At 71.9% G+C, this 41,069-nt stretch carries 38 protein-coding genes and 1 pseudogene; 15 read left to right on the top strand and 24 right to left on the bottom strand.

What is annotated here, in order from left to right:
* The first annotated feature begins 129 nt into the window (after positions 1-129).
* Positions 130-579 carry a glycine-rich domain-containing protein gene (locus tag ACGF5U_RS31710; protein ID WP_392818962.1) on the top strand — a complete coding sequence of 150 codons (450 nt, stop codon included), beginning with the start codon at positions 130-132 and terminating at the stop codon, positions 577-579.
* Between the two features lie 432 nt (positions 580-1,011).
* On the opposite strand, the gene ACGF5U_RS31705 is transcribed toward ACGF5U_RS31710, so the two are convergent.
* Both ACGF5U_RS31705 and ACGF5U_RS31700 read right to left on the bottom strand, forming a co-directional pair.
* Entirely contained in the window at positions 1,012-1,350 is a 339-nt protein-coding gene (locus ACGF5U_RS31705) for a hypothetical protein (protein WP_392718628.1), read from the bottom strand.
* Between the two features lie 86 nt (positions 1,351-1,436).
* Entirely contained in the window at positions 1,437-1,658 is a 222-nt protein-coding gene (locus ACGF5U_RS31700) for a hypothetical protein (protein WP_392718630.1), read from the bottom strand.
* 204 nt (positions 1,659-1,862) lie between these two features.
* Here ACGF5U_RS31700 and ACGF5U_RS31695 point away from each other — a divergent pair, with 204 nt between their 5' ends.
* Together ACGF5U_RS31695 and ACGF5U_RS31690 are read left to right on the top strand one after the other, a co-directional pair.
* On the top strand, positions 1,863-2,345 hold the full coding sequence (locus tag ACGF5U_RS31695) for a tyrosine-type recombinase/integrase (protein ID WP_392718632.1): 483 nt from the start codon (positions 1,863-1,865) through the stop codon (positions 2,343-2,345).
* Positions 2,318-2,458, top strand: coding sequence for a hypothetical protein (locus tag ACGF5U_RS31690; RefSeq protein WP_392718634.1), 141 nt, complete (start codon positions 2,318-2,320; stop codon positions 2,456-2,458). The genes ACGF5U_RS31695 and ACGF5U_RS31690 overlap by 28 nt, the downstream gene beginning before the upstream one ends.
* Positions 2,459-2,658: 200 nt before the next feature.
* Here ACGF5U_RS31690 and ACGF5U_RS31685 read toward each other — a convergent pair whose 3' ends face one another.
* The gene (locus tag ACGF5U_RS31685) at positions 2,659-3,807 is read right to left on the bottom strand and encodes an acyl-CoA dehydrogenase (RefSeq protein WP_392718636.1); all 1,149 of its coding nucleotides are present in this window, start codon (positions 3,805-3,807) and stop codon (positions 2,659-2,661) included.
* A gap of 207 nt (positions 3,808-4,014) precedes the next feature.
* On the opposite strand from ACGF5U_RS31685, the gene ACGF5U_RS31680 reads away from it, so the two are divergent.
* Both ACGF5U_RS31680 and ACGF5U_RS31675 read left to right on the top strand, forming a co-directional pair.
* The gene (locus ACGF5U_RS31680) at positions 4,015-5,358 is read left to right on the top strand and encodes a UDP-glucose dehydrogenase family protein (protein ID WP_392718638.1); all 1,344 of its coding nucleotides are present in this window, start codon (positions 4,015-4,017) and stop codon (positions 5,356-5,358) included.
* A gap of 171 nt (positions 5,359-5,529) precedes the next feature.
* The gene (locus tag ACGF5U_RS31675; RefSeq protein ID WP_392718640.1) at positions 5,530-5,892 is read left to right on the top strand and encodes a VOC family protein; all 363 of its coding nucleotides are present in this window, start codon (positions 5,530-5,532) and stop codon (positions 5,890-5,892) included.
* A gap of 13 nt (positions 5,893-5,905) precedes the next feature.
* Here ACGF5U_RS31675 and ACGF5U_RS31670 read toward each other — a convergent pair whose 3' ends face one another.
* The 4 genes from ACGF5U_RS31670 to ACGF5U_RS31655 form a co-directional block, all read right to left on the bottom strand.
* Positions 5,906-7,027 (bottom strand): dipeptidase, encoded by a 1,122-nt coding sequence (locus ACGF5U_RS31670; RefSeq protein ID WP_392718642.1) that lies wholly within the window; start codon positions 7,025-7,027, stop codon positions 5,906-5,908.
* A 199-nt stretch (positions 7,028-7,226) separates the two neighbouring features.
* A complete protein-coding gene (locus tag ACGF5U_RS31665) occupies positions 7,227-8,435 on the bottom strand; it encodes a dipeptidase (protein ID WP_392718644.1) in 1,209 nt (402 codons plus the stop codon).
* Entirely contained in the window at positions 8,432-8,929 is a 498-nt protein-coding gene (gene purE / locus ACGF5U_RS31660; RefSeq protein WP_392718693.1) for a 5-(carboxyamino)imidazole ribonucleotide mutase, read from the bottom strand. Before purE ends, ACGF5U_RS31665 begins: the two co-directional genes overlap by 4 nt.
* Before the next feature lie 31 nt (positions 8,930-8,960).
* Positions 8,961-10,136, bottom strand: coding sequence for a 5-(carboxyamino)imidazole ribonucleotide synthase (locus ACGF5U_RS31655; RefSeq protein ID WP_392718695.1), 1,176 nt, complete (start codon positions 10,134-10,136; stop codon positions 8,961-8,963).
* A 253-nt stretch (positions 10,137-10,389) separates the two neighbouring features.
* Here ACGF5U_RS31655 and ACGF5U_RS31650 point away from each other — a divergent pair, with 253 nt between their 5' ends.
* Positions 10,390-10,959, top strand: a complete 570-nt coding sequence (locus ACGF5U_RS31650; protein ID WP_392718646.1) for a GtrA family protein — start codon at positions 10,390-10,392, stop codon at positions 10,957-10,959.
* A gap of 23 nt (positions 10,960-10,982) precedes the next feature.
* Here the strand turns inward: ACGF5U_RS31650 and ACGF5U_RS31645 are convergent, their stop codons facing one another.
* A complete protein-coding gene (locus ACGF5U_RS31645; RefSeq protein WP_392718648.1) occupies positions 10,983-12,257 on the bottom strand; it encodes an ATP-binding protein in 1,275 nt (424 codons plus the stop codon).
* Between the two features lie 9 nt (positions 12,258-12,266).
* On the bottom strand, positions 12,267-12,947 hold the full coding sequence (locus tag ACGF5U_RS31640; RefSeq protein WP_392718650.1) for a response regulator transcription factor: 681 nt from the start codon (positions 12,945-12,947) through the stop codon (positions 12,267-12,269).
* 397 nt (positions 12,948-13,344) lie between these two features.
* Here ACGF5U_RS31640 and ACGF5U_RS31635 point away from each other — a divergent pair, with 397 nt between their 5' ends.
* Complete coding sequence (locus tag ACGF5U_RS31635) at positions 13,345-14,850, top strand: peptide MFS transporter (RefSeq protein WP_392718652.1); 1,506 nt, start codon at positions 13,345-13,347, stop codon at positions 14,848-14,850.
* A gap of 59 nt (positions 14,851-14,909) precedes the next feature.
* On the opposite strand, the gene ACGF5U_RS31630 is transcribed toward ACGF5U_RS31635, so the two are convergent.
* From ACGF5U_RS31630 to ACGF5U_RS31605, 6 genes are all read right to left on the bottom strand, one after another.
* Positions 14,910-16,364 carry a hypothetical protein gene (locus ACGF5U_RS31630; protein ID WP_392718697.1) on the bottom strand — a complete coding sequence of 485 codons (1,455 nt, stop codon included), beginning with the start codon at positions 16,362-16,364 and terminating at the stop codon, positions 14,910-14,912.
* A gap of 14 nt (positions 16,365-16,378) precedes the next feature.
* A complete protein-coding gene (locus ACGF5U_RS31625; protein ID WP_392718699.1) occupies positions 16,379-17,470 on the bottom strand; it encodes a hypothetical protein in 1,092 nt (363 codons plus the stop codon).
* A gap of 44 nt (positions 17,471-17,514) precedes the next feature.
* Entirely contained in the window at positions 17,515-18,456 is a 942-nt protein-coding gene (locus ACGF5U_RS31620; RefSeq protein ID WP_392718654.1) for a hypothetical protein, read from the bottom strand.
* Positions 18,457-18,475: 19 nt separating this feature from the next.
* Positions 18,476-19,171: a peptidase gene (locus tag ACGF5U_RS31615; RefSeq protein ID WP_392718656.1), complete on the bottom strand. Its 696-nt coding sequence runs from the start codon at positions 19,169-19,171 to the stop codon at positions 18,476-18,478.
* Between the two features lie 269 nt (positions 19,172-19,440).
* Positions 19,441-19,950, bottom strand: coding sequence for an ATP-binding protein (locus ACGF5U_RS31610; protein WP_392718658.1), 510 nt, complete (start codon positions 19,948-19,950; stop codon positions 19,441-19,443).
* 155 nt (positions 19,951-20,105) lie between these two features.
* Entirely contained in the window at positions 20,106-20,474 is a 369-nt protein-coding gene (locus tag ACGF5U_RS31605; protein WP_392718660.1) for an STAS domain-containing protein, read from the bottom strand.
* A gap of 227 nt (positions 20,475-20,701) precedes the next feature.
* Here ACGF5U_RS31605 and ACGF5U_RS31600 point away from each other — a divergent pair, with 227 nt between their 5' ends.
* The 3 genes and pseudogenes from ACGF5U_RS31600 (at position 20,702) to ACGF5U_RS31590 (ending at position 25,649) form a co-directional block, all read left to right on the top strand.
* Positions 20,702-21,616 (top strand): RNA polymerase sigma factor SigF, encoded by a 915-nt coding sequence (locus ACGF5U_RS31600; protein ID WP_392718662.1) that lies wholly within the window; start codon positions 20,702-20,704, stop codon positions 21,614-21,616.
* A gap of 396 nt (positions 21,617-22,012) precedes the next feature.
* Positions 22,013-23,209, top strand: a pseudogene (locus tag ACGF5U_RS31595) (DegT/DnrJ/EryC1/StrS family aminotransferase); the annotation flags it as partial.
* Between the two features lie 88 nt (positions 23,210-23,297).
* Entirely contained in the window at positions 23,298-25,649 is a 2,352-nt protein-coding gene (locus tag ACGF5U_RS31590) for a lipopolysaccharide biosynthesis protein (protein ID WP_392718664.1), read from the top strand.
* A gap of 24 nt (positions 25,650-25,673) precedes the next feature.
* Here ACGF5U_RS31590 and ACGF5U_RS31585 read toward each other — a convergent pair whose 3' ends face one another.
* The 6 genes from ACGF5U_RS31585 to ACGF5U_RS31560 form a co-directional block, all read right to left on the bottom strand.
* Positions 25,674-26,774, bottom strand: coding sequence for a glycoside hydrolase family 26 protein (locus ACGF5U_RS31585; protein ID WP_392718666.1), 1,101 nt, complete (start codon positions 26,772-26,774; stop codon positions 25,674-25,676).
* Positions 26,771-27,175: a hypothetical protein gene (locus tag ACGF5U_RS31580; protein WP_392718668.1), complete on the bottom strand. Its 405-nt coding sequence runs from the start codon at positions 27,173-27,175 to the stop codon at positions 26,771-26,773. The genes ACGF5U_RS31585 and ACGF5U_RS31580 overlap by 4 nt, the downstream gene beginning before the upstream one ends.
* 345 nt (positions 27,176-27,520) lie before the next feature.
* The gene (locus ACGF5U_RS31575) at positions 27,521-29,509 is read right to left on the bottom strand and encodes a hypothetical protein (protein ID WP_392718670.1); all 1,989 of its coding nucleotides are present in this window, start codon (positions 29,507-29,509) and stop codon (positions 27,521-27,523) included.
* Between the two features lie 243 nt (positions 29,510-29,752).
* On the bottom strand, positions 29,753-30,547 hold the full coding sequence (locus tag ACGF5U_RS31570) for a polysaccharide deacetylase family protein (protein ID WP_392718700.1): 795 nt from the start codon (positions 30,545-30,547) through the stop codon (positions 29,753-29,755).
* A gap of 2 nt (positions 30,548-30,549) precedes the next feature.
* Positions 30,550-31,983, bottom strand: a complete 1,434-nt coding sequence (locus ACGF5U_RS31565; protein WP_392718672.1) for a glycosyltransferase family 2 protein — start codon at positions 31,981-31,983, stop codon at positions 30,550-30,552.
* A complete protein-coding gene (locus tag ACGF5U_RS31560; protein WP_392718674.1) occupies positions 31,976-33,076 on the bottom strand; it encodes a GNAT family N-acetyltransferase in 1,101 nt (366 codons plus the stop codon). Before ACGF5U_RS31560 ends, ACGF5U_RS31565 begins: the two co-directional genes overlap by 8 nt.
* Positions 33,077-33,756: 680 nt before the next feature.
* On the opposite strand from ACGF5U_RS31560, the gene ACGF5U_RS31555 reads away from it, so the two are divergent.
* Both ACGF5U_RS31555 and ACGF5U_RS31550 read left to right on the top strand, forming a co-directional pair.
* The gene (locus ACGF5U_RS31555) at positions 33,757-34,509 is read left to right on the top strand and encodes a DUF6879 family protein (RefSeq protein ID WP_392718676.1); all 753 of its coding nucleotides are present in this window, start codon (positions 33,757-33,759) and stop codon (positions 34,507-34,509) included.
* A gap of 16 nt (positions 34,510-34,525) precedes the next feature.
* Complete coding sequence (locus tag ACGF5U_RS31550; protein WP_392718678.1) at positions 34,526-35,377, top strand: helix-turn-helix domain-containing protein; 852 nt, start codon at positions 34,526-34,528, stop codon at positions 35,375-35,377.
* Positions 35,378-35,580: 203 nt separating this feature from the next.
* On the opposite strand, the gene ACGF5U_RS31545 is transcribed toward ACGF5U_RS31550, so the two are convergent.
* On the bottom strand, positions 35,581-35,826 hold the full coding sequence (locus ACGF5U_RS31545) for a hypothetical protein (RefSeq protein WP_392718680.1): 246 nt from the start codon (positions 35,824-35,826) through the stop codon (positions 35,581-35,583).
* 250 nt (positions 35,827-36,076) lie between these two features.
* Here ACGF5U_RS31545 and ACGF5U_RS31540 point away from each other — a divergent pair, with 250 nt between their 5' ends.
* From ACGF5U_RS31540 to ACGF5U_RS31530, 3 genes are all read left to right on the top strand, one after another.
* Positions 36,077-36,637, top strand: a complete 561-nt coding sequence (locus tag ACGF5U_RS31540) for a GntR family transcriptional regulator (RefSeq protein WP_392718682.1) — start codon at positions 36,077-36,079, stop codon at positions 36,635-36,637.
* On the top strand, positions 36,634-37,416 hold the full coding sequence (locus ACGF5U_RS31535; RefSeq protein WP_392718684.1) for a GntR family transcriptional regulator: 783 nt from the start codon (positions 36,634-36,636) through the stop codon (positions 37,414-37,416). Before ACGF5U_RS31540 ends, ACGF5U_RS31535 begins: the two co-directional genes overlap by 4 nt.
* Before the next feature lie 419 nt (positions 37,417-37,835).
* On the top strand, positions 37,836-38,588 hold the full coding sequence (locus tag ACGF5U_RS31530) for a helix-turn-helix domain-containing protein (protein ID WP_392718686.1): 753 nt from the start codon (positions 37,836-37,838) through the stop codon (positions 38,586-38,588).
* 74 nt (positions 38,589-38,662) lie between these two features.
* On the opposite strand, the gene ACGF5U_RS31525 is transcribed toward ACGF5U_RS31530, so the two are convergent.
* Complete coding sequence (locus ACGF5U_RS31525; protein WP_392718688.1) at positions 38,663-39,022, bottom strand: hypothetical protein; 360 nt, start codon at positions 39,020-39,022, stop codon at positions 38,663-38,665.
* The coding region (locus ACGF5U_RS31520) for a polymorphic toxin-type HINT domain-containing protein (protein ID WP_392718690.1) at positions 39,022-41,069 on the bottom strand (2,048 nt) is incomplete at its 5' end. The genes ACGF5U_RS31520 and ACGF5U_RS31525, both read right to left, overlap by 1 nt.

The raw sequence follows: 41,069 nt of genomic DNA, 5'->3' as shown, positions 1-41,069 counted from the left end.
GAGGCGTCAGACACCTCGATCAACAGCCCGGGGGCTTCGCTCGTTGCGCTTCACGGACCGTCACCCGATCGGTGGCCACATCGAAGAAGCTCACTCACCCCCGGCGGGTTCGGGGACGTGGTCGCCACGGTGATCGACAACAACCCCGGCATTGAGCAGCCCACGGCCGAGCGCATCGTCATCGAAGCGCTCAAGTTCGTCCACACGGCAGCGAAGTTCCCCACGGTCGGCATCGCGCCCTCGAACGTCGTGGACGAGGGGTGGCACGCCCTGATCCTCCACACCAACCTGTACGCGCGGCTGTGCGACGGGCTGGGACACTTCGTGCACCACTTCCCCGAGCGGCCGGATGCCGGGCGCGACGATCCGCACGTTCTGACGCGCACCGTGGCCCTGATCGAACAGACCGGGTACGGGGTTGACCCCGAGTTGTGGACGGAGCCGAAGCGGGCGCTGGTCGGCGTGGGCACGCTGAGCATGCACACCCCCGCGCCGGGTGGCTGCGGCCCCATCCGACCGGGCAACTGCGCCACCCACGGCGGAGGCGAGGGGGCGGAAAGCGGGGGCGGCAGCCAGTAGGCTCGCGAACCCACGGCAGAGAGGTGAGGGGATGAACGCGGAAGAGGCGCGGATCGTCGACGCCATCCTGAGGAGGTATGGACTCCCCGGAGTGGTGGCGCCAGAGGATCTGAACGTCCCCTCGGGCCCGTGGCGGGTGTACGACCACGCCGACCCCGCGACCCGAAGGGACACGACCGCCCAGACCCTTGCGGCCCTCGCCGCGAAGGTTCATCAGACGGCCCCCCAATCGGCGCCCCGACGGGGTGGAGAGGGTCCGACGCGGGGCTTCATCCTCCCGCCGTCGGAAGACTGACCCTCCCAAGAGCCCCGCCCGTGCGCTTCCCAATAGCGCGGGCGGGGCCTCCGATTCGAGCAATTGCAGCGTTCGGACATGCCAGAAGAGCCCCCAGCCGGCGGCTGGGGGCTCTAGTAATTGGTGCTGCTATGCAATCAGCTGGCAGCAGCCTTGACGATCTGGACCGAAGCGGGCTCGAGCGACGGCAGCATGCCGCGCCACTCTTCCGAATCCGTAGATTCGTTCTTGTTCGGGGTGAGAATGCCCGCGTCCTTCGGTATCAGGCTCCGAACCTCGGCCTCTCGCTCGCCGCGCTGGACAGCCTCTCGGGCCTCGGCCTCAAGTCGCATCACGTCTCGGTCAAGACGCTCAACGCGTTCCCGCTTCTCCGAACCAGAAAGATTACTGTCACTCTCAACGGATCGGATCTCATGAATCAGCTTGGCTCGATCTTCAAGAGCAGCCTTGGCCTGAGCCCTGTAAACGTCGATCAAATCGTTCTCCTAGGAAGGGCCGGATGGTCACCGGGCATAAAAAAGGCCGCTTCGGCTAATGCCGAGCGGCTTGGAAATTGCTTGGTTCAGTTGTCTTCGGTTAGAAAGTCACGGAGCTTGGCTATGCGAACGAGCCATTCAGTCCGCGCCATTCCGCTGGCGCAAGCGGCAGCCTTGGCCTGCCACCGGGAAATCAGTTCTTCAATTTCCTTGGCGGTGTCGAACCAGGAAACATTTAGGAAGTATCCATAATCGATCGGCCCCGGCGACTCCCGCCGATACGCGTCGCGCTCAATACGCAGAGACATTGGCCAGCCTCCGCGCCTCGGCGCGAGCCTCGTATTCGATTCGCTGCCTCGCTCGCTTAGCGGCTCGACGGCATCCCTCGCCGCAATACTTCGGCGGGCGTCCCGGGCCGAGAACCCGGGTAAAGAGTGCGGAGCACTGCCAGCAAGTCAAATCAACAGTCATGGTTCCCTTCGTGAGCATGGCCTCCGCCCCGGTACCGGGCGATGCTGTTGCTGATGGCCGGATGCGGGCTCCGCCTCGGCGAGGCTATGGCGGTCTCTCGCGATCAGATCGACTTCACGGCCGAGGTCCTGAGGGTGGACTTCCAGATAGCCGAGGACGGCGAAACGGAGTCGGGGAAGAACAGCGCGCTCCAGCGGCGGCACATCAAGGCCCGCGACCAGGAGGAGCCTGGGCGCGTCGTGCCTCTTCCTCAGAACGTGGCGTTCGAGTTGCGGCGGCACATCAAAAACCACGGGGTGTGGGGGCCGGAACGGCTCCTCTTCCCCAACGTGACCCGGACCGGCTACCTGTACGCCTCCTACTTCTACCGGCGAATCTGGCTTGTTGCCCTGACCAAGGCAGAGGTGGAGTACTGCAAGCCGCATGCCATGCGGCACTACTACGGATCGCGCCTGCTGTACGCGGGCGTCCCCGAGAATGACGTGGCGGACTGGATATGGGCCACAGCAGCACGGACGTGCTGAGGGAGCACTACCACTACATCTTTGAGGGGGCCGAGCAGCGCGGCCGTGCCGCCATCGCGACGATGCTCACGCCCGGCGCGGACGATCCCACCGAGCGGACGGAAGCCGCCTGATCCAGCCCATACGAACGGCCCCCGGCATCGCGCCGGGGGCCGTGGTGTTTGTGCAGGTCAGGAAGCGTCTCCGGCCCAGCGTCAGCCCAGGATTTCCCCAGCATGACGCCCAGGAACGCCCCGGAGCGGACCCGAACGGACCGAAAGCCGATCGCGCCTCCAAGACCAACCAGTAGGGCCGCTGACCTGCAAAAACCCTGCTAGGGAAGGTTCCTCGCCATCACGATCCGCTGGACCTGGTTCGTGCCTTCGTAGATCTGCGTGATCTTGGCGTCGCGCATCATGCGCTCGACCGGGTAGTCACGGGTGTAGCCGTAGCCGCCGAGGAGCTGGACGGCGTCCGTGGTGACCTCCATGGCGATGTCCGAGGCGAAGCACTTGGCGGCCGCGCCCTGGAAGGTGAGGTCGGCGTCGCCGCGCTCCGACTTGGCGGCGGCCGCGTAGGTGAGCTGGCGGGCGGCCTCGATCTTCATCGCCATGTCGGCGAGCATGAACTGCACGCCCTGGAATTCGGCGATCGGCTTGCCGAACTGCTTGCGCTCCTGGACGTAGCCCTTGGCGTAGTCGAGGGCGCCCTGCGCGATGCCGAGGGCCTGGGCCGCGATGGTGATGCGGGTGTGGTCCAGGGTCTTCATCGCGGTGGCGAAGCCGGTGCCCTCCTCGCCGATCATGCGGTCGGCGGGGATGCGGACGTTGTCGAGGTAGACCTCGCGGGTCGGGGAGCCCTTGATGCCGAGCTTCTTCTCCGGGGCGCCGAAGGAGACGCCCTCGTCGGACTTCTCGACGACGAAGGCGCTGATGCCCTTGGAGCGCTTGGTCGGGTCGGTGACGGCCATCACCGTGTAGAACTCGGAGACCCCGGCGTTGGTGATCCAGCGCTTCACGCCGTTGAGGACGTAGTGGTCGCCGTCACGGACCGCCTTGGTCTTCATGCCGGCCGCGTCGGAGCCGGCGTCCGGCTCGGAGAGGCAGTACGAGAACATCGCGTCGCCCTTGGCGAGCGGGCCCAGGTACTTCTTCTTCAGGTCCTCGGAACCGGACAGGATCACCGGCAGCGAGCCCAGCTTGTTCACGGCCGGGATCAGCGAGGACGACGCGCAGACGCGGGCCACCTCCTCGATGACGATCACGGTCGCGAGGGCGTCGGCGCCCGCGCCGCCGTAGCTCTCCGGTACGTGCACGGCGTGCAGGTCGGAGGAGACCAGCGCGTCCAGCGCCTCCTGCGGGAACCGGGCCTCCTCGTCCACCGCGGCGGCGTACGGCGCGATCTTGGCCTCGGCGAGCGAGCGGACGGTGTCCCGGAGCATGTCGTGCTCTTCGGACGGGCGGTACAGATCGAAGTCAGACACAGTGCTTATCTCCCCTTGGCGCCAAGGTCTCTCGCTCCCTGAGCTGCCCTGCTAACTACCGTTAAGTAACACGAATTTTAGTCGGCCGCCGCCGATCCGGCATACGTGAGTTTGGTGACAGCGAAGGCGACAGCGGAAACGATGCCCCGCCGCCACCCGACTATGCTCGGGCTCGCATTCACGCCCCGTACAGCACTGGAGCAACGCATGGCCCTGAAGATCACCGTGATCGGCACCGGATACCTCGGCGCCACCCATGCGGCGGCCATGGCGGAGCTGGGCTTCGACGTGCTCGGGCTCGACATCGTCCCCGAGAAGATCGAGACGCTGTCGGCGGGCCGGGTCCCGATGTACGAACCGGGCCTGGAGGAGCTGCTGCGCAAGCACGTGGCGGGCATCGAGGGGTCGACGGGCCGGCTGCGGTTCACCACCTCCTGGGAGGAGGTCGGCGACTTCGGCGACGTGCACTTCGTCTGCGTGAACACCCCGCAGAAGCACGGCGAGTACGCGTGCGACATGAGCTACGTCGACGCCGCGTTCGCCGCGCTCGCACCGCATCTCAAGAAGCCGGCGCTGGTCGTCGGCAAGTCGACCGTGCCGGTCGGCAGCGCGGAGCGGCTCTCCCGGCTCCTCGCCGAGCGGTCGCCCGCGGCGGCGGACGTCGAACTCGCCTGGAACCCCGAGTTCCTCCGCGAGGGCTTCGCCGTGCAGGACACCCTGCACCCGGACCGGATCGTGGTCGGCGTCGAGACCGAGCGCGCCGAGAAGCTGCTGCGCGAGGTGTACGCCGGGCCGGTCGGCGAGGGGTCGCCGTTCGTGGTGACGGACTTCCCGACGGCTGAGCTGGTGAAGACCGCCGCGAACTCCTTCCTCGCGACGAAGATCTCCTTCATCAACGCGATGGCCGAGGTGTGCGAGGCCGCCGGCGGCGACGTGGTGAAGCTGGCCGAGGCCATCGGGTACGACGAGCGGATCGGCGCGAAGTTCCTGCGGGCCGGCATCGGCTTCGGCGGCGGCTGCCTGCCGAAGGACATCCGGGCGTTCATGGCGCGGGCGGGCGAGCTGGGCGCCGACCAGGCGCTGACCTTCCTGCGGGAGATCGACTCCATCAACATGCGGCGCCGCGGCCAGATGGTCGGCATGGCCCGCGAGGCCCTCGGCGACGGCACGTTCCTCGGCAAGCGGGTCGCGGTGCTCGGCGCCGCGTTCAAGCCGGACTCGGACGACGTGCGGGACTCCCCCGCGCTGAACGTCGCCGGGCAGATCCACCTCCAGGGCGGCCAGGTCACGGTGTACGACCCGAAGGGCATGGACAACGCGCGCAGGCTCTTCCCGACCCTGGGGTACGCGGAGAGCGCCCTGGAGGCGGTGCGCGGCGCGGACGTGGTGCTGCACCTGACGGAGTGGCGTGAGTTCCGTGAGGTCGACCCGGCGGAGCTGGGCGAGGTCGTGGCGTCCCGGGTCATCCTGGACGGCCGCAACGCCCTCGACGCGTTCCGCTGGCGCGAGGCCGGGTGGACGTATCGGGCCATGGGCCGCCCGCGCGCCTGACGCGAACCGGCGACCCCCTTCCCGCGCGGGCCGGGCCCCCTCCCACGCGGGCCGGGGGCCGGTCGCGGACGCCGGGCGGCGGGCGGCGGGCGGCGGGCGGCGGGAGTAGGCGGCAGCGGTTCCCGGTAGATGACAGGTACCGGAAAGCAGCCGACCCCTGGAGGAGCCGCCATGGCCATCGCCACGCTCGGAGCCGTCGTCCTGGACTGCCCCGACCCGACCGCGCTCGCCGCCTTCTACGCCGGGCTCCTGGGCGGGGAGCCCAAGAGCGACGGCGCCGACTGGGTCGACCTGGTCGGCCACGCGGGCACCCCGCTCGCCTTCCAGGCCGCCCCCGGATACGTACCGCCACGCTGGCCGTCCCCCGACGCGTCGCAGCAGTTCCATCTGGACCTCACGGTGGAGGACCTGGACGCGGCGGAGGAACGGGCCCTGGCGCTCGGCGCGACCAAGCTCGACGCCGACGACCACTCCCGTACGTGGCGTGTCTACGCGGACCCGGCGGGGCACCCGTTCTGCCTCTGCGCCTGCTGAGCCCGCGGAGGCGTCAGAGGAGGGTGCCGAGTGTCGCCGCGCGGGCTACGAGCTCGGTCTCGCGTACCGCGCGCGCCGCGTTCTGCCAGGTGAGGGCCGCGACATCGGTGTCGGACCAGTCGCGGCGCAGCAGTTCGGCGATGAGGTTCGGATAGCAGGAGGCGTCCTCCAGGCCGAGGGTGTGCGGGGCGTGGACGGCCATGCCGTACGTACCGGAGAGGCCGACGCACTCGGAACCCGCGACCTCCCGCACATGGTCCAGGTGGTCCGCCACGTCCTTGAGCGTGGCGGGCTGCGGGGGCCGGGCGACCTGTTCGGGCGCGAAGCTGACCATGCAGACGCCGCCGTTGGCGCGCAGCGTCAGCAGGATGTCGTCGGGGACGTTCGCGGGGTGCGGGGTCAGGGCGTGCGCCGCCGAGCGGGAGCAGATGACGGGCGCGTCGGACACCGCGAGGACGTGGCGCATCGTCTCGGCGGACGCGCCGGACAGGTCGACCAGGATGCCGAGGCGGTTCATCTCCCGCACGACCTCCTGCCCGAAGCCGGTCAGGCCGTCGGCCGCCCAGCGGGCGCCCGCCACGTTCGCGCTGCGTACGCCGAGGGCGTGGTACGCGCGGAGCGTGCCGATCGAGTCGCCGAGCGCGGGCCCCGAGACGGGGCCGAGCAGGGACGCGACCCGGCCGCAGCTGCGGGCGTCGGAGAGACAGCCCGCGGTGAGGGCGAGCCGGAGGTTCTCGGGGCACGAGGCGATCAGCCGCCGTACGACGTCTATCCGCTCCAGCGTGCGGGTGAGGGTGCGCGGGGGCTCGTCGCCCTCGTCGGGGGCCGGGAGCAGGGACCAGAACTGGGCGCCGACGCCGCCCGCGCGGATCCGGGGGATGTCCGTGTCGAGGGAGCTCTCGCCGCGCTCCAGATCCGGCCAGTGGGTGCGGAGGAGTTCCTGGGCCAGGGTGTTGTGGCCGTCGATGACGGGGTGCGCGCCGAGCAGGGCGTGCGCCCGGTCGTGGTGGACCCGGTCGGCGGCGGGCGCTTCGGCGGGGGGTTCGGCCGCGCCGGACGGACCGTCGAGTTCACCGACGGCGGAGGCCGGGGGATCGGCGGAGGGGTCGTACGGGTGGTCCTGCAGGTCTGCCATAACGGGGGCTCCGAGTACGGAGAGTGAGCCGATTACGGCAAAGGTGACACGCGGCGGGGTGCGGGTCGCGGTGGCGTACTGCATCCGGGTGCACGGCCGCCCCGCTCGGCACCGGTACCGGGCGGCCCGGTGCGGCGGCGTCCCGCCGCCCGGAGGCACCGGGAGCGGGACGCCGTCACCGCGTCGGGCCGTCGGGCTGTCAGCCGTCGAGCTCCGCGAGCGTGGCGTTCGACGGGCCCCTGGTCCGCGACACGTCACGGCTCACCGCTTCCGCGTCGCGCAGCGCCCGTACCGCGTTCTGCCAGGTCAGCATGGACACGTCGGTGCGCGACCACTTGCGGTCCAGCAGTTCGGCGATCAGGTTCGGATAGCCCGCCACGTCGTCCAGCCCGTCGGGGGTGAACGCCGTGCCGTCGAAGTCGCCGCCGATGCCGATGTGGGCGATGCCGGCGACCGCGCGCATGTGGTCCAGGTGGTCGGCGACCGTGGCCGCCGTGGCGACGGGGCGCGGGTTCGCCTCCTCGAACGCGGCGTGGACCCGCATGGCCCCTGGCGTCGTGTCCAGCGGGTGGAAGCCGTGCGCCCGCAGGTTGTCGTCCGCCCGCGCGGTCCACTCCACCGCCTGGGGCAGGATGAACTTCGGTACGAACGTGGCCATGGCGACGCCGCCGTTGGCGGGGAGCAGGCCCAGCACGTCGTCGGGGATGTTCCTCGGGTGGTCGCAGACCGCCCGGGCCGACGAGTGCGAGAAGATCACCGGCGCCTCGGACGTCTCCAGCGCGTGCCGCATCGTGCTCGGCGCGACATGCGACAGGTCGACCAGCATGCCGATGCGGTTCATCTCCCGTACGACCTCACGGCCGAACGCCGACAGGCCGCCGACGCCGGGCTCGTCCGTCGCCGAGTCCGCCCACGCGATGTTGTCGTTGTGCGTGAGCGTCATGTACCGCACGCCCAGCGCGTACAGGGCGCGCAGCGTCGCCAGGGAGTTGTTGATGGAGTGGCCGCCCTCGGCGCCCTTGAGCGACGCGATCCGGCCGGCGGCCCGCGCCGCCTCCATGTCGTCGGCGGTCAGCGCGGCCGCCAGGTCGCCGGGGTGGCGGGCCAGGAGCTGGTCGACGCAGTCGATCTGCTCCAGCGTCGCGCTGACCGCGGCGTCGCCCGCCAGGTCGCTGCGGACGTACACGGACCAGAACTGGGCGCCGACGCCGCCCGCCCGCAGCCGGGGCAGGTCGGTGTGGAGCCGGCCGGTCTGGTCGGCCGCGATGTCGAGGCGGTCCAGGTCGTACCCGGCCTTCTCGCGCAGCGCCCACGGCAGGTCGTTGTGCCCGTCCACCACCGGGAACGCGTCCAGCAGCTCGCGCGCCTCCGCGAGGAGACCGGTGTCCTGCGCGGCCGCCGGGGTCATTTGGCGAAGCCGAACGACGCCTGGCCCTCGACCTTCGTCCGCAGCCGCTTGCCCTTCTCCGTGGCCTGGTCGTTGAGCTCCTCCTGGAACTCCTTCATCCGGGCCAGCAGGTCGGGGTCGTACGCCGCGAGCATGCGCGCCGCGAGCAGCCCCGCGTTCCGCGCGCCCGCCACCGACACCGTCGCGACCGGCACGCCCGCCGGCATCTGGACGATGGACAGCAGCGAGTCCATGCCGTCGAGGTACTTCAGCGGCACCGGGACGCCGATCACGGGCAGCGGCGTGACGGAGGCGAGCATGCCGGGCAGGTGGGCGGCGCCGCCGGCCCCCGCGATGATCGCCTTGAGGCCGCGGTCGGCGGCCCCCTCGCCGTACGCGATCATCTCGCGCGGCATCCGGTGCGCGGAGACGACGTCGACCTCGTACGGGATCTCGAACTCGTCCAGGGCCTGCGCGGCGGCCTCCATGACCGGCCAGTCGGAGTCCGAGCCCATGACGATGCCGACGAGCGGGTTCCCGGGTGGATTACTCAACGATCGTTCCTCGCAGATAGTCGGCGGCGTGGCGCGCGCGCTCCAGCACGTCGTCCAGGTCGTCACCGTAGGTGTTGACGTGCCCCACCTTGCGGCCGGGCTTCACGTCCTTGCCATACATATGGATCTTGAGCTGGGGGTCCCGGGCCATGCAGTGCAGATACGCCTGGTACATGTCGGGGAAGTCCCCGCCGAGGACGTTCGCCATGACCGTCCAGGTCGCGCGGGGCCTCGGGTCGCCCAGCGGCAGGTCGAGCACGGCCCGTACGTGGTTGGCGAACTGCGAGGTGACCGCGCCGTCCTGGGTCCAGTGCCCGGAGTTGTGCGGGCGCATCGCCAGCTCGTTGACGAGGATCCGGCCGTCCCGCGTCTCGAACAGCTCGACGGCCAGGTGGCCGACGACGCCGAGCTCCTTCGCGATCCGCAGCGCCAGCTCCTGCGCCTGCCCGGCGAGCGCGTCCGACAGGCCGGGCGCCGGGGCGATCACCGTGTCGCACACGCCGTCGACCTGCCGGGACTCCACCACCGGGTACGCCACGGCCTGGCCGTGCGGCGAGCGGACGATGTTGGCGGCCAGCTCCCGTACGAAGTCGACCTTCTCCTCCGCGAGGACGGGCACGCCCGCCAGGAACGGGTCGCGGGCGTCGTCGGCGGAGCGTACGAACCACACGCCCTTGCCGTCGTACCCGCCGCGCACCGTCTTGAGGATCACGGGGAAGCCGCCGACCTCGTCGGCGAACGCCGACACGTCGGCCGGGTCCGCGACGATGCGGTGCCGGGGGCACGGCGCGCCGATCGCGTCGAGCTTCGCGCGCATCACGCCCTTGTCCTGGGCGTGCACCAACGCGTCGGGCCCCGGACGGACGGGGATGCCATCCGCCTCCAGGGCCTTCAGGTGCTCGGTCGGGACGTGCTCGTGATCGAAGGTGATCACGTCGCAGCCGCGCGCGAACTCACGCAGCGTGTCCAGGTCGCGGTAGTCGCCGATGACGACATCGCTGACGACCTGGGCCGCGGAATCCTGAGGAGTGTCACTGAGGAGCTTGAATCTGATGCCGAGGGGGATGCCCGCCTCGTGGGTCATTCGGGCGAGCTGACCGCCACCGACCATGCCGACTACCGGGAACGTCACCCTCTCAGGGTATCCGCCGTCTCCGGGAGCCCACAGGGTGGACCTGCGACGGGACCGCGCCGCCCCTCGCGCCGGCCGTCCGGCCGCCCGCGCCACCGGCCGTCCGACCGCCCCCCGCACCGCCCCTCACCCCGCCTGTCTCACCGCCCGTCCACGGTCCGTCCACGGCACGTCACCGCCGCCCGTACCGGTCGTCACCCCCGTCACCTTGGTCACCGAGCGTCCCGCACGGGTGATGGTTAGCATGGCTTGGTTGACAGAACCGACCGGACGGGGCGTAGAGATCACCATGAGTGAACGAGGCCCACTGCGGGTGCGGCTGGACCGGCTCGCCCGCGAGATCGCCAAGTTCGGTCTGGTGGGCGGTTTCGGCCTGCTGGTCAACATGGCGGTGTTCAACCTGGTGCGGGCGGCCACCGACATCCCCGTGGTGCGGGCCAGCCTGATCGCCACGGTCGTCGCCATCGCCTTCAACTACGTGGGCTTCCGCTGGTTCGCCTACCGCGACCGCGACAAGAGCGGCCGCACCAGGGAGCTGACGCTCTTCCTGCTGTTCAGCCTGGCCGGCCTGGTGATCGAGAACGGTGTGCTGTACACCGCGACGTACGGCTTCGGCTGGGACACCCCGCTGCAGAACAACTTCTTCAAGTTCTTCGGCATCGGCGTCGCGACGCTGTTCCGCTTCTGGTCCTACCGGAGCTGGGTCTTCCGGGCGCTGCCCGCCACCGACGCCGTACCGCCCACCGCCGGCACCGGCGAGCCGGCCGGGACCGGCACCGGCGAGGGCCCCGGCTCCGCCGAGACCGTGGTCGAGCAGCGGCAGCGCGCCACGACGACCGCCGGGCGGCCCGCCCGCTGACGCGCGGGCCCGGCGCCCGTCCGCTAGCGGACGACCCGGGGCCCCTGGTCCTTCTCCTTGCGGCGGCCCGCCTCCCGGCTCAGGAACAGCGCGAACACCGCGGGCTTCAGCTGCACCAGCTCCAGCCGTCCGCCGTCCGCCTCCGCGAGGTCACGCGCCACGGCAAGGCCGATGCCGGTGGAGTTGCGCCCGCTGATCGCCCGCTCGAAGATCCGCGCCCCGAGGTCCTCGGGTACGCCGGGCCCCTCGTCCGTGACCTCGATCACCACCTGGTTGCCGGTGACGCGGGTGCGCAGGGCGACCGTGCCACCGCCGTGCATGAGCGAGTTCTCGATGAGCGCGGCCAGCACCTGGGCGACCGCGCCCGGGGTGCCGACGGCCCGCATGCCGGTCTTCCCCGACCGTACGATCGCCCGGCCCGCGCTCCGGTACGCCGGCCGCCATTCCTCGATCTGCTGCTTGACGACCTCGTCCAGGTCGAAGGCGATCGCCGAGCCCGTCCGGGGGTCCCGGGAGTTCGTCAGCAGCCGCTGGACGACGTCCGTCAGCCGCTCGACCTGGGTGAGCGCGATGGTCGCCTCCTCCCGCACCGTGGCCAGGTCGTCGGTGACGGCGATCTCCTCCAGCCGCATGGACAGCGCCGTCAGCGGCGTCCGCAGCTGGTGCGAGGCGTCGGCGGCGAGCCGCCGCTCGGCGGTGAGCATCCGGCCGATCCGCTCGGCCGAGGCGTCCAGGACGTCGGCGACCCGGTCCAGCTCCGGCACCCCGTACCGCTTGTGGCGCGGGCGCGGGTCCCCGGAGCCGAGCCGCTCGGCGGTCTCCGCGAGGTCGGTCAGCGGCGACGCGAGCCGGTTGGCCTGCCGTACGGCCAGGAGGACGGCGGCCACGATGGCGACCAGCGCCACGGCACCGATGATCAGCAGGGACCTGCCGACCTCGCGCGTCACCGTGGAGCGGGACTCCTCGACGGTCACCGTCTCGCCGCGCTCGCCCTCGGCGGTGCCCCGGATGACGCTGCCCTCCGGACGGACACCGACCTCGATGGGGTCGCTGCCCGGGATCTCGATCCTGGCGTACCGCTCGGCGCCGCTCTGCTCCGCCAGGATGTCCGGGTTCACCGGCTCGCCGCCGATGAGCCGGCTGTCCACGATGCTGGCCAGCCGCAGCGCCTCCGAGTCCACGCTCTCCTGGGCGCTGCTGCTGATGGTGCGGGTCTCGACGAGAACCAGCGACATCCCGAAGACGGTGATGACGACGAGGACCACGGCGAGCGTGGAGTTGATCAGACGGCGGCGCACGGTGGGTCGCTAGCTCTTCTCGAAGCGGAAGCCGACGCCGCGCACGGTGGCGATGTAGCGGGGGTTGGCCGCGTCGTCGCCGAGCTTCTTGCGCAGCCAGGAGATGTGCATGTCGAGGGTCTTGGTGGACGACCACCAGGTGGTGTCCCACACCTCGCGCATCAGCTGGTCGCGGGTGACGACCCGGCCCGCGTCCCGGACGAGGACCCGCAGCAGGTCGAACTCCTTCGCGGTGAGCTGGAGTTCCTCGTCGCCCATCCAGGCGCGGTGCGACTCGACGTCGATCCGGACGCCGTGCGTGGCGGGTTGCGGGGCGGCGGACTCGCCGGCGCCACGCCGCAGCAGCGCCCGGACGCGGGCGAGGAGCTCGGCGAGGCGGAAGGGCTTGGTGACGTAGTCGTCGGCGCCCGCGTCCAGGCCGACAACGGTGTCGACCTCGTCGGCGCGGGCCGTGAGCACCAGGATCGGCACCGTGTGGCCGTCGGCACGCAGCCTGCGCGCGACCTCCAGGCCGTCCATGCCGGGCAGTCCCAGGTCGAGGACCACCAGGTCCACACCGCCCTGGAGTCCGCTGTCGAGCGCGCTGGGGCCGTCCTCCCGCACCTCGACCTCGTACCCCTCTCGCCGCAACGCGCGGGCCAGCGGTTCCGAGATGGATGCGTCGTCCTCGGCGAGCAGTACACGGGTCATGGAGTGATGGTAGTCCGCGGGGCGCAGGGGTCGCGGAGTGATCGCGTGATGATCGTCCGGACCTGCGGTTATAGGCGCAATTCCAGGGATGACCTTCGAATATGGGCTAATGGTTCCAGCGACACCTGTGATCCACATCTCAAGTCCTTCCATATGCCGCGCTGTCGTGGCGTATGGTGGCGAGACGCCTCTCGCACTGGTTGAGACCTTTGGTGGCTTCCGCCCCGAAGGTCTCCTTTCTGCGGGTGGCGAAAGAGCTGTGGGCCGGGCCCCGTGACGCGACGACGCGTGGCGGGGCGTGGATCCCGGCACGCCAGACCGTGCCGGTGCCGGCCGCCCCCACCGGGCGCGCGACGCTCACCCAGCGCGGCGCGTCCCGAGCAAGCAAGGATCGACCATGGCGTCCAGCCTGACGAAGGACTCGGCCGGCACCCCCGGCACCGAGAAGACCTTCTTCGGCCACCCCCGAGGTATGGCCACGCTCTTCATGACGGAGTTGTGGGAGCGTTTCTCCTGGTACGGAATGCGCGGCATTCTCGTGCTCTACCTGGTGGCCGGAGTCCTCGACGGGCCCCTGGAGGGCCGTGAGGCGCTGGCCGCCTCGATCTACGGCGTCTACAACGCGGTCGTCTACATGGCAGCCATGCCCGGCGGCTGGATCGCCGACCGGCTGTGGGGCGCGCGCAAGGCCGTCCTCGTCGGCGGCATCGTCATCGCCCTGGGCCACTACACCCTCGCCGTCCCGAACGACATCGCGTTCTTCTTCGGCCTCGGCCTGATCGCCGTCGGTACGGGCCTGCTGAAGCCGAACATCTCGGCCATGGTCGGCGGCCTGTACGAGGGCCAGTCCGGCGCCCGCCGCGACGCCGGCTTCACGCTCTTCTACATGTCGATCAACGTCGGCGCCATGGCCGCGCCGCTGGTCGTCGGCTACCTCGGCGAGCACGTCAACTGGCACCTCGGCTTCGGTGTCGCCGGTGTGGGTATGACGCTGGCCGTCGTCCAGTACGTGCTGGGCGGCAAGTACCTCGGCGAGGTCGGCAAGGAGCCCGCGACCCCGGCGACGCCGCAGGAGAAGCGGAGCGTGCTCCGCAAGTCCGCCATGTGGGCGGGAGTCGCCGTCGCCGCGCTGCTCGTGGACGTCGTCCTCGGCACGTTCGACGTCGAGCACATCGTCAACGTCCTCGCGATCCTCGGCATCGTCGTGCCGATCGTGTACTTCCTGGCGATCTTCCGGAACCCGGCGCTGCAGGCCGAGGACCGGCCGAAGATCAAGGCGTTCGTCTGGTTCTTCGCCACCGCCGTGCTGTTCTGGATGATCTACGACCAGTCCGGCTCGCTGCTGACGCTCTTCGCCGACGGCAAGACGGACCGCGTCATCGGCGGCTGGGAGTTCCCCGCCTCCTGGTACCAGTCGGTCAACCCGATGATGGTCATCGTCCTGGCCCCGCTGTTCGCGGCCCTGTGGGTCAGGCTGGCCAAGCGCGACCGCGAGCCCAGCACCCCGATGAAGTTCGCCCTGGCCATGCTCCTCATCGGCGGCTCCTTCGCCATCATGGGCCTGGCCGGCGCCGCCGCCGCCAACAGCGAGACCGGCAAGGTCACCGTCTTCTGGCTGCTGAGCGTCTACCTCGTCCAGACCCTGGGCGAGATGTGCCTCTCGCCCGTCGGCCTGTCGCTGTCGACCAAGCTGGCGCCGAAGCTGTTCGTCGGCCAGATCATGGGCCTGTGGTTCCTCGCCACCGCGACGGGCAACGCCCTGAACGGCTGGACGGTCAAGCTCAACGCCCCGATGGGCGACGCCGCCTACTACACGATGTGGGCGATCATCGCCGCCGCCGCGGGCCTGTCGTTCATGATGGCCGGCAAGCGGATCCGCGCGCTGATGGGCAATGTGAAGTAGCCCCTCCCGCACGACGGCGGGCCGGTACGAAGACCTCTTCGTACCGGCCCGTTCGCGTCTCAGCGCCGCAGCCGCGCCCACGGCGTGAACGTGAACACCGCGCCGCCCAGCAGGGTCAGCGTGCCGGCGGCCAGGGCGAGGGCGCGCAGGGCACCGTCGTCGTCGGCTCCGGTGGCGGCGAGCCCGCCGGACGTGGACGTACCGCCCGAGGACGCCCCGCCGGCCGTGCCACCGCCGCTCGTCGTGCCCGTGGTCGTGGTACCGGTGGTCGTGGCGCCGGTCGCGCCGCCGGGCTGCGCGGAGGTGACCAGCTCCAGGGAGACCGCCGCGGTCCCCTGGACCGCGCACGGGATCGTGATCTTCTGGCCGCCGAGGGTGACGTCGATGGTCAGCGCGCCGGGGCTGAGCGTCGACGTGCCGGTCGCGCCGGGCTTGTACGTCCCGGTCATGTCGGGCAGGTCGACCGGTTTGCCCGCCTCCAGCGGCTCCTTGTTCGCCGGGCCGGCGACGGCGACGCCGCCCTTGTCGGCGCCGCCGAGCGTGACCGCCATGGATGGCTTGAGTGCGCCCGCCGGAAGCGCGGCCGGGCTGTTCATGACGCCCTTGGCGGTCTTGACGGTGAGGTCGTAGCCGCCGCCGTTCCTCTTCGCGTCGATGGTGACCTTGGAGTTGATGCTCGCCGGTCCCGGCGGGGTGCAGGCGAAGGCGACGGAGACCTCCTTGCCGGGGAAGTCGGTGGTGCCGCCGTCGCCGCCTCCGGAGGCTCCGCCGGACGTGGTGCCACCGGCCGCGGTGCCGCCGGTGGTCGCCCCACCGGCCGTGGTTCCGCCGGACGTGGTGCCTCCGGCCGTCGTCCCGCCGGACGCCGTTCCGCCGGTCGCCGTTCCGCCGGTCGCCGTTCCGCCGGTCGCGCCTGATGTGGTGCCGCCGGACGCGGTGGTGCCGCCGCTCGTGCCGCCGCCGGTGCCGCCGCTCGTACCGCCCGAGCCGTCGGTGACCTTGATCGTCGCGCCGACCGCGACCTGCTCCTTCGGGGCGCACCTGGTGTCGGTGGAGATCGGCTTGGACACGTTGATGGTGTACGCGCCCGGGGTCAGTGTGATCTCGCCCGCCGCCTCCAGCTTCAGCGTGCCCTTCATGTCGGGCAGCACCATCGGGCTGTTCTTCGGGATCGGCGGGTTCTGCCGCGGGCCCTCCATCGCCAGCCGACCGCTCGCCGCGCCGCCCAGCGTGATCGTGCCGGTCGGCTTGACCGTGTCCTTCTCCAGGTCGAGCACGTCCGGGTTCTTCGACGCGGCCTCGACGGTCTTCCACACCACCTCGACCTCGTCGCCGACCTTCGCCTCCGCCGGTGCGGTGATCAGCACCTTCGTGGTGCCCTGCACGGGCGGCAGCCCCGAGATCGGGGGCGGTACGCACTCGGTCGCGTACGCCACATCGGCCGCCCGGGCCGGTCCCGCGACCAGCAGGATCCCCGCGCCGCCGAGCATCAGCGCGACCCCGGCCGCGCTCATCCTCCGTTGGGTGCTCACGACTGTCCCTTCGTCGTCGGTGCGTTCTCTGACGGTGCGGAGTCCGGTGCGAACCACGGCAACCCGGCTGCGGGGTCGGCGGGTTCGGAGGGTTCGGAGGGTGCGGCGGGTGCGCGGGGCTCGCGTGCGGCGCGTGCGTCGGGGGGTGCGGAGTGCGCGCGACGGCGACCGGCCGGTGGCCGTACGCGGTCGACGACCGCCATCCCGATGCGGAACAGCGCGGCCGGTACGACCACGGCCAGCAGCACCCAGAACAGCGTCACGCCCCACGGCCGGGCCACGCCCCACGGGTGCTCCGCCAGGAGCCTGCCGCCGTACCGCACGGAGACCTGGTAGTCGCCGTGGGCGCCCGCCGGGAGCCGCACGGGCAGTTCGACCCGGGCCTTGCCGCCGGGCGGGACGGTGCCCCGCCACTGGTGTTCCTCCCACTGCGGGGCGTACACCCCGTGCGCGGTGCCGACCTCGAACACCGGGTCCACCACCGGGCCGGAGCCGAGGTTCCCGACCGTGAGCACGACTCGACGGGACGCCGGGGCGCCGAACCGGACCAGGAGGCCGCTGGAGCCCTCCAGCCGTACGGTCGTCAGGACGGCGATCCTGCCGGTGCCCGTACCGGCGGGGAGCGGCCGGACCGGGTGCCCGGTCACCTTCAGCACGGCGTCGGCGGTGGCCTGTTCGCCCGTGACGGTCGCCACGTGCACCACGCACGGGCAGGGTTCGGGCGGGGCGGTGACCGGCAGCGGCTTGGTGAAGGCGCCGTCGGCGTCGGTGGTGACGGCGCGGCCGTCGGCGTTGGCGCAGGAGTTGGTGCCGCCGATGACGCCCTTGCCCGGCGCTGACCGCCCGCAGACCAGGAGCATGAGCAGAGTCCTGGGGCGCCAGCCGGTGCCGCTGACGGTGATCTCCGTGCCCTTGTCCGCCGCGTCCTGGGAGAGCTGGAGGCGCGGCCCGGGTTCGTCGGCCGCCGTGGCTGTGGCGGTGGCCGCCGTGGCCGTCGCGGTGGGCGGGAGCGGCGGCGGTACGAGGACGAGGGCGGCCAGCGCGACCACCACGGCCGGGAGCACGGCCACCGCCCGTACGCCGGTCATCGCGCCCGCCCGCAGACCTGCCCGCGCGACCCCTCGGAGTCCCTTCACCCGACCGCCCCCGTCGCCCTGTCGCGCGTCCACCGCTCGCCCCGGCGCCGCCGCCGCAGCGCACGTGCCGCCGCGCCCGCCGCCACCGCGAGGAGCGCGCCGCCCGCGCCCGCCGCCCCTCCGCGCGACACGAACGTGCGTGTCGCCGCGGCCTCCGCCCGCGTGGTGACGCCGTCGGCGGTGGCGTCCAGCCGGACGGTGACCCGGTCGAGCGGCGGGCGGTCCCGGCCGGGCCACGGCTCGGTCAGCTCCACGCGCCGCCCGGGTGCCAGCCGCAGCGGGAGCGCGCGGGCGCCGCGCCGCAGGACCTCGCCGAACAGCCCGTCGGCGCGCACCGCCAGGCGCGGCTCCAGGACGGTGTTGCCGCGGTTGACCAGCGCGTACCGGATGCCGCCCGCCGTGACGCTTACGTCCTCGACGGTGAGGGCGGCCAGGCGTGGACCGCCGACCCGTAGCCGTACCGGCACGACCGCCTCCCGCCCGGAGCGCGTCCCCTCGGCGCGGGCCTCGGCGCCGGCCTCCGTGCGGACCAGCAGGGTGCCGGGGCGGTCGCCGGGCGGGGCGTCCGGCGGCACGGTGACCGTGAACGGCACGTCGGCGCGGGTCCGTGGCGGCACGGTCACGCGGTCCGCCGCGAACCTGACCCAGCCCGCCCACGGGGCGCCCGCCCGCACGCGGAGGGTGACCGGCCGGTCGCCGGGGTTGGTCAAGGACAGCGCGTCCTCCAGGACGGTGCCGGGCGGGGCCTCCAGATACACGTACGGCCGCCCGTCCCGGGTCGCGGCCCGCGCGGTCCAGGGCGGCTCCGTCGACGCGGCGGGCCGCGCCACGGCCGCGGCCTCCTGCGCGCCGGCCGGCGGGGCGCCCACCGGTGAGGCCGCCAGCGCCAGCAGGGGCGCCGTCAGCGCGGCCATACGGCGGCGGCGCACAGATGCCATACGGCGGCGGCGCACGGGTTCACGCCCGGCGGGTCAGCCAGAGCACGCCGGCCGCCCCGGTGAGCAGGACGGTGCCGCCGAGCGTGCCGAGCGCCACGGCCGAGTCCAGCGGCCCGGTCTTCGGCAGTTCACCCGCGCTCCCGGTGGCGCCCGTGTCCCCGGTACCGCCCCCGGTACCGGTACCGCCCGCGCCCGTCGTCGCGCCCGCCGTGACGTCCAGTTCCAGCGAGGGCCCCGGATTGTTCTTCGGGGTGCAGGTCGTCGTGGTGCCCAGCGCCTTGATGGTGAGCACCCCGGCCGTGAAGGTGACCTTGCCGCTCTTCCCGGGCGTGTACGTGCCCGACAAGTCACTGATCTTGATGGGGGTGTTGGCGGGGACGGCCTCCGCGTTGGGCGGGCCCGACACCTTGACGGTGCCCTGGTCCGCGCCGCCGAGCCGGATGACGGCACTCGGGTTCATCGCGCCCTTGCCGAGCTCGACGGGGCTGGACGAGACGCCCTTCCGGAAGGTCATGGTCAGCCGGTAGCCGGTGCCGCTCTTCTCACTCCTGATGTCGATCGGCGAGACGGCGCCCTTCGGGCCGATCGGGGTCTCGCAGGCGTAGTCGACGTCCACCACGGCGGCCTGGGCGGGCCCCGCGGCCGCCGTCACCATGGCCGGGGCGGCGACGAACGCCGCCGCCAACGCGAGGGCGGTCCGCTTCCGGTACGACATGTCAGATCACCTCATGCCGGGGTCGCCGACATTCCTGACGGCTCATCAGATTGGGCGCTCAAGGTACGCCCGGCACCCGGAGGAGGGAAGACAAGGAGCACGGCTTCACCGCCGTGCTCCACAGGTTCCCCACACCCCGGGGCTCCCACCGGGGCACCCGGGGCGCCGCCCGGGGTGCACGGCGGCAGAGACCGCCGACAGAGGACCGCCGGCAGAGGACCGTCGACGGACAGAGGACCGTCGACAGAGGACCGTCGACGGAGGGTCCGCTACGCCGGGGCGGCCAGCTCCGCCCAGACCGTCTTGCCCGGCCTGCCGACCGACCGGAGGACCCCCCAGTCCACGCACAGCCGCTGGACGATGAACATGCCGTGACCGCCCGGGCGCCCGACGCGGTGCGGGGTCCTCGGCGACGGCTGCCCCGGCCCCCGGTCCTCGACCTCGAGGCGCAGCACCTTGGCGGTGAGCGAGACCCGGAGCCGCTCGGGCCCGTCGGCGTGCAGGCAGGCGTTGGTGACCAGCTCGGACACGACGAGCAGGACGTCCTCGGCGGCGGCACGGCGGTCGGCGGTCGCGGCGGGCAGCCAGCCCCAGTCGTACAGCGCCTGGCGGGTGAAGTCCCGGGCGAGCGGAACGATCCCGCTGGCGCCGTCCAGGGCGAGCGAGCGCATCCGGGCGCCGGAGGCGCCGGAGTGCGTGCCGCCCGCGACGGGCCGAGCGCCTGAGCCGTCCGGCTCGGGGCCGAGATCGCTCGGCGGTTGCTGCTGGGCGGTACCCATCAGCGCGTCACCTCACCGATTCACCAGGTCGCCGTCACATCGGCGTCCACTTCGTTGACAGAGAGTGTGAACCCTCGGCGGCCGCCACAGGGTCCTACGGCGTTCTTCTGCCCGACCGTTTCAGGACGACACCCGTCATATCGGCCGGGGCCGTCTCACTCCGTGAGCGCGGCTTTCAGCGACTCGTGGACGGTGAACACCGCTTCCGCGCCCGTGATCTCGAAGACGCGGGCGACCACGGGACGCATGGCGGCGAGGTGCACGCCGCCCCCGGCCGCCTCGGCCTTCAGCCGGGCGCCCAGCAGGACGTTCAGCCCGGTGGAGTCGCAGAACTCAAGCTGTGAGCAGTCGATCACGAGGCGCGACCGGCCCTGCTCCAGCGCCGCGTCCAGGGGCTCGCGCAGCAGGTCGGCCGTGTGGTGATCGAGCTCACCGGCGGGTGCCAGAACCTCGCTGCGGCCCTCGGTCCGGACGTCGACCCTGAGTCGGCCCTGATGCGTGCTGCCGACCGTGCCGCGGTCCATGCCGTCCCTCTTCGCCGATGCCGTTGGGTCGGTAGAACCCTACGCCTTCTTTGCCGCCGGTCGGTAGTCAGAGACCTCCACAAAGGGAACATATGGGACAATTGAGATTTGCAAGGAACGCCGTGGAGCGGGTAGGGCTAGGAGGGACACACCCAACACGGCCGGCTTTGGAGGCGCCGCACACCGCAGTCATCTGTATGGGCATCGGCGGCCATATGCCGAGAACGATGGAGGAGACCATGTCACCCCGGCTCGACGAGACGCGTACCCCGAACGCGACGTCGGCAACTCCCCCCACCCCGACCGATCAGGTGGACCAGCACCGGATCGATCACGACCTCATCGACCTCCCCGAGATCCCTCCGTTCGACGAAGTCGGACCCCTCGACGCGAGGGCACTCTCCAAGACGCTGTTCGCACGGCTCGAGACCCTCGAAGAGGGCACACACGAGTACGCGTACGTCCGCAACACCCTGGTCGAACTCAACCTCGCCCTGGTCAAGTTCGCCGCCTCCCGGTTCCGCTCCCGCAGCGAACCGATGGAGGACATCATCCAGGTCGGCACCATCGGCCTGATCAAGGCGATCGACCGCTTCGAGCTCAGTCGCGAGGTCGAGTTCCCCACCTTCGCGATGCCGACCATCGTCGGCGAGATCAAGCGCTTCTTCCGCGACACCTCCTGGTCCGTGCGCGTACCCAGGCGGCTCCAGGAACTCCGGCTCGACCTGGCCAAGGCCGGCGACGAGCTCGCCCAGGAGCTGGACCGCTCCCCCACCGTCGCCGAACTCGCCGAGAAGCTGGACATCAGCAAGGACGAGGTCGTCGAGGGCATGGCGGCGAGCAACGCGTACACCGCGAGTTCGCTCGACGCCCAGCCCGAGGAGGACGACACCGAGGGCGCGCTGGCCGACCGCATCGGGTACGAGGACCACGGCCTGGAAGGCATCGAGTACATCGAGTCACTCAAGCCGCTGATCGCCTCGCTGCCGGCCCGCGACCGGAAGATCCTCTCCCTGCGCTTCGTCGCCGGGCTCACCCAGTCCGAGATCGGGCAGGAGCTCAACATCTCGCAGATGCACGTGTCGCGACTGCTCTCGCGGACCCTGGGCAAACTCCGCAAGGGCCTGACCCTGGAGGAGTGACCCGCCAGGAGTGACGCCCCATCGCCGGCCTGACCCGGAGGTGTGTGGACAGGGCCCGTTCCGTCGCGGAACGGGCCCTGCTGCTGCCGCCCTGCTGCTGCCGTGTCGCCATGTTGTCGCCATGTTGACGAGGCCGTCCGGAATGGGCCACATTGAGCGGGGCTCAGGGGGGAACGCATGGTTTCTGGGGAGGGCCGCCCGGCGGCGCGCGCGCATCCGAAGGATCAGAACACGTCGAGGGCTCCGGATCCGAGCCCGGACGCGCCCGGGTACGCACGTCAAGACGCGCACCGGGACTCGCCGGAACCGCGCCGGGACTCGCCGGATCCGCACCGGGACTCGCGCCGGGACGCGCGCCGGCACCGGAACGCGCAGGAGACCCGGAGGGCCTCGCCGGGCCCGGCGTCCGTGAGGGCCCTCGAAGAGCTGATGCGCGCCCGGCTCGGCAGGGACTGCCTCTACGTGCCGTCGTGCCGGCTCGGGCTCTACGTGGCACTGCGCCACTGGTGCCCGCCCGGTGGACGCGTCCTCATGTCGCCGGTCAACGACGACGTCATCTTCTTCGTGGTCCTCGCCGCCGGACTGCGGCCCGTGCAGGCGCCGTTGAACCCCGGGGACGGCTCGCTCGACGTGGCGGCCGTGCCCGACGACGTGTGGCCGACGCTCTCCGCGGTGCTCACCACCAACCTGTACGGCAACCCCGACCCGGCACCCCTTCTGGCCGCGAAGTGCCGGGAAGCGGGAATTCCGCTGCTGGAGGACGCCGCGCACGCCATCGGCAGCGAGGTCGCCGGGCGGCCCGTCGGCACCTTCGGCGACGCCGCCGTCTTCAGCCTCTCCAAGCACACCGGGGCCAAGACCGGCGGCTTCCTCGCCCTGCGCGACCCTGGCCTGCGCACCGAACTGGCCCACGCGCGCGACACGTTGCTCCACCCGCCCCGGCTCGCCGCCGAACTCGCCTATGCCGCCCGCCCGTACGCCGAGGCCACCGTGCGCGGCCTGCGGCTGGTGCGGGCAGCCCGCGCCACCCTGCGGCTGCTCGGCAGGGAGGAGCGCGAGGAGATCCGGATGCCGCTGCGCCCCGCCGAGCTGAAACAGGCGGTGGGCGCCGCCCCCGGCCTCGTACCGTTCCACTCCTGGGTACGGGTCGATATGCACGACTACCGGCTGGCCCCCGGCCCCGCCCGCCTGCGCCGCACCGGCCTGCTCCTGGGCCGGCTCGACGCCACGCTCGCCGCGCACCGCGCCGGTACGCGTCTGCTCCAGGCGTCCGAGTGGGGCGCGTCGGGGCGCACCGGGGGACCGGTCCAGCCGCTGTTCCGCGTACCGCTGCTGGTCGCCGACCGAGACGCGGCCATTGCCGCGCTGGCCCGGCACCGGATCACCACCGGCTACCTGTACGACCCGCCGCTGGACGACTACGCGGGCGAGCCGTTCACGGACGTCTCGGCCGCGCCCGACGGGGCCCGCTGGTTCGCGGGGCACGCCCTGCCGGTGGACCCCCTGCGGGCGGACACCGTCCTGCGTGTGCTGCGCGCTGCGGGCGTCGAGCCGGCCACGCCACCGGCGGGCGGGAGCGGGAGCGGTGCCTGACCCGACACGGCTGCTTCCGGACAGACCGGCGGATGGCCCGGCGGACGGGCCCGGGGACGAGCCGGCGGAAGGACCGGCGGAAGGTTCTGTGCACAGGGCGCCCGGCACCGAACCCGGCAGAGCGGCCACCGGCTCGGGGGCCGAGGGCTCCGGCGGCTCGGGTGCCGAGGGCTCCGGCGGCTCCGGCGCCAGCAGCGGCTCCGGCGGCTCCGGTTCCAGCGGCGACTCCATGTTCCGTAACGCGTACGCCCTCATGCTGTCCACGGGCGTGTCCGCCGCGCTCGGGCTCGGCTTCTGGCTGGTCGCCGCCCGGTACTACACGGAGGAGGCCGTCGGGCAGGGCTCCGCCGCCATCGCCGCGATGAAGCTGCTCGCCTCGATCACCGCCACGACGATGATCGGCGCGGTCGTGCGGTACGTGCCGCGGGCCGGCCGGGCGACCGGTCCGCTGGTGTGGCGGGCGTACGGGGTGAGCTCGCTCGTCGTCTGTCTGGCGAGCGCCGCCTTCCTGGTCACCCTGGATCTGTGGGGCCCGTCGTTCGCCCCCCTGCACGGGCTCGCGGCGGGTGCCTTCTTCACCGCCGCCTGTGTCGCCTGGGCGCTGCTCACCCTTCAGGACGGCGTGCTGACCGGCCTGCGCAAGGCGGTCTGGGTGCCCGTCGGCAACGCCGTCTTCTCCGTCGGCAAACTGCTGCTCCTCGTCGTCTTCGCGACGGCCCTGCCCGCCCTCGGCGTCTTCGTGTCCTGGGCGGCGGCGATCGCGCTGTCCGTACTGCCGCTCGGCTGGCTGATCTTCCGTCGGCTCATCCCCCGGCAGGCCGCCGCCGACCACGACCGCGAGCCGCCCACCATGGGCGAGATGCGCCGGTTCCTCGCCGGGGACTCGGTGGGCGCGCTGTTCAGCCTGGCGATGATCAACCTGCTGCCGGTGATGGTCGCGGTCCGCTTCGACGCCGCGCACAACGGCTTCTTCTACACCGCGTACACGGTCGGCGGGACCATGGAGTTCATGGCCATCAACATGGCCTCGTCGCTCACCGCGCACGCCTCGCACAGCCCCGGCAGCCTCGCCGACGGGGTACGCGGCGCCCTGCGGCGGATGGCGCTGCTGCTGGTCCCGGTAGTGCTGGTGCTGGTGGTGTTCGCGCCGCAGATCCTCGCGCCGTTCGGCGCCAGTTACGCGGAGCACGGCACGACCGTGCTGCGGCTGCTGGCGGCGGCCGCCCTGCCGCGCGTGGCCGTCGAGCTGTACATCGGCGTCCTCCGCGTCCAGGGCCGTACCGGCATGCTCGCCGCCGTGCAGGGCGCGATGTGCGTCCTGGTGCTCGGCAGCGCGGCCGCGCTGATGGCCCCCGCCGGGATCGCCGGGGCGGGGCTCGCGATGCTGCTGTCGATGACCGTCATGGCGGCGGCGGCCGCGCCCGGTCTGCGGGCCGCGCTCCTCGGCCGCCCGCCGAAGCCGCCGAGGCCCCGGCGGCGCCGCAGGAACGCGGCGGACCCCGGGTACGGCACGCGCTGGGCCGCCCGCAGGGCGGAGGCGGCGGCCGCCCCGCCCGCGCCGGCCGGTTATCTGCCGGGCGGCCAGGACACCGCCACGCCCGCGTTCGGCTTCCCGGTGTACGTCCAGGACCGGAACCCGGACCGCGAGCCGCACCCAGTACGGGCACCAGGGCGGGAACCAGGGCGGGAAGCGGGACCGGAACCCGGACCGGAAGCGGAACCGAGGCCGGACGCGGAACCGGACCCCGGACCGGAAGCGGAACCCGGACCGGAAGCGGCACCGAGGCCGGAAGCGGGACCGGACCCCGGGCCGCGCCCCCTGCGGGAAGCGGACGCCGATCGGCGGGTCGTGGCCGCGCTGTGGGCGCTGCTCGCGGTGGCCGCCGCCCTGTTCTGGGGGCCGCTCGCCCAGGTCCGGGACCTCGGCGTCGAGCGGCTTTCGGGGGCCGGGCTGGTGCGGGCCCTGCCGCCGCCGACCGTCGGGGCGGGCGTCCTGCTGGTCGTCGTGTACTGCGCGCTCCTGGCGCTGCGGCGGCTGCGGCCCGTGCTGACCGGCACGGCCCTGCTGGTGACCTTCGCCGCCCTGCACTCGGCGCCGCCGCTCCTGGGCATCCGCCCCGACCCGCTGTCCGGGCCGGGGGCGGGCGTGCTGGCGGGCGCGCTCACGGACGCGGGCCTCGCCGGGCCCGGCCCCGACGACCCGGTGCTGCGGGCGCTGCCCGTGGCGGTACAGGTGCTGTGCCTGGCGCTGGTCGCGGTGGCGCTGCGGGCACTGGACGTGGAGGCCAGGGGCGTCGCGGGCGCGGTGTGGGTGCTGGCGGTCGCGGGGTGGGCGGCGCAGGACGCGTTCGCCGCGGCCGCGCTGCCCGTGCTGGTGGTGCTGGGCGTGGCGGCCGCGGCGGCTCGTGTGGCGGCCCGCTATCGGCCCCGCCGCGCGTGACGGGCCCGACAGCGCTGACCGGGCCTACCGGGTCGGTACGGGCTGGCGGAAGTAGTCGTCCTGCCCGGCCGTACGGTAGCCCTCCAGGGCCGGGCCCCGGTCGACCGTGAGGTCGCAGTTGTCACCGGGCACGGGACGGTTCCAGTGGACGAGTGCCTTCACCTTCGGCAGGGTCGGCGCGACGTCCGGGATCGCGGCGTACCAGTCGCGCTGCCGTTCCGGGCGCTCCGGGTCGGGCGCGGTGGCGAACTCGGCCAGCATCACCGGTTTGTCGGCGGAGACGTGGGTGCGGAGCCAGTCGTACGAGGGGCGCTGGCTGCGGTCGAAGTCGAGCCATGTGGTGCTGTTGTGGCAGAGGTAGTAGTTGTACTGGTCCATGCCGATCCAGTCGACGTACGCGTCGCCGGGGTAGAGCCGTTTCATCTGCTCGGCGTGGCCGAGGTATCCGGACACCGTCCACACCCACACCACGTTGTCCACGCCCAGTTCGCGGAACCGGTCGTGGATGTGCCGCCACGCGGCGACGAACTCCTCGGGGGTGCCCGCGCCCTCCTTGACGCGGAAGTCCGTCTCCTGGTCGAAGGAGAGGAAGACGCGTTTGCCGTACGCCTTGACGCGGCGGGCCTGCGGGTCGATGACGTCCCGGTCGTACCGGCCGGAGGCGATGTTCTTCCAGCCGAGCTGGGTCTCGGTCCAGCCCGCGTGGTGGGGTTCGGTCCACACGGTGGACTCCCAGGCGAGCATCAGCAGCCGGTCCCGGCCGAGTTCCTGCTCCTCGGGTGTGAGGAGTTCGCCGTCGAGCGGTGTCCTGGACATGTCGTGGTAGTTGTAGACGAGGTCGAGTTTGCGGCCGATCTTCTTCTCGAAGGTGTGCACGGCGTCCTTGAGGGAGCCGTTCTCCGCGTACGGGACGTAGGCGCCCCACCAGGCGCCGCAGGGCGGCTGGAGGTCGGGGCCGGGTGCGCATCCGCCGCGCGGGACGTCCCCCGACGCCGCGTTGCCGGGTATCGGGGTGCCCCAGGAGGGCGGCTCGGCACTCTCGTACCGGCTGATCCAGACGCCCAGGCCGATGAGCAGCGCTCCCACCACGGCGAGCGCCAGGACGAGGGAGTGGCGCGGCGTCATCGGCCCCTCCCCGGCACGGGTTTGACACGGTCGCGCTCCGCCGCCCCGCGGGTCGCCGCGGGCAGGGGTACGCCGGGCAGGGCAGCGGCGACCGTGGCGAAGGCGGCGAGCACCGCGAGGAACACGGGGGTGGAGAAGCTCTCCGCCAGGAACAGCGCGGTCGCGGTGAGCGCGGCCAGCGACAGGCTGACCGGCGCGGCCAGGGCGAGCGCCTCCAGCCGGGCGCCCGGCCGCAGCCCGCGCGGCTGCGGGTGAAGCAGGGCGAGGCCGGGGCCGAGGGTGACGAAGACGAGGACGGGGATCCAGCGCAGGGGCGAGCCGCCGGGCAGGGCGGTCGCGCCGAGGGCGAGCCAGCCGGAGGCCGCCAGTCCCACTCTGAGCTGCGTACGGTTCAGCTGCATGGCGACCTCCTGATCACCGTTGACGGGTGCTGCGTGCGGGCGGATGCCCGTGCGGCGCGGAAAGCCGCGGATGCCGGGCGGCAGGCACCGGGCGGCCGCAGGCACCGAGTGGCCGCCGACGCCGGCGGCCGCAGGCACCGGGCGGCCGCCGACGCCGGGCGGGCGCGGGGTGCCGAACGCCTGTCGGCGCCGCGCTGCCGGAGTCGCCGTATAGGCGCCGCCGTGCCGGTCCCGCCCTGCTGGTGCCACCCTGCTGGTGCCGCCATGCCGGTGCCGGCATGCGCCGGTGCCGCTGTGTCGGTGCGGTGGGGCACATGTGCCCGCACCGGCCCGGCGGGGGCGGTTTCAGCGCACGTACCGGAGGACGAGTCCGTGCTCGTTCTCCTCCACGACCGTGAACAGCGGCGACCGCTTCAGGTCGTCGCGCAGTCGGGTGAAGCCTCCCTCCGGCAGATAGCCCTCACCGATGACCGCCTTCTCCTGGGTGGCGGTGAGGAGCACGTACGCCGTGCGACCCCCGGGGATGCCGGCCGCCAGGTACCCGGCCGGGTCCCGGAGCATTCTGAGGTTCTCGGGAACCTCCTGCTCGGTGAAGAACCAGCGCTCGTAGTGGGCGTAGCGGGTGTACGCACCGGGGAACGACCCGGTCGTGGCGAGCATCAGCGCGCCGTCCGGCGCACGGTCGTACGCGCGCCGTACCAGGGCGAGTTCGGCGGGTGGCGCGTAGTGCATGCCCTCCTTGCCGTAGTACGAGGGAAGGAACCCGGCCAGCAGCGCGGTCAGCGCGACCGGCAGGGCGACGGTCGAGACCCGCCGGGCGGTCCGCCAGGACCGGGACCTGGCGGCGGCGCCTGCGGCCGGCACGAGCGCGGCCGCCGCGAAGAACGCCGCGCCGGGCAGCCCGAACAGGTAGACCCGGAAGAGCATCTCGCCGCCGTAGTCGTTGACGGCGAACATCGGGAGCGGCGCCGCGGACGCCAGCAGCAGCGGCAGCGCGCTGCGGGCGAGGCGGCGACGGGTGAGGACGGCGACCGAGGCCAGCGCGGCGAGGGACAGCACCATCAGGATGTTGGCCGCGCCGACCAGCTCGGGCCCCGGGCCGGTGGGCTCCCCCGCGTACCCGGCCCGGGAGTTGCCGAGCAGGTCGCCGAAGGACTCGCGCAGGGTGCTCAGGGTGTCGAGGAACAGGACCCGGCCCATGGTCAGGTCCCAGGCGAGCATGACGGCACCGGCGACGGCCAGCAGCCCGAGGTTGCGGTAGCGGCGCGTGAGGCACAGCGCGGCGAGCGTGGCGCACAGCATCACGGGCGTGAGCTGGTGCGAGGCGTTGACGGCGGCGATCAGCGGGACGAGGATCACGACGCAGACAGCGCGCTGCCGCGTCCCGGTGGGCGGCGGCACGGCGGCCGCCGCCGGGTCGAGCCGGCCCCGGTCGCGCAGCGGCCCGGCCGCCCCCGGCCGTACGAAGTGCCGTACGACGACGGCGAAGACGGCCAGGTACAGCAGGTACGAGAAGCCCTGCGGCGACAGGTAGTCCTGGCCCACCCAGTTGGCGAGCTGGAAGATCCACACGCCGGTCCACACGAGCCGCCAGTCGTCGCTGAAGGTGCGGTAGACCAGGAGGAGCACCGGCAGGGTGAGCAGCCCGAGGACGACCGGCGCCCAGTTGATGTACGCGGTGGCGCCCTCGACGCCGAAGGCCCGTACGAGCGCGGCGTTCAGCGAGAAGAACCCGGGCCACTGGTCGTACGCGGCCATGCCGCCGGACAGCTCGGCGTACGGGTGGACGGTGCCCTCGGCCAGCAGCCGGGTGATCACCTCGTCGTGCTTGGCCGCCCACGCGTACCGCACCGTGTCGTAGAGCACGGCGGGCGGCGCCTTCAGGGCGACGAGCATGGCCACGCAGTACCCGGCCGGCCACCAGGGCGCGGTCCCGGCGCGGCGCAGCGTGACGACGAACCCGGCCGTCAGGACGGCCAGCGAGGCGTAGTACGTGGCCGGGAAGCGGTCGAGGAGCCCGTAGTCGCCGATGTCGCGGAAGCCGATCCGGGGCAGCGCGTACACCCACAGCGCGGCCGCCACCAGCAGCGGCAGCCAGCTGAACAGCGCCTGGGGCCGCAACGGCGCCACCGGTCTACCGGGGCGGGTCGCGGAGGCGGGTCCTGAGCCGGTTCCGGAGGCGGGTCCTGTCGTATGGGACTCAGCCGCCCCGGCTGTACCGGCGGACGCGCTCGACTCGGCGGACTCGGCAGACTCGTTCGACTCGACGGACTCGACGGACTCGGCGGCCTCGGCGGCCTCGGTGGACTCGACTATCCCAGTGGACTCATCCATCCCGGGCTTCTCGACTGCCCCGGCTTTACCGGCTGTCTCGGCGGACGGCAGCGCGCTGCCCTCTCCGGCCGGTGCGGGCACGCGTTGCTGCACTGAGCGACTCCCCCCACGGATGTGGTCGCGGCCGTCACGCCGCTGTCCCCTTCAGCGAAGTATAGGAACATCCTTCGCGTTTGCCTGGCTCTCGCGCATTCCTGTGTACTTCCCTGCCCCATAAGGCAGTTGGACAGCCGTCGGCACCCGTCACCCGGCGAACTCTGGCCCCCTGGCGGCGGCGCGCGCCCGGCGGTACAGCCGCCACCCGACCGTCGTCGGGGAGTCGCGGTACGGCGCCGTCCGCGCTCCGCGTCCCGCCATCCAGTCCTCGACGTCGGCGACGGTGTGCGTACGGCGCACGATGAGCCGGGCGATGCGGTACGCCTCGTCCCGCTCCGAGCTGAGCGCGTGCCGTACGGCCACCGCCGACGCGTACCCCGCGTCACGTGCGGCGCGGCGCACCGCCCCGCTGTTGTAGCCGTGCGGGTACGCCAGGTGCGCCACCTCGTGGCCGAGGACGCCCTCCAGGACGAGCTTGGCCTCGCGCAGCTCACGCCGGACGACCCGGGGCGGCAGCGTGTCCAGTTGGGCGTGGGTGACGGTGTGGGCGCCGACCTCGATGCCGTACTGCTCCAGCAGCGGCGCCTGGGACAGCCCCATCATCGGCGCGGGCGGCAGCAGGCTGGTGCGGCCGGGTGTGATCGCGCCGGTCGTCAGGTACGCGGTGGCGGGCAGCGACCGGGCGGCGAGCGCCTCGGCGGTGGGGCCCGGCAGGTCGGCGAAGCCGTCGTCGAAGGTGAGCACGACGGGCCGGGGCGGCAGGCCCCCCTTCCCCGCGAGATGATCGGCGAGCGCGGAGAGCGGTACGGCGGTACGGCCGGCGGCCACGATGGCGTCCAGCTGCGCCGCGAAGTCCTTGGGCGTGACGGTGAACTCGGCGATCCAGTCGGGCGGGTCGTCCATGACGGCGTGGTAGAGCAGTACAGGTACGGCGGCGGTCATGGTCACCTGGCCTCCCAGGGGAGCGCGAGGCCGCGTACGCGGCGGCGGGCCTTCAGATAGCCGACGGGCCCGTACAGCATGCCGCGCCGTTCCAGCCGGGAGAGGCCGCGCGGCCAGGCGTACGCCTGCGTGCCGTGGGCCCCGGGGACGCCGTGCGTGCCGGGGGAACCGTGGGCCACGGGCGGCGCGCCGTCCGGGTGGACCGGTTCGCGGCTGGCGGTGATGGCGCGGGCGTGGGCGAGGCCGCGCGGGAGGCGGGACAGGAGCGCGGGCAGCAGCGCGGGGCGGCGGGCGAGGATCGCGGTGAGGTACGCGGTGAGCCCGGCCCCGTAGCCGTACGCCTGGTTCCGCAGGTCCTGCCAGGTCTCGCGGTGGTGGTGCCAGACGACCGCCTCGGGCGTGTAGCGCAGCCGGTGCCCGGCGGCGAGGACGCTGACGAACGCGTACAGGTCGTCGCCGCCCCGCGCGGGCGTGCCGGTGCCGGTGGCCGGGTCGAACCCGCCGGCGGCCTTCAGCACCCGTGTCCGGAAGGCCATGCTGGCGCCGGAACCGAAGCTGCCGGCGGTGAACGGGAACAGCGGCTCGTCGGCGGGCGGCCGGGCCGGGTCCCACTCCTTCACGGCGAACCCCTTGGCGAACCCGCCGTGGCTCTCCAGCAGGATCTGCGGGGTGGTCCGCAGCCGCGCGGGAAGGATCAGCCCGGTGACGCACCCGATCCGGGGGTCGTCGGCGAACGGCGCGGTGAGGGCGGTCAGCCAGTGCGGGTCGGCGATGACGTCGTCGTCGGTGAACGCGACGACGGGGGCGTCGGCGGCGGCGACACCGCGGTTGTGGGCGGCGGCGAGGCCGGGTACGTCCTCGCGCACGTACCGCACGGCCCCGGCGTACCTCCGCTCGACGAGCTCACGGGTGGCGGCGGTGCGCGGCGCGTTGTCCACGACGAGGACCTCGTAGTCGGGATGGTCCTGGTCGAGCAGCGAGTCCAGGGCACGCCCGAGCTGGTCGGCGCGCTCGCGCGTGGCGACGACGACGCAGGTGCGGGGCGGAACGGCGTACGGCGGGTACGCGGGCGGACCGGGCGGACCGGGCGGTCCGGGCGGACCGGGCGGACCGGGCGGTCCGGGCGGACCGGGCGGACCGGGCGGGTCCTTGAGCGTGGCACCGGCCGACCGGGCGAGATGCGCGGCGGGGTCGGCGCCCTCGGGTACGAACCCGAGTACGGTCCCGGCGGGCCGCCCCCGCAGCCGTACCAGGGCGTAGACGAGCCCTCCGGCCGCGACGGGCGGGGCGCCCGGGGCGGGCCTGAAGGACAGGACGGGCCCGTCGGCGGAGTCGAGGTCGAGCTCGGCGACGGCGACGGGCCCGAGGCTCTGGCCGGACCCGGGACCGGTGCCGCCGGGGCCCGTGCCGCCGGACCCGGTGCGTACGTCAGACATGGGGTTCCCTCCGAACTCGCCCGACCTGGTTGAGGGCCCGCTGCGCGTAGCCGGCGAGCCGGGGCCTGCTGCGTACGTAGCTGTGGGCGCGCCGGACGGGTTCACGGCTCAGCCAGCGCAGGCCGGCCCGCACACCGGGGCGCGCGCAGGCACCCTCGTGGACGCGCAGCTCGCCCGTCTTGAGGGCGTCCTTGTACTCGGCGGTGCCCCGCCCGAGATCCAGCACGCGGACACCTTCAGCGGCGGCGGCCTCGGCCATGCGCAGATGCAGGATCAGTCCGGGCGAGAACTTCGCGAACTCGGGGTCGTAGGCGGGGAACCAGCAGGACAGGACGGTCGGCGAGCGCAGCCCGAAGTGCGCGGCGATCGGCCGCTCGCCGAGGTACAGCACGGACAGCACGCCGGAACACCCGGGCGCCCGCACCTGGTGGAGCCCGCGCACGAGCTCGCTGATCCAGTCCTGCGCGAACCGGTCACGGCGGCCCGTCCTGCGGTACTGGGCCGACTTCCAGCCCATGAGGGTGCGCAGGGCGCCGGGATCCCGCTCGTCGAACACGAACCGGGGCTCGCCCGCGGCCTGGCGCCCCAGCCGCCGCTCCTTGGCGAGGGTGGTGCGCAGGAACTTCGGCGACTGGGCGCGTAAGACGTCCTCGTACGCGGCGTAGCCGTCCGCCACGTCGATCACGGGCGAGGCGAACGACTCGGCGACACCCCCCGCGAACAGCCCTTGGCCGCCCTCCAGGTTGTCGAACTCCCAGGCGGCGAGCCCGCAGCCGCGCAGCAGGGCGGCGGCGGAGAGACGGACACCGTCCTGGAGGACGACCCCCTGGCAGTCGGACACCCCGAACCCGACGGCCCGCCCGTACCCGAGGGGCCCCGTCTCGTACGGGAAGAACCCGACGGCCTCACCGCCCTCGCGTACGACCCCGACCCGCGCGGTCCGGGGCCGCACCCGCCCGACGGCCAGGGTGAACTCGGGTTCCATGAACGGATTGGCCCCCGCCCCCGACTTCCCCCGCAGCTCCCGCCAGACCTCGATGTCCCGCTCCGTCAACTGCCCGGGCCTGACGACATGAACCGTTACGCCGCTCAACTCGGACCCCCCGGTCTCCCCCTGAGCCCTGCTGGAACAGGACGGTACCGGTCGGCCTCGCCCCAGGACAGACCCATTCGCCCATCTTGTGACCGACCCGTGAACCACGACGAGCGCCGGAGGCTCAGGGTTCGCCGCCGCTCCGGTTCGCCGCGATCGTCCGCCACAGCGCGCGGCGTACTCGGCACATGGGCCCACACGCGAAGTGCGACTGCCCGTGATCCAGCAGGCGGCGGTAGACCTCCCGGCGCACTTCCCGGGCGCCGGGAGTGGCGCGCGAGGCCACCGGTCCTGCGGTCACCTCCGGTCCCCCTGCCACTGCGACAGGTGCCGGTCGGCGTGGCGCCGGATCTCCACATGGGCATCGGAGACCGCCGACATGTCGCCGGCCGCCCTGGCTCGTACTCGCTGTCCGGCCAGGGCCGCGCACACAGCGCATCCCTGCACCGGTGACGGATCAGGCGAAGGCATCGGCAGGTGAACGGGCGCGCTCAGAGAAGTCTGCTGCATACAGGCGACGCTAGGAGAGCCGGTTGCGGGCGACCACGCGATGTTCTCGATTGTTCTCGCCGCGCCCTCACATGTTCTCGGATGCTCTCCGCTGGGCATCGCCACCCTGTACCACCCGGCATCCCGATCCTGAATCCTGGGCGAAACGGCCCCGCGTGAAGGACGTGACCATGGCCCGACGCCTGCGCTTCAACGGCACCGGCAGCGGTGAGGGCGGCTGCCCCAGCATCCACGAAGACCTGGACAGCGGAGAGATCGTGGTGCATGGCCCACCTCTCACCGATCCGAGCGACCTCGCACAACTCCGGCATCTGTCGCCCGGCGAGGTCCCGATCGTCGTGCCGCGCGAACTCCTCGTCGACTTCGGCCCCAAGGAGGTGAACCGCGTGCGCCGTGTCATCGACCTGGACGCCTTCGGTGGACTGTTCGACAGGTTCGAGCACACGGCCTGGCGGCTGGAGACCCGGCGTCGCTACGCGTCGGACGAGTCGACGGACACGTACGCTCAGTTCCTCCGTGGCGAGAAGCCCGCCTGGGATCTCGATACGCCGTGGTCCACGGCCATCCGCGAGAAAACCGCCTGCGGGGCGACCGTCGGACGCGTCCGCGTTGTCGATCGGCCTCCGACGCCAGGGCAGCGCTATCTCATGGCCCACACGGAGAAGAACACGGCTCTCGGCGAGGACATCCGCAACCTGTGGCGGACGGACGCCACACGTCTGAAGCTTCCCGCCGAGGATTTCTGGATCTTCGACTCTCGTCTGGTCGCGCTTCTCCAGTTCGATGACAGCGACGACCTGACCGCCGTCGAGCTCATCACGGAGCCGGCGGAAGTCCTTCGCTACACCCGGGTACGGGACACCGCATGGCACTACGCCCTCCGGCACGAGGCGTTCGCGGCACAGGTGAGCGGCGGGCGGTAGCGGTTACGGTGGAGCGGTGAGCACGGACTTCCAACAGGCGCGCGAAGCCCTAGGAGAGCGACTCAGGGAGTTGCGGGTCTCGGCGCCCGGCGGTCGGCTCACCGGCACCGTCCTCGCGCAGCGGCTGGGCTGGCCGCACTCCAAGGTCTACAAACTGGAGAACGGCCGCCAGACCGCGTCGGCCGATGATCTCCGCTCCTGGGCGGAGGCGGCCGGGGCTCCGGAGGCCGCCGAGGAGCTGCAGGCACGCCTCAAGGGCGCGGAGTCGAGACATCGTTCCTGGCGGCGCCAGTTGGCGGCGGGGCACCGCCCGGTGCAGGAGGCCCACAACGACGCTCAGGCGAGCGCGTCGGTTCTGCGCGCCTGGGAGTCGTCCTGGGTCGTCGGCGTACTCCAGACTCCCGACTACGCCCGCGCCGTCCTGACCCGCTTCGCCGAACTGCACGGCACGCGAGGCGACATCGAAGAGGGCGTACGCGCCCGCATGAGGCGGCAGGAGGGGCTGTACGGCTCCGGCAAGCGCTACCACGTCCTCCTGTGGGAGGGGGTTCTGCGTTCCCTGATATGCCCGCCCTCCGTACTCGCCGCCCAACTCGACCGGCTCCAGGGCGTGATCGGTCTCGACAGCGTCGATCTCGGCATCGTCCCCTTCTCGGCGGCTCTCAGGCTTCCTCCCGGGCTCGGCTTCTGGATCTACGACGATCGTCAGGTGACCGCCGAGACGTGGCACGCGGAACTCTGGCTGGACGACGCCGACAGCGTCAGCACCCATCTGCGGGTCTGGAACACCCTCCGAGAGTCGGCGGTGTTCGGCCCCGATGCGCAGCGGGTGATCCATGAGGCGCGCCGGGGCCTGGACAGGCACTGAGGCCCCGCCCGGGTCGGGAAAACCGGCGACCCGGTGGGCGGGGTCGCGGTGGGGCACGACATCCCGGTAAGGACTCGGGGCGGTACCGGTCGGCCTCGCCCCAGGACAGACCCATTCGCCCATCGTGTGAACGACCCGTGAACCACGCCTCGCTCCCCCGCACGGCCTTGCCTCCGTCCGGGGGCACCCCGTCACGGCGCCGACTACTCCTCCCGCCCATCCCGGGGTGCGACGGGGGCGCTGAGACTCAGGGCTTCCACGAGCAGTACGACCACGTCGGCCCGGACCATTCCGAGATCCACGTAAGCGCCTCCACGGCGCGTGACGACAGGCCGGACGACTCCGTGGGCAGTCCTCGGCACTCCGAGCGACGTCAACGCCTCCTTCAGCGCCTCGGCGGCCTTGTCGGCCCGCTCCCAGCCGTCACGCCAGTCATCCAAGCGCAGCATCAGGCGTGCCTCTCCGAGTGTGCGGCGATCTCCACGTCGCAGTCCGTCACAACCGAGTAGTCACCCCGCTCGCGCGCTTCGGCCCGCTGCCTGCCCAGGGCGCCACACACACCGCAGCCGGTGGTCGGCACAGGGAGAGGAGCCGGAACCAACAGATGGACGGGCTTCGGCGCGCCCTCGTTCTCGCCGCCCAAGAGACTGCTTCCTTCCCGGTACGACTCCCCTACGGTTGCGAAAGAAGGCCACGGCGATGCGGGAGGACACCATGGGCGAAAGGGACGACTGGGTCAGCATGTCGATGCCGTATCTGACCCCACGCGAGGAGGGCCGGCCGGACGCCTGGGCGGAAGAGGCCGCCGGACGGGGACGCAAGGGCACGCAGCGCATCCTCTTCGCCGGCGAGGTCCAGGCCGGCCCGGAAGTGGCGGCGCTGCTCGGCCTGGCGGAGGGCGAGCCCGTGATCGTACGCCGCCGTGTCATCGAACTCGACGGTGAGACCTGCGAGTTGACCGACACCTATTACCCCGTTGCGATCGCCCGAGGCACACCACTCGCCGGGACGGCGAAGATCCGTGGAGGCGCGGTGACCCTGCTCGCCGCCCTGGGCCATGTGGGCGTGCGGATCCGCGAGGACGTGACCGCCCGCATGGCGACCACGGAGGAGCGGGACGTACTCAAGACCGGCACCGCTCAGCCGGTGCTCCGCATCGCGCGGCTGACCCTCGACGCCGACGAAAGGCCCCTTCAGGCGGATCTCATGACCATGCCCGCTCACCGTCAGCGACTGCGCTACGAGCTCAGGATTGGATGACCGTGCCACTTACCGAGAGGGAGGCCCACGACCCCCGGCCGTTCCACGAGCGCATCGCAGCGGACCTGCGCGATGAAATCATGAGCGGCGATCTGGCCCCGGGCGCGAACGTGCCCTCCACGGCGCGGCTCAAGGAACGGTTCGGCGCGTCGAGCGCGACGGTGCAGAAGGCCCTGGGGCTCCTCAAGGACGAGGGCTTGGTCGTCGGCCGGGCGGGAGCCGCCGTGACCGTACGGGAGCACCGACAGCGCACCATGCGGCCCGCCGCGTACATGACTCCGGCCGGAGAGGGCGAACCGTTCCGCTGGCTCACCGAAGCGGCGAAGCACGGCACACGGGCCGAAAGCACCCTGCTGGAAGTGGTGGAAGCCGTTCCGCCGGCAGACGTACGCGCCCTCCTCGGCCTCGCCGCAGACGAGACCGCTGTGCTGCGGCGGCAGGTGCTCACCATTGACGACGAACCGGTGGAGCTGGTCACCTCCTACTACCCCGTCGCCATCGCTCGGGGCACAGCGATGGCCGAGCACCGCAGGATCCGGGGTGGGACACCCACCCTCCTGGCCGAGCTCGGCTTCCCTCCGCGTCTGAGCGTGGACCGCGTCTCGGCACGCGTGCCCACGCAGGAGCAGGCGACCGCCCTGCGCATGCCCGGAGACCTGCCCGTCCTGCGTACGCTGCGCGTGGTCTACAGCGACCGTGATCGGCCCATCGAGGCCACGGTGATGGTCAAGGCGGGCCATCTCTACGAGCTGCAGTACGAGTTCGCACCGGAGGCATGAGCACCGCGGCCGCCCAGGTCCTTCACCCTCGTCGGCGAACCGACGAAGACCAGCCGTTACCTCCAGGTGCGCGAGAAGGCGGGCGTCGCGATCCGGCACCGAGGCCCCGCCCGGGTCGGGAAAACCGGCGACCCGGTGGGCGGGGTCGCGGTGGGGCGCGACATCCCGGTAAGGACGCGGGAGAGAACCACTCCCGTCCAAACCCGGACGTCTCACACGATCGGGTGATCAGCTAGCAGATCGGACGGCCGACACGGTACGGTCGCGCCAATTCACCAACTCCATAAAAGACTTCGGCCCCCGGTCGGGACTGGCATCCCGGTCGAGGGCCTGATCACCTAGGAAGCAGCACCTTCCCGATGACTGTTGCGCAGTTTAACGCGCCCCCGTCCGCGCGCGGCGGCTCTTCAGCCGCAGGAGTGACCCACGTCCGCCATCGGCACCGCGAGAAGTTCACGGTCGTCGGCAACCATCTCGCCCAGCACCAAGGGCTTTCCGCCTGCGCCATCGGCATCGGCGTCTACATCCAGTCGCTGCCCGACGGTGCCCTCGTCGGCATCAAGGTACTCACCGCCCGCTTCCCCGAGGGCGAGACCCGTATCGCGGGCGCCCTGCGGGAGCTGGAGGCCGCCGGATACCTGGAGCGGACCGTCGAACGCGTCGGCGGCGCCCGTATCGTCACCCGTACGACATGGCACGAACGCCCCGGTCACCCCGCCGAGCCGCCGAAACCGGTACGCCCGACGCCGCCGACGCCCCGGCGGGCGCCCGAACCTGTCGCCGAGCTCACCGAGGAGCTCCGCCCCGCCGCCACGCTGCTCGCCGGGCTCCGGCAGCACGAGCCCCGCCTGACACTGTCCGAGCAGGACGTACGGCGCCTCGCCCCGCACGTCCGCGAGTGGCTGGCGCGCGGCATCGACCCGGCGGCCGTCACCCGCACCCTCTCCGGCGGGCTGCCCGGCGGCACGATCCGCTGGCCCGGACGGTTCCTCGAACACCGCCTCACCGCCTGGCTGCCACCCCACCTCCCCGAGCCGGCCCCCGCCCCGGCCCCGGACGCCCCAGCCCGCCCCGCGCCCATGCAGAACTGCGACGGCTGCGACCGAGGCTTCCGCGCCCCCACCCCCGGCAAGTGCCGCGACTGCCGCGAGACCCGCCGGAGTGAGGCTTAGCGCCCTGCCCTCGGCGACGAAAAAAGTCGGCCACCCCCGCTTTCGCAGGGGTGGCCGACGAACAGCACCCTCACCTACACGTCGAACGCGAAGAGAGAGGGATCGTCGAATGCGCATTCCGCCTCCCGCCAGGCGGGCCTGGCGGAGAGGACGAAGGTGCGGGCGTTCGAGTCGAGCAGGTAGATGCGTCCGCCGCGCAGGCCGTCCGGCAGCGTCCCCTTGATGCGGGAAGCGTCCTCGGCACCTGCTTCGGCCACGGTCAGGCAGTTGTAGGCCGACCTCACCGACATGAATTCGACATGCCCGAAATAGACCTCGACGCGCGTGGTCGTCTTCGCGATCCTGTCAGGATTGCTCCGCAGAATCAGCTGCCGATGCGAGGCGTTGAAGCTCCAGACCTCGAATTCCCTACCCGACTCGAACAGTACCGCCATTAAATACCCGCCGCCTTTCGCAACGCCGCAAAGTCCGGCATATGCATGGTAGCAGGCATGCCATTCCAGTACCAGTTGATCGAATTCCAGTCACGGTTTCCGAGGATGACGTTCCTGCCGATTACGCTCATTTCCCAAGCGGTTCCGTAACCGGACTTGGTCGCCATCTTCAGTCCACCCTGGACCCCTCGGATGTACGCGTTGGCGAACGCTTCCTCAGGTGTCGCACCAGGAAGGCCGTCGAGCGTCACAGTGAGCCTCGTGTTGGAATCACCGACCGCGTTCTGGACGCCGTTGATCCAGCCCGGAAGACCGTTCTCCTCGACGTCGCCGTAGTCGCTGTCGTTGAAGGTGTGGGCCGAGGTGTCGCCTGCGGCGCGGCGCTTGGCCGCGAGAGCGTCCGAGTGCTTACCGACTCCCAGGACGACGCTGTCACCACAGTTGTGAACGAGGATCGACGTCGGCCCGGCCTGCACGTAGTACGTGTGCAGATCGCTGACCGTGAGGTTGTGGACGGTCTCACCCGGCGCCGTCCAGCGTTCGACCGCGGCGACCTCGACATAGGTACCGGAACTCGTCTGCAGCCACTGGCCGGACTCGAGGCCCGTGGCCTCGATCCACTGCTCCAGCTGAGGCACCCAGAAGGGATGCCCGTCGGTCGCGGTGACCGTCGCGGTCTGGGCGCCCTTGTCCCCATCGGTGTCGATGGTGACCCTGACCAGCTTCTTGAGGCCCTCACCCTTGATCTCGGCGGTGACCGTCTGTGCGTTGGTCTCGCCGGTCTGCGGGTCGGTGGCCAGGACCTTGTCGCCGTTCCGAACTTCCTCGATCGGCTTCGACGAACCATCGGCCATCAGGACCATGGTGCCCGGGGTGAAGCTGTTCTCAGCCTTCTTGCAGCCTCCACCACCAGAGGACTTCGATTGCGTGGTCTTCTTCGGCTGGCTGCCGGCTGATTTCTTTCCGGCACTGCTGTTCTGAGAATTTCGAGCGGTCGCCTTCTGCGACTTCTGAGTTGCGTTGCCCGTCTTCTGGGCATTCTTCTTCGACTGGCGGGTGAGGGCCTCCTGAGCCTTCTTCTTGAGTTGGGCCGCCTTTGCCGCCGCCTTCTTCTTGGCCTCTGCGGCCTTGCGGGCGGCTTCCTTGGCCTTGCGGGCCATTTCGAGGATCTTGCGGGCCTTCTCCTTGGCCTTCATCCAGGCGCTGATGGCACCCGCGATCCGCTTGGCCGCACGCAGCACACCGGGGATCTTGGACACCTTGAACCACGGGATGGCGTTGAGGAACAGGCTGCCGCAGGCCCACAGGTCGCCCCGCGAGAAACAGCCGACGACGTCGTCCCAGCCGACGAACTCCTTCAGCGCGGCCCAGCCGACGCTCATGATGATGTCGCCGATGGACTTGTTCAGCTGCGAGTTCGCCCAGGCGACCTCCGAGTTCGACGGGCCGCCGTAGTCACTCCCGCCGCCGGACTCCGACGCGAGGCCGGTCGGGTCGGAGAAGGTGACGGGGTTGTTCTCGCAGTACACGTACCCGTTCTTCTGCACCGGATCGGCGAGATCCAGCAACGGGTCGGCGGAGATGAACCGTCCGGTCGACGGGTCGTACTCCCGTGCACCGAGATGCACCAGGCCGGTGGAACGGTCGTCCTGGCCGCCGACATAGCCCTTGTGGGAGCGCCAGTTGGCGTGCTCGGCGCGCTTCACTCCGAACGGGTCGAGCTTGTTGAACCTCACCGCGTTGCCCGCGGCGAGCGTCACCTCCACATACGAGGTTCCGGTCTGGTCCGACACCTGCATCGTGAGCGTCGACGAGCCGGTGCCGTACGCGATGCGCATGACCGTGGGCGCGCCGGGCTGGCCGTAGTAGCGCTCGGTGTAGGCGTGAGCGCCGTTGGCGGCCATGGCCACCGTGGTGTCGCCCAGGTGGAGGGTGCGTTCGCCGGCCGAGATGGCCATCAGGCGTTCGCCGCCGGGACCGTAGACGTAGGTGGTCTCGTTGGCGGGGACCCAGGACTGGGCGGTGCCGTTGGTGTCGCAGGTGGAGA

The organism is Streptomyces sp. NPDC047886 (assembly GCF_043204435.1).
GTDB lineage: Bacteria > Actinomycetota > Actinomycetes > Streptomycetales > Streptomycetaceae > Streptomyces.
This window is presented reverse-complemented; position numbering and strand designations above follow the sequence as displayed.

Bases quoted from the DNA above. Each gene is read 5' to 3' on its own strand.
- ACGF5U_RS31605 (WP_392718660.1), bottom strand. From the start codon at position 20,474: ATGGACCGCGGCACGGTCGGCAGCACGCATCAGGGCCGACTCAGGGTC.
- ACGF5U_RS31650 (WP_392718646.1), top strand. From the start codon at position 10,390: ATGAGTGAACGAGGCCCACTGCGGGTGCGGCTGGACCGGCTCGCCCGC.
- ACGF5U_RS31620 (WP_392718654.1), bottom strand. From the start codon at position 18,456: ATGGCATCTGTGCGCCGCCGCCGTATGGCCGCGCTGACGGCGCCCCTG.
- ACGF5U_RS31570 (WP_392718700.1), bottom strand. From the start codon at position 30,547: ATGACCGCCGCCGTACCTGTACTGCTCTACCACGCCGTCATGGACGAC.
- ACGF5U_RS31665 (WP_392718644.1), bottom strand. From the start codon at position 8,435: ATGACCCCGGCGGCCGCGCAGGACACCGGTCTCCTCGCGGAGGCGCGC.
- ACGF5U_RS31535 (WP_392718684.1), top strand. From the start codon at position 36,634: ATGACCGTGCCACTTACCGAGAGGGAGGCCCACGACCCCCGGCCGTTC.
- ACGF5U_RS31635 (WP_392718652.1), top strand. From the start codon at position 13,345: ATGGCGTCCAGCCTGACGAAGGACTCGGCCGGCACCCCCGGCACCGAG.
- purE (WP_392718693.1), bottom strand. From the start codon at position 8,929: ATGGGCTCGGACTCCGACTGGCCGGTCATGGAGGCCGCCGCGCAGGCC.
- ACGF5U_RS31615 (WP_392718656.1), bottom strand. From the start codon at position 19,171: ATGTCGTACCGGAAGCGGACCGCCCTCGCGTTGGCGGCGGCGTTCGTC.
- ACGF5U_RS31630 (WP_392718697.1), bottom strand. From the start codon at position 16,364: ATGAGCGCGGCCGGGGTCGCGCTGATGCTCGGCGGCGCGGGGATCCTG.
- ACGF5U_RS31625 (WP_392718699.1), bottom strand. From the start codon at position 17,470: ATGACCGGCGTACGGGCGGTGGCCGTGCTCCCGGCCGTGGTGGTCGCG.
- ACGF5U_RS31670 (WP_392718642.1), bottom strand. From the start codon at position 7,027: ATGGCAGACCTGCAGGACCACCCGTACGACCCCTCCGCCGATCCCCCG.
- ACGF5U_RS31690 (WP_392718634.1), top strand. From the start codon at position 2,318: ATGGGCCACAGCAGCACGGACGTGCTGAGGGAGCACTACCACTACATC.
- ACGF5U_RS31640 (WP_392718650.1), bottom strand. From the start codon at position 12,947: ATGACCCGTGTACTGCTCGCCGAGGACGACGCATCCATCTCGGAACCG.
- ACGF5U_RS31675 (WP_392718640.1), top strand. From the start codon at position 5,530: ATGGCCATCGCCACGCTCGGAGCCGTCGTCCTGGACTGCCCCGACCCG.
- ACGF5U_RS31540 (WP_392718682.1), top strand. From the start codon at position 36,077: ATGCGGGAGGACACCATGGGCGAAAGGGACGACTGGGTCAGCATGTCG.
- ACGF5U_RS31585 (WP_392718666.1), bottom strand. From the start codon at position 26,774: ATGACGCCGCGCCACTCCCTCGTCCTGGCGCTCGCCGTGGTGGGAGCG.
- ACGF5U_RS31555 (WP_392718676.1), top strand. From the start codon at position 33,757: ATGGCCCGACGCCTGCGCTTCAACGGCACCGGCAGCGGTGAGGGCGGC.
- ACGF5U_RS31700 (WP_392718630.1), bottom strand. From the start codon at position 1,658: ATGTCTCTGCGTATTGAGCGCGACGCGTATCGGCGGGAGTCGCCGGGG.
- ACGF5U_RS31680 (WP_392718638.1), top strand. From the start codon at position 4,015: ATGGCCCTGAAGATCACCGTGATCGGCACCGGATACCTCGGCGCCACC.
- ACGF5U_RS31695 (WP_392718632.1), top strand. From the start codon at position 1,863: ATGCTGTTGCTGATGGCCGGATGCGGGCTCCGCCTCGGCGAGGCTATG.
- ACGF5U_RS31565 (WP_392718672.1), bottom strand. From the start codon at position 31,983: ATGTCTGACGTACGCACCGGGTCCGGCGGCACGGGCCCCGGCGGCACC.
- ACGF5U_RS31575 (WP_392718670.1), bottom strand. From the start codon at position 29,509: ATGGATGAGTCCACTGGGATAGTCGAGTCCACCGAGGCCGCCGAGGCC.
- ACGF5U_RS31545 (WP_392718680.1), bottom strand. From the start codon at position 35,826: ATGCTGCGCTTGGATGACTGGCGTGACGGCTGGGAGCGGGCCGACAAG.
- ACGF5U_RS31610 (WP_392718658.1), bottom strand. From the start codon at position 19,950: ATGGGTACCGCCCAGCAGCAACCGCCGAGCGATCTCGGCCCCGAGCCG.
- ACGF5U_RS31580 (WP_392718668.1), bottom strand. From the start codon at position 27,175: ATGCAGCTGAACCGTACGCAGCTCAGAGTGGGACTGGCGGCCTCCGGC.
- ACGF5U_RS31525 (WP_392718688.1), bottom strand. From the start codon at position 39,022: ATGGCGGTACTGTTCGAGTCGGGTAGGGAATTCGAGGTCTGGAGCTTC.
- ACGF5U_RS31600 (WP_392718662.1), top strand. From the start codon at position 20,702: ATGGAGGAGACCATGTCACCCCGGCTCGACGAGACGCGTACCCCGAAC.